53 protein-coding genes (1 of these 53 only partly in view) are annotated in these 56,733 nt (G+C 71.2%); 11 read left to right on the forward strand and 42 right to left on the reverse strand.

Annotation, left to right across the window (positions count from 1 at the left end):
- Positions 1–845: 845 nt before the first annotated feature.
- Positions 846–1,589 (forward strand): DUF4166 domain-containing protein, encoded by a 744-nt coding sequence (locus ACZ6R9_RS05980; RefSeq protein WP_465536843.1) that lies wholly within the window; start codon positions 846–848, stop codon positions 1,587–1,589.
- A 41-nt stretch (positions 1,590–1,630) separates the two neighbouring features.
- On the forward strand, positions 1,631–2,272 hold the full coding sequence (locus tag ACZ6R9_RS05985) for a TetR/AcrR family transcriptional regulator (RefSeq protein WP_465536845.1): 642 nt from the start codon (positions 1,631–1,633) through the stop codon (positions 2,270–2,272).
- A 59-nt stretch (positions 2,273–2,331) separates the two neighbouring features.
- On the opposite strand, the gene ACZ6R9_RS05990 is transcribed toward ACZ6R9_RS05985, so the two are convergent.
- The 3 genes from ACZ6R9_RS05990 to ACZ6R9_RS06000 all read right to left on the reverse strand — a co-directional run bounded on the left by ACZ6R9_RS05990 (position 2,332) and on the right by ACZ6R9_RS06000 (position 6,350).
- Positions 2,332–3,855 carry a CoA-acylating methylmalonate-semialdehyde dehydrogenase gene (locus tag ACZ6R9_RS05990; protein WP_380488224.1) on the reverse strand — a complete coding sequence of 508 codons (1,524 nt, stop codon included), beginning with the start codon at positions 3,853–3,855 and terminating at the stop codon, positions 2,332–2,334.
- Positions 3,856–3,961: 106 nt separating this feature from the next.
- Positions 3,962–4,753 (reverse strand): hypothetical protein, encoded by a 792-nt coding sequence (locus ACZ6R9_RS05995; protein WP_465536847.1) that lies wholly within the window; start codon positions 4,751–4,753, stop codon positions 3,962–3,964.
- Positions 4,754–4,835: 82 nt separating this feature from the next.
- A complete protein-coding gene (locus ACZ6R9_RS06000) occupies positions 4,836–6,350 on the reverse strand; it encodes a gamma-aminobutyraldehyde dehydrogenase (RefSeq protein WP_380488226.1) in 1,515 nt (504 codons plus the stop codon).
- Positions 6,351–6,546: 196 nt separating this feature from the next.
- On the opposite strand from ACZ6R9_RS06000, the gene ACZ6R9_RS06005 reads away from it, so the two are divergent.
- Positions 6,547–8,193, forward strand: a complete 1,647-nt coding sequence (locus ACZ6R9_RS06005; RefSeq protein WP_380488227.1) for a PucR family transcriptional regulator — start codon at positions 6,547–6,549, stop codon at positions 8,191–8,193.
- A 26-nt stretch (positions 8,194–8,219) separates the two neighbouring features.
- On the opposite strand, the gene ACZ6R9_RS06010 is transcribed toward ACZ6R9_RS06005, so the two are convergent.
- From ACZ6R9_RS06010 to ACZ6R9_RS06030, 5 genes are all read right to left on the reverse strand, one after another.
- Positions 8,220–8,840 carry a hypothetical protein gene (locus tag ACZ6R9_RS06010; RefSeq protein WP_380488228.1) on the reverse strand — a complete coding sequence of 207 codons (621 nt, stop codon included), beginning with the start codon at positions 8,838–8,840 and terminating at the stop codon, positions 8,220–8,222.
- Complete coding sequence (locus tag ACZ6R9_RS06015; protein WP_380488229.1) at positions 8,837–9,865, reverse strand: WXG100 family type VII secretion target; 1,029 nt, start codon at positions 9,863–9,865, stop codon at positions 8,837–8,839. The genes ACZ6R9_RS06010 and ACZ6R9_RS06015 overlap by 4 nt, the downstream gene beginning before the upstream one ends.
- Positions 9,862–10,176: a WXG100 family type VII secretion target gene (locus ACZ6R9_RS06020; RefSeq protein ID WP_465536851.1), complete on the reverse strand. Its 315-nt coding sequence runs from the start codon at positions 10,174–10,176 to the stop codon at positions 9,862–9,864. Before ACZ6R9_RS06020 ends, ACZ6R9_RS06015 begins: the two co-directional genes overlap by 4 nt.
- Positions 10,177–10,296: 120 nt before the next feature.
- Entirely contained in the window at positions 10,297–11,655 is a 1,359-nt protein-coding gene (locus ACZ6R9_RS06025; protein WP_380488231.1) for an aspartate aminotransferase family protein, read from the reverse strand.
- Positions 11,656–11,781: 126 nt separating this feature from the next.
- A complete protein-coding gene (locus tag ACZ6R9_RS06030) occupies positions 11,782–13,227 on the reverse strand; it encodes a gamma-aminobutyraldehyde dehydrogenase (protein WP_380488232.1) in 1,446 nt (481 codons plus the stop codon).
- 266 nt (positions 13,228–13,493) lie between these two features.
- Between ACZ6R9_RS06030 and ACZ6R9_RS06035 the strand changes: the two genes are divergently transcribed.
- From ACZ6R9_RS06035 to ACZ6R9_RS06050, 4 genes are all read left to right on the forward strand, one after another.
- On the forward strand, positions 13,494–13,967 hold the full coding sequence (locus ACZ6R9_RS06035; RefSeq protein ID WP_014138339.1) for an Lrp/AsnC family transcriptional regulator: 474 nt from the start codon (positions 13,494–13,496) through the stop codon (positions 13,965–13,967).
- Positions 13,964–15,358 (forward strand): aspartate aminotransferase family protein, encoded by a 1,395-nt coding sequence (locus ACZ6R9_RS06040; protein WP_380488233.1) that lies wholly within the window; start codon positions 13,964–13,966, stop codon positions 15,356–15,358. Before ACZ6R9_RS06035 ends, ACZ6R9_RS06040 begins: the two co-directional genes overlap by 4 nt.
- 215 nt (positions 15,359–15,573) lie before the next feature.
- Positions 15,574–16,281, forward strand: coding sequence for an ABC transporter ATP-binding protein (locus tag ACZ6R9_RS06045; protein ID WP_465536854.1), 708 nt, complete (start codon positions 15,574–15,576; stop codon positions 16,279–16,281).
- A gap of 12 nt (positions 16,282–16,293) precedes the next feature.
- A complete protein-coding gene (locus ACZ6R9_RS06050) occupies positions 16,294–17,433 on the forward strand; it encodes a hypothetical protein (RefSeq protein ID WP_465536856.1) in 1,140 nt (379 codons plus the stop codon).
- 74 nt (positions 17,434–17,507) lie between these two features.
- Here the strand turns inward: ACZ6R9_RS06050 and rlmN are convergent, their stop codons facing one another.
- From rlmN to rpsB, 7 genes are all read right to left on the reverse strand, one after another.
- Positions 17,508–18,608, reverse strand: coding sequence for a dual-specificity RNA methyltransferase RlmN (gene rlmN, locus ACZ6R9_RS06055; RefSeq protein WP_380488236.1), 1,101 nt, complete (start codon positions 18,606–18,608; stop codon positions 17,508–17,510).
- A gap of 51 nt (positions 18,609–18,659) precedes the next feature.
- Positions 18,660–18,848 carry a hypothetical protein gene (locus ACZ6R9_RS06060; RefSeq protein ID WP_465536858.1) on the reverse strand — a complete coding sequence of 63 codons (189 nt, stop codon included), beginning with the start codon at positions 18,846–18,848 and terminating at the stop codon, positions 18,660–18,662.
- Between the two features lie 98 nt (positions 18,849–18,946).
- Positions 18,947–19,813 (reverse strand): phosphatidate cytidylyltransferase, encoded by an 867-nt coding sequence (locus ACZ6R9_RS06065; RefSeq protein WP_465536860.1) that lies wholly within the window; start codon positions 19,811–19,813, stop codon positions 18,947–18,949.
- Positions 19,814–19,955: 142 nt separating this feature from the next.
- Entirely contained in the window at positions 19,956–20,513 is a 558-nt protein-coding gene (gene frr, locus ACZ6R9_RS06070; RefSeq protein WP_380488239.1) for a ribosome recycling factor, read from the reverse strand.
- An 81-nt stretch (positions 20,514–20,594) separates the two neighbouring features.
- Positions 20,595–21,350, reverse strand: coding sequence for a UMP kinase (gene pyrH / locus ACZ6R9_RS06075; protein WP_465536862.1), 756 nt, complete (start codon positions 21,348–21,350; stop codon positions 20,595–20,597).
- A 287-nt stretch (positions 21,351–21,637) separates the two neighbouring features.
- Positions 21,638–22,477: a translation elongation factor Ts gene (gene tsf / locus ACZ6R9_RS06080; RefSeq protein ID WP_380488241.1), complete on the reverse strand. Its 840-nt coding sequence runs from the start codon at positions 22,475–22,477 to the stop codon at positions 21,638–21,640.
- 131 nt (positions 22,478–22,608) lie between these two features.
- Positions 22,609–23,451: a 30S ribosomal protein S2 gene (rpsB, locus tag ACZ6R9_RS06085; RefSeq protein WP_380488242.1), complete on the reverse strand. Its 843-nt coding sequence runs from the start codon at positions 23,449–23,451 to the stop codon at positions 22,609–22,611.
- Positions 23,452–24,272: 821 nt separating this feature from the next.
- On the opposite strand from rpsB, the gene ACZ6R9_RS06090 reads away from it, so the two are divergent.
- Positions 24,273–24,680, forward strand: coding sequence for a M23 family metallopeptidase (locus ACZ6R9_RS06090; protein WP_465536864.1), 408 nt, complete (start codon positions 24,273–24,275; stop codon positions 24,678–24,680).
- Positions 24,681–24,687: 7 nt separating this feature from the next.
- Here ACZ6R9_RS06090 and ACZ6R9_RS06095 read toward each other — a convergent pair whose 3' ends face one another.
- Both ACZ6R9_RS06095 and whiG read right to left on the reverse strand, forming a co-directional pair.
- Entirely contained in the window at positions 24,688–25,326 is a 639-nt protein-coding gene (locus ACZ6R9_RS06095) for a TetR/AcrR family transcriptional regulator (RefSeq protein ID WP_465536866.1), read from the reverse strand.
- Positions 25,327–25,448: 122 nt separating this feature from the next.
- On the reverse strand, positions 25,449–26,309 hold the full coding sequence (gene whiG, locus ACZ6R9_RS06100) for an RNA polymerase sigma factor WhiG (RefSeq protein WP_465536868.1): 861 nt from the start codon (positions 26,307–26,309) through the stop codon (positions 25,449–25,451).
- Between the two features lie 28 nt (positions 26,310–26,337).
- Between whiG and ACZ6R9_RS06105 the strand changes: the two genes are divergently transcribed.
- Positions 26,338–26,670: a hypothetical protein gene (locus ACZ6R9_RS06105; protein WP_465536870.1), complete on the forward strand. Its 333-nt coding sequence runs from the start codon at positions 26,338–26,340 to the stop codon at positions 26,668–26,670.
- Between the two features lie 1,016 nt (positions 26,671–27,686).
- Here the strand turns inward: ACZ6R9_RS06105 and dprA are convergent.
- The 16 genes from dprA to proS all read right to left on the reverse strand — a co-directional run bounded on the left by dprA (position 27,687) and on the right by proS (position 42,610).
- Positions 27,687–28,841: a DNA-processing protein DprA gene (dprA, locus tag ACZ6R9_RS06110; RefSeq protein WP_380488245.1), complete on the reverse strand. Its 1,155-nt coding sequence runs from the start codon at positions 28,839–28,841 to the stop codon at positions 27,687–27,689.
- 567 nt (positions 28,842–29,408) lie between these two features.
- Positions 29,409–31,061, reverse strand: coding sequence for a YifB family Mg chelatase-like AAA ATPase (locus ACZ6R9_RS06115; RefSeq protein WP_380488246.1), 1,653 nt, complete (start codon positions 31,059–31,061; stop codon positions 29,409–29,411).
- Between the two features lies 1 nt (position 31,062).
- The gene (locus tag ACZ6R9_RS06120) at positions 31,063–31,533 is read right to left on the reverse strand and encodes a YraN family protein (RefSeq protein ID WP_380488280.1); all 471 of its coding nucleotides are present in this window, start codon (positions 31,531–31,533) and stop codon (positions 31,063–31,065) included.
- A 293-nt stretch (positions 31,534–31,826) separates the two neighbouring features.
- Positions 31,827–32,153, reverse strand: coding sequence for a DUF2469 domain-containing protein (locus ACZ6R9_RS06125; RefSeq protein ID WP_030458804.1), 327 nt, complete (start codon positions 32,151–32,153; stop codon positions 31,827–31,829).
- A gap of 56 nt (positions 32,154–32,209) precedes the next feature.
- Entirely contained in the window at positions 32,210–32,683 is a 474-nt protein-coding gene (locus ACZ6R9_RS06130) for an NUDIX hydrolase (RefSeq protein ID WP_380488247.1), read from the reverse strand.
- Between the two features lie 70 nt (positions 32,684–32,753).
- Positions 32,754–33,503: a signal peptidase I gene (lepB, locus tag ACZ6R9_RS06135; RefSeq protein ID WP_465536873.1), complete on the reverse strand. Its 750-nt coding sequence runs from the start codon at positions 33,501–33,503 to the stop codon at positions 32,754–32,756.
- A gap of 167 nt (positions 33,504–33,670) precedes the next feature.
- Complete coding sequence (gene lepB / locus ACZ6R9_RS06140) at positions 33,671–34,594, reverse strand: signal peptidase I (protein ID WP_380488249.1); 924 nt, start codon at positions 34,592–34,594, stop codon at positions 33,671–33,673.
- Between the two features lie 205 nt (positions 34,595–34,799).
- Positions 34,800–35,768 (reverse strand): signal peptidase I, encoded by a 969-nt coding sequence (gene lepB, locus ACZ6R9_RS06145; RefSeq protein ID WP_465536875.1) that lies wholly within the window; start codon positions 35,766–35,768, stop codon positions 34,800–34,802.
- Between the two features lie 31 nt (positions 35,769–35,799).
- Positions 35,800–36,600: a signal peptidase I gene (gene lepB / locus ACZ6R9_RS06150; protein WP_465537670.1), complete on the reverse strand. Its 801-nt coding sequence runs from the start codon at positions 36,598–36,600 to the stop codon at positions 35,800–35,802.
- Between the two features lie 365 nt (positions 36,601–36,965).
- Positions 36,966–37,316, reverse strand: coding sequence for a 50S ribosomal protein L19 (gene rplS, locus ACZ6R9_RS06155; protein WP_030458810.1), 351 nt, complete (start codon positions 37,314–37,316; stop codon positions 36,966–36,968).
- Positions 37,317–37,471: 155 nt separating this feature from the next.
- Positions 37,472–38,290: a tRNA (guanosine(37)-N1)-methyltransferase TrmD gene (trmD, locus tag ACZ6R9_RS06160; RefSeq protein WP_465537672.1), complete on the reverse strand. Its 819-nt coding sequence runs from the start codon at positions 38,288–38,290 to the stop codon at positions 37,472–37,474.
- A gap of 5 nt (positions 38,291–38,295) precedes the next feature.
- Positions 38,296–39,063 (reverse strand): ribosome maturation factor RimM, encoded by a 768-nt coding sequence (rimM, locus tag ACZ6R9_RS06165; RefSeq protein WP_465536877.1) that lies wholly within the window; start codon positions 39,061–39,063, stop codon positions 38,296–38,298.
- A 160-nt stretch (positions 39,064–39,223) separates the two neighbouring features.
- Entirely contained in the window at positions 39,224–39,463 is a 240-nt protein-coding gene (locus ACZ6R9_RS06170) for an RNA-binding protein (RefSeq protein ID WP_043916171.1), read from the reverse strand.
- A gap of 2 nt (positions 39,464–39,465) precedes the next feature.
- Entirely contained in the window at positions 39,466–39,894 is a 429-nt protein-coding gene (rpsP, locus tag ACZ6R9_RS06175; protein WP_099902879.1) for a 30S ribosomal protein S16, read from the reverse strand.
- 302 nt (positions 39,895–40,196) lie between these two features.
- A complete protein-coding gene (locus ACZ6R9_RS06180) occupies positions 40,197–40,775 on the reverse strand; it encodes a hypothetical protein (RefSeq protein WP_043916169.1) in 579 nt (192 codons plus the stop codon).
- Positions 40,776–41,197: 422 nt separating this feature from the next.
- Positions 41,198–42,610 carry a proline--tRNA ligase gene (proS, locus tag ACZ6R9_RS06185; RefSeq protein WP_380488252.1) on the reverse strand — a complete coding sequence of 471 codons (1,413 nt, stop codon included), beginning with the start codon at positions 42,608–42,610 and terminating at the stop codon, positions 41,198–41,200.
- A 244-nt stretch (positions 42,611–42,854) separates the two neighbouring features.
- Here proS and ACZ6R9_RS06190 point away from each other — a divergent pair, with 244 nt between their 5' ends.
- Positions 42,855–43,691 carry a class I SAM-dependent methyltransferase gene (locus tag ACZ6R9_RS06190; RefSeq protein ID WP_465536880.1) on the forward strand — a complete coding sequence of 279 codons (837 nt, stop codon included), beginning with the start codon at positions 42,855–42,857 and terminating at the stop codon, positions 43,689–43,691.
- Here ACZ6R9_RS06190 and ftsH read toward each other — a convergent pair.
- The 7 genes from ftsH to nsdA form a co-directional block, all read right to left on the reverse strand.
- Positions 43,678–45,582, reverse strand: a complete 1,905-nt coding sequence (gene ftsH / locus ACZ6R9_RS06195) for an ATP-dependent zinc metalloprotease FtsH (protein WP_465536881.1) — start codon at positions 45,580–45,582, stop codon at positions 43,678–43,680. The genes ACZ6R9_RS06190 and ftsH overlap by 14 nt on opposite strands.
- A 68-nt stretch (positions 45,583–45,650) precedes the next feature.
- A complete protein-coding gene (locus tag ACZ6R9_RS06200) occupies positions 45,651–46,175 on the reverse strand; it encodes a GNAT family N-acetyltransferase (RefSeq protein WP_465536883.1) in 525 nt (174 codons plus the stop codon).
- A 316-nt stretch (positions 46,176–46,491) separates the two neighbouring features.
- A complete protein-coding gene (gene ffh, locus ACZ6R9_RS06205) occupies positions 46,492–48,045 on the reverse strand; it encodes a signal recognition particle protein (protein WP_380488256.1) in 1,554 nt (517 codons plus the stop codon).
- Positions 48,046–48,148: 103 nt separating this feature from the next.
- Positions 48,149–50,533, reverse strand: a complete 2,385-nt coding sequence (locus ACZ6R9_RS06210; RefSeq protein ID WP_465536885.1) for a [protein-PII] uridylyltransferase — start codon at positions 50,531–50,533, stop codon at positions 48,149–48,151.
- A gap of 2 nt (positions 50,534–50,535) precedes the next feature.
- Positions 50,536–50,874, reverse strand: coding sequence for a P-II family nitrogen regulator (locus ACZ6R9_RS06215; RefSeq protein ID WP_380488258.1), 339 nt, complete (start codon positions 50,872–50,874; stop codon positions 50,536–50,538).
- On the reverse strand, positions 50,871–52,187 hold the full coding sequence (locus ACZ6R9_RS06220) for an ammonium transporter (protein ID WP_465536886.1): 1,317 nt from the start codon (positions 52,185–52,187) through the stop codon (positions 50,871–50,873). Before ACZ6R9_RS06220 ends, ACZ6R9_RS06215 begins: the two co-directional genes overlap by 4 nt.
- Before the next feature lie 173 nt (positions 52,188–52,360).
- On the reverse strand, positions 52,361–53,815 hold the full coding sequence (gene nsdA, locus ACZ6R9_RS06225) for a transcriptional repressor NsdA (protein WP_380488260.1): 1,455 nt from the start codon (positions 53,813–53,815) through the stop codon (positions 52,361–52,363).
- A 434-nt stretch (positions 53,816–54,249) separates the two neighbouring features.
- Here nsdA and ACZ6R9_RS06230 point away from each other — a divergent pair, with 434 nt between their 5' ends.
- Positions 54,250–54,915: a bifunctional DNA primase/polymerase gene (locus tag ACZ6R9_RS06230; protein WP_380488261.1), complete on the forward strand. Its 666-nt coding sequence runs from the start codon at positions 54,250–54,252 to the stop codon at positions 54,913–54,915.
- A gap of 90 nt (positions 54,916–55,005) precedes the next feature.
- On the opposite strand, the gene ftsY is transcribed toward ACZ6R9_RS06230, so the two are convergent.
- Both ftsY and smc read right to left on the reverse strand, forming a co-directional pair.
- Complete coding sequence (gene ftsY, locus ACZ6R9_RS06235; RefSeq protein ID WP_465536888.1) at positions 55,006–56,286, reverse strand: signal recognition particle-docking protein FtsY; 1,281 nt, start codon at positions 56,284–56,286, stop codon at positions 55,006–55,008.
- Positions 56,287–56,310: 24 nt separating this feature from the next.
- Positions 56,311–56,733, reverse strand: the end of a protein-coding gene (gene smc / locus ACZ6R9_RS06240; RefSeq protein WP_465536889.1) for a chromosome segregation protein SMC. 3,159 nt of this gene lie beyond the right edge of the window; only the last 423 of its 3,582 coding nucleotides appear in the window; its start codon lies beyond the right edge, outside the window — the gene reads right to left on this strand; it ends in the stop codon at positions 56,311–56,313.

The following is a 56,733-nucleotide window of genomic DNA, read 5'->3' on the forward strand; positions in this document are numbered from 1 at the left end:
CGAAAGAGCGGCACAGCAACCACCGGAATATGGCGGTCCTGCGCACTGCGTCCTCGCTAGTGTTACTTCATAAAGGAATCTCCAACCAACCGATACCGGCTGGCCGGGGATGTCAACATATCTGGCGTTGACTTTTGGCACGCTGTTGAGTTCTCAAGGAACGGACACTTCCTTCAGGCGGCCTTCCGACCTGCCCTCCGGGCGCTTCGTTCTTTCGTGTTTCCAGCTTATCAGATGTTTTCCGCTCCGTTTCCCGGAGTTTCATTCAGTCCGACTCGCTTTCGTCTTCCCGACCTGACGGCCCGTCCGACGTTTCAAACTCTAGCCGATCCCTGCTCCGGAAAGCGAATCCGCCGCAATCTCCGAAAACGCGCACAGCAAATACGAACGGAGACGCGAAAGGACGCGACCCGTCACGGATCAACCGAATGGTTCTCAAGGATTGGCCGCCCCGGGACCGTCCACACAGATGCGTGTCCGGTGCTCCCTGCCGAGCGACCAGTGAACACTACGCCGGATCCGCCCCAGGCGCAAACGCCCCCCTTCCCCCGCCTTGCCATCACCCAACGGCGGCGACTCTTGAGCAGTCGCTCAAACCTCTGCCATGATGACCGCGCCAAGCGTTGAGCGATCGCTCAAACTCGCGGCGGGGGACATCCATGCCTGGTCAGGGGCGGCACCCGACCAAGCCGATCTGTGGAGCTGTCGGACATCTGCCGTCCGCCCCACCCTCCGGCGCCCCGCCCGTCCGCGCCGTCCGCCCGCCCCTCGACAAGCCAGAGCCACGGAACCCCCTGCCAGACCAGATCAGGCGGGAACCTCGGCGCGATCACCTTGGAGCAGCCATGACCGCCACCGACACCATCACCGTCCCCGACCCGGCCGGCTCCCCCGCCGCCGCGACTCCCACCCGTTCGATCTTCCACGCAGCGCTCGGCGCGGACTTCGAGCGCCTGCATCCGAAACTTCAGCGCCGGTTCGGTTTCTCCAGTGCGGACGGGATCGCCTGCATCGGAACCGGGCGGATGGATCGGGTCGAGCGGGGTTCGCGGCTGCTGGTGCCGTTTCTCAGCGTGGGGGCGCGCCGCAACATCCTGTTTCCGGACCAGGGGCGGCACATACCGTTCACGATCGCCAATTACGCGTACCGGGACGGGTTCGGCCGGGAGACGGTGACCTTCGTGCGGACGTTCCAGTTCACCCGGCCGCGGCGGTTCGACGCGACGATGGTCGCGGCGCCCGGCCGGCCGAGGACGGTGCTCGACTATCTGGGGACGCATCAGCAGCTGGCGGTGGATCTGCGGCTGGGGGTGTCGACGCGCGGCGGGTTGGTGATCTCTTCGGCGGCGCAGCGGGTGGCGTCGCTCGTTGGGGCGCCGGTGGTGCCGGAGTTGCTGACGGGGCGGGCGGAGTTGCACGAGTGGTTCGACGACGAGGCAGGGCGGTTCCGGATCAAGGTGCGGGTGAGCAATCCGCTGGTGGGGCTGGTGCTGGGCTACCAGGGGTGGTTCACGGTGGAGTACCCGCAGGTGGGGGCGGAGGGCGTTCCGCGTCATGTCCGTCCGGTGCGCGAGTGTTTCCGGATGTAGCGCCTGCGCCCGCACAATCACCGGCGGCTACGCTGCGGCGCATGAGCGACACACGTGAGCGGTTGATGGATGCGGCGATCAGTGCGCTCAAGCGGCAGGGGATCGCGGGGGTGTCGGCGCGGACCATCGCCGCGGAGATCGGGGCCAGTCAGGCGCTGGTGTTCTACCACTTCAAGACGGTGGAGGGGCTGCTCACGGCGGCGGCGCTGCGCGAGACGGGTCTGCGGCTGGGGCGTTACCGCGAGCGGTTCGCGGAGGTGGGGTCGCTGCGCGAGTTGCTGATGGTCGGCCGGGAGCTGCACGCGCGGGAGCAGGAGGAGGGGAACGTCGCGCTGCTGGGGCAGTTCCTGGCGGGGGCGACGGGTTATCCGCAGCTCGCGAAGGTGACGGCCGAAGCGCTGCAGTTGTGGACGGTGGAGATCGAGGCCGTCCTGGTCCGGCTGTTCGCCGGGCATCCGCTGGCGGAGTTCCTCGACCTGAAGGGGCTGGCGCAGGCGGTGACGGCCGGGTTCGTCGGTCTGGAGCTGTACGAGGGCGTGGATCCGGCGGGCGCGGCGGGGGCGTTCGGGGCGCTGGACCAGCTGGGGGTGCTGGTCGAGGTGGTGGACGGTCTCGGCCCGGTGGTGTCGCGGGCGGTGCGGGCGACGGTGCGCCGGCAGGTGAGGAACAACGGCGCGGAGTAGCGGAACGCCGAACGGCCGGCCCCGGGCAGGGGGCCAGCCGTTCGAATCACCGTGCGTTCTCAGCTGTTGGTGGGGAAGCCGAGGTTGATGCCACCGTGCGAGGGGTCGAGCCAGCGCTGGGTGACGGCCTTGCCGCGGGTGAAGAACTGGACGCCGTCGGCGCCGTAGGCGTGGCTGTCGCCGAACAGCGAGGCCTTCCAGCCGCCGAACGAGTAGTAGGCGACGGGGACGGGGATCGGCACGTTGATGCCGACCATGCCGACCTCGACCTCGTTCTGGAAGCGCCGGGCCGCGCCGCCGTCGTTGGTGAAGATGGCGGTGCCGTTGCCGTACGGGTTGTTGTTGATCAGTTCCAGGCCCTCATCGTAGGAGGGGACCCGGACGATCGACAGGATCGGGCCGAAGATCTCGTCGTTGTAGACGGACATGCCCGGCTTGACGTGGTCGAACAGGGTGGGGCCGAGCCAGAAGCCGTCGGTGGTGGGGGCACCGGAGGCGTCCTCGCCGGTGATGGCGTGCTTGCGGCCGTCAACGGCGAGTTCGGCACCGTCGGCGACGCCGGACTCGACGTAGGAGGTGACCTTGTCGCGGTGCTGGCCGGTGACCAGCGGGCCCATCTCGGAGTCGCCGTTGCAGCCGGGGCCGACCTTGAGGGTGGCCATCCGCTCCTTGATCTTGGCGACCAGCTCGTCGCCGATCGGGTCGACGGCGACCAGCACGGAGACGGCCATGCAGCGCTCGCCGGCCGCGCCGAAGCCGGCGTTGATGGCGGCGTCGGCGGCCAGGTCGAGGTCGGCGTCGGGGAGCACCAGCATGTGGTTCTTGGCGCCGCCGAGGGCCTGCACGCGCTTGCCGTAGCGGGTGCCGGTCTCGTACACGTAGCGGGCGATGGGGGTGGAGCCGACGAAGGAGACCGACTTGATGTCGGGGTGCTCCAGCAGGCGGTCGACCGCGACCTTGTCGCCGTGCACGACGTTGAAGACGCCGTCGGGGAGGCCGGCTTCCTTCCACAGGGCGGCGATGAAGTTGGCGGCGGACGGGTCCTTCTCGGACGGCTTGAGGACGACCGTGTTGCCGGCCGCGATGGCGATCGGGAAGAACCACATCGGCACCATGGCCGGGAAGTTGAACGGCGAGATGATGGCGACCGGGCCGAGCGGCTGGCGGATCGAGTAGACGTCCACGCCGGTGGAGGCCTGCTCGGTGAAGCCGCCCTTGATCAGCTGCGGGATGCCGCAGGCGTACTCGACGACTTCCTGGCCGCGGGCGATCTCGCCGAGGGCGTCGGAGTGCACCTTGCCGTGCTCGGAGACGATGATCGCGGCGAGTTCGTCCTTGCGGGCGTTGAACAGCTCGCGGAAGTTGAAGAGCACCTGGGTGCGCTTGGCGATGGACGCCTTGCGCCAGGTGGTGAAGGCCTGGGCGGCCGCGGCGACCGCCTGGTCGACCTCGGCGATCTCGGCGAAGTCGACCTGGCCGGTGGTCTGGCCGGTGGCCGGGTCGAAGATGTCGCCGCGGCGGGGCGCGGTTCCGGCGGTGGCGACGGACTGGCCGCCGATCCAGTGCGTGATGTGCTTGCTCAAGGTCTCTGCCTCCGACTGTCCACGGATGTCCCGCGCTCGTTGTCCAGTCTGCTCCGCGCACCTGGCCCGCTCAACGAGCACCCTGACGGGGAAGCGCGATTCACCCTTACAGGTCGTCGGAAGCGTCGCCGGGATCCTGGTCCGATCTGTCGTCGGCGGCCTCCGCGGCGTCCAGATAGGGATCGTGCAGGCCGTCGGCGAGTTCGGTGGTCTCCAGCAGGTCGAGCCGCAGGTCCTGGGCCCAGGTCTCGGCCCACTGCCGGGTGTCGGCGGCGCCGGACGGGAGCAGCGCGGCGGCGCTCTCCAGCCGGTCGGCGAGCGTCCCGGGGGTGAATTCCTCGTCGAACGCTCCTGCCAGGGCGAGGAGTTGGCCTTCGCGCAGCCGGGCGGTGAGGGCGTGCAGGGCGAACAGGTCGGTGGGCAGGGCGCGTTCGCAGAGGGTGAGGACGGCGAGTGCGGCGGTGTCCTCCAGTGCGGCGACCGGGAGCGGGGCGCGCTCGGGCAGCACGGGCGGGTGGCGCAGCGGTTCGCGCCGGAGTTCGATGCCGAGCGCGGGCCGGGCCGGGCCGGGGAGCCCGAGGCCGGCGGTGTGGCCTGCGGTGACGGCGAGTTGGTGGCGGCGGGCGGTGCCGGGGGCGTCCTCGACGTGGTGACCGGCGGCGCGCAGGGTTTCGGCGAGTCCGGTGGCGAGGTCGGCGAGTGGCGGGCCGCCGGCGCAGACCAGCAGCGGGTCGGTGCCGTGCAGGCGGACGGGCAGGCCGTGCAGGCGGAGCGCGTCGGCTCCGGCCAGTGCGAGGGCGTGCTGCAGGCAGTACGGCTGGGCGTCGGTGAGCAGCCGGGTGCGGTCGGCGTGCGGGTCCAGGGTGGGTGGCCCGGGGTCGGCGGTGCTGGTGTCCATGGGGACAGTGTGGGCCGCCCGGCAGGGCGAGCGCGGGCGGCGCAGGTGCGCGGAGGTGTCGCGCACCTGCGCCGGCGCGGGGTCAGCGGTCGCCGAAGATGGTGCGGTGCCAGTCCTTGCGGGCGACCGCGGTGGTGTCGAACATGACGTGCTTGACCTGGGTGTACTCGTCCAGCGAGTACTGCGACATGTCCTTGCCGTACCCGGAGGCCTTGTATCCGCCGTGCGGCATCTCGCTGATGATCGGGATGTGGTCGTTCACCCAGACGCAGCCGGCGGCGATCTCGCGGGTGGCGCGCAGCGAGCGGTGGATGTCGCGGGTCCAGGCGGAGGCGGCCAGGCCGTAGGGGGTGTCGTTGGCGAGTCGCAGGCCCTCCTCGTCGCTGTCGAAGGGCAGCACGACGAGCACGGGGCCGAAGATCTCGCCCTGGACGACCTCGCTGTCCTGGGTGGCGCCGGTGATCAGGGTGGGGCGGTAGTAGGCGCCGAGGGTGAGGTCGGTGCCGTCGTGGCCCTTGCCGTCGGCGGGGCCGCCGGTGACCACGGTGGCGTAGGAGCGGGCGCGTTCGACGAAGCCGGCGACGCGGTCGCGGTGGGTGAAGGAGACCAGCGGGCCCAGGTCGGTCTGCGGGTTCATCGGGTCGCCGAGGCGGATCGCGGCGTACAGCTCGGCGACGCCGGCCACGAAGGCGTCGTACAGCGGGCGCTGGACGTAGGCGCGGGTGGCGGCGGTGCAGTCCTGGCCGCTGTTGATCAGTGAGCCGGCGACGGCGCCGTGCACGGCGGCGTCCAGGTCGGCGTCGTCGAAGACCACGAACGGGGCCTTGCCGCCGAGTTCGAGGTGGGTGCGCTTGACGGTGGCGGTGGCGATCTCGGCGACCCGCTTGCCGACGGCGGTGGAGCCGGTGAAGGACACCATGGCGACGCCGGGGTGGCCGATCAGGTGCTCGCCGGCGGTGCGTCCGGCGCCGGTGACGACGTTGACGACGCCGTCGGGGATGCCGGCGTCGGTGCAGGCCTGGGCGAACATCAGCGAGGTCAGCGGGGTGATCTCGGCGGGCTTGAGGACGATGGTGTTGCCGGCCGCGACGGCCGGGAGGATCTTCCAGGCGGCCATCTGCAGCGGGTAGTTCCACGGGGCGATGCTGCCGACCACGCCGATCGCCTCGCGGCGCACGTACGAGGTGTGGTCGCCGCTGTACTCGCCGGCGGCCTTGCCTTCGAGGTTGCGGGCGGCGCCGGCGAAGAACGCGGTGTTGTCGATGGTGCCGGGGACGTCGAACTCGGTGGACAGCTTGATCGGCTTGCCGGTCTGCGCGGTCTCCACCCGGGCGAACTGGCCGGCCCGCTCGCTCAGGATGCCGGCCAGCCGGTTCAGCGCCTCGGAGCGGGCGCCGGGGGTGGCGCCGGACCACTCGGGCAGCGCGGCCCGCGCGGCCGCGACCGCGGCGTCGACGTCGGCGGTGCCGGCGAGCTCGACCTGCTGGACGGTGCTGCCGTCGGCGGGGTTGACCACGCTGAACGGCTCGCCGCCCGAGCCCCGGGTCAGGCGGCCCGCGATGTACTGCGCACCGTCGTTGAAGCTGGTCAGGTCCATGAGTTGCCTCCATTGCCTACTCGACCCGGCCGACGATGCCTCGATTCGGGTGCCCGCGGCAAGCGTCACTCAGCAACGGCCCTCTCGACGGTCCTTACACGCTGCAAGGCTTCGTCCGGGCACCCGACAGGGCGACAGGGCGTCGCGGAAAGACGTGATTCACTTGACACCCTGAAACCCCCTGGAGGTGTCCGCGATGCTGCCCACCGTCGCCCGCGTGCTCGATCTCGACGTGATGCGGCGCGGCCTGCCCCAGGTGGTGGCCGGCGCCTCCGCGCTGGAGCGGCCGGTGCGCTGGGTGCACGTCAGCGAGCTGCCGGACCTGGCGGGCCTGCTGCACGGCGGCGAGCTGGTGCTGTCCACCGGCATCGCGCTCCCGGAGGACCGGGACGGCCTGGCCCGGTACGTGCGGGAGCTGGCCGAGGTCGGGGTGGCCGGGCTGGTGATCGAGTTCGGCCGGCGCTACTTCGACTCGCTGCCGCGGGCGCTGGTGGCCGCCGCCGAGCGGCACAACCTGCCGCTGGTGGTGCTGCGCCGGGAGCTGAAGTTCGTCGCGGTGACCGAGGCGGTGCACGCGCTGGTGGTGAACGCGCAGCTGGAGCAGCTGCGGGTGTCCGAGGCGGTGCACCAGGTGTTCAACGAGCTGGCCACCGAGGGCGCGGAGCCCTCCGAGGTGGTCCGGCAGGTCGGCCGGATGGCGGGCGCGCCGGTGGTGCTGGAGAACCTGGCGCACCAGGTGCTGGCGCACGACACGGCGGGGCGCGGCGAGCAGGAGCTGCTGGAGAACTGGGAGCACCGCTCGCGCGGCGTCAACCCGCCCGGCCGCACCGGCTACGACCCGCGCTCGGGCTGGCTGGTCACCACCGTCGGCGCGCGCGGCCAGGACTGGGGCCGGCTGGTGCTGGTCGACGAACCGGCGCCGCTCCCCCCGGACGTCCCGCACCGGCACGCGATGCTGCTGGAGCGCGGCGCGGCCACCCTCGCGCTGAACCGCCTGGTGGTCCGCGACCGCGAGTCGCTGGAGCGGCAGACCCATCGCACCCTGCTGTCGGGCATCCTCACCCACGCGCTCACCGTCTCCGAGGTCTCGCTGCGCGCCCAGGCGCTCGGCGTCCCGCTGGAGGGCCGCCGGCTGGTCGGCGTGGTACTGAGGCAGCGTCAGGGCCCGCTCCCCGCAGCCCTGGAGGCGCAGGCCCGACTGCGCGACTTCACCGAGCTGGCCGCCACCGCGATCCGCTCCGCCCGGCTCTCCGCCCTGGTCGGCGCGCTGGACGACGAAGGCGTGGGCGCCTTGATCGCACTGGGCTCGCAGCAGGACGAGCACACCTCGCTGGAGTCCTTCGCCGCGGCGCTGCGCCGGCTGTCCACGGAGGCCGGCCGGGACGGCGCGGCCGCCGAGCCGGTGATAGCGGTCGGCTCCTCGGTGGGCTCGGTCCGCGACGCCCGCCGCGCCCTGCTGGAGGCCACCCAGGTCGCCGACGCGGCCCTGCACGACGCCCCCGGCAGCCGCGCCGCCTACTACCGCCTCCCCGACGTCCGCCTGCGCGGCCTGCTCCACCTGCTGCGCGACGACGAACGCCTGCAGACCTACGTCGAACGCGAACTCGGCCCGCTGCTCGCCCACGACGCCGAACACGGCGGCCAGTTGGTGCAGATGCTGCGGATCTACCTGGAACAGGGCCGCAACAAGTCCGCCGCGGCCGACGCCGCCCACCTGTCCCGCCCGTCCTTCTACGACCGCCTCCACAAGGTCGAACGCATCCTCGGCGTCGACCTCGACCAGGTCGAGTCCTGCCTGTCCCTGCACGTCGCGCTGCTGGCCCTGGACGCGGTGCGCCGCTGACGCGATGTCGGCGGCGCACTCTGCGGTCAGCGCGGGCCGAGGGCGACCAGCGGGTTGAGCTCCTTCTCGGTGATCTCCAGCGCGGCCTTCGAGCCGTCCGCGAAGTGCAGGTCGGCGCGGTTGGAGAGCCAGGTGTGCCGGGGCTCGACCCGGACCAGATGGGCGTAGGGCAGCTCGCCGAGCGCCCGCAGGGTGCGGCTGACGCCGCTGCCGGCCAGCAGGATCCGCCGGTCGGTGAAGACCATCAGCACGTCGTCGTTCTCGTAGTTGCCGTCGGCGGAGCGCACCGCGACGACGAACCCTCCGGCCTGGCTCTGCCAGCCGCCGGTCAGGCCGCGGCCGCGGAAGAGCCGGCGGAAGGTGCGGATCACGCCCCAGGTGCAGTCCTCCACCAGGTCGGTGAGGAACTCGCTGAAGCTGACCAGCACGTACAGACAGCCGAGCCCGGCTTCGGCGACACCCCCGGAGTGCGCCTTGCGGTAGCGGCGCGGGGGGCGGCGGATCAGGTCGCAGAGGTCGGTGTCCACGATGCCGCGCACCTGCTCGCCGGGGGCCAGCAGGTGGGCGATCTTCGGCAGGTGCTCGCCGCCGTGCTGGACCGCGCCGGGGAACGACGGGGCGCCGTAGGGGTGGTGGTACTGGCTCATCCGAAGGCCTCCTCGATGCGGGTCCGCGGCACCCGGTAGGGCTGCTGGTGGCCGGGGCCGTTCAGCGCGGCGGTGACGGTGTCGACGTTGTTGTCGTCGCGGAAGGTGTCGCCGAGCAGGCCGCCGTAGTCGCCCGCGCCGATGCCGGCGCCGATCACCGCCTTGGTGCCGCCCTTGATCGGGGAGAACACCTGCTTGACGCCGATCTGCACGCCCGCCTGCACCAGGCGCTCTTCCAGCGCCAGGTTCTCGGGGTTCTTGATCACGCCCAGGCCGGCCTTCCACGGCTTCTTGCCGATCTTGCGGACGACCTTGGCCGCGGCCTTGGCGTCCTTGAAGCCCTTCCAGGTGCGGTTGACGGTGCGCAGTTCCCGGACGGCCTTCATCATGTCGCGCAGCGCGTCGGCGAGTTTGACCGAGACCCGTTCGACCCGCGCGATGTAGATCGCGATCTCCGCCTCCACCACCAGGGCGTCCACGATGGTGGCGAGCCCGACGGTGACGATGTCGATGATCACCATCGCGGCCAGGCTGACGATCAGGGTCTCGATCGCCTCCCGGATGATGCCGATGATCAGGTCCTCGGCGAGCTTGCACTCGGCGGCGGCCTGGCTGATGATCTGCGCGACCTGCTCCATGTCCTTGGCGGTCGCGTCGATGCCCTCGACCACCTGGCCCATGTAGGTGCCGAAGGAGTCGGAGGCGGCGCCCTGCCAGCCGTCGGACAGCGGCGCGGCCCCGCCCCGCAGGTCCGCGGCGATGGCGTGCATCTCCTTGGCCTGGTTCTGCCACTCCTGGGCGGCGGCGGTCAGCTTGGCCAGGTTGCCGGTGACCTTCTCCAGCGCCTCCATCATGCCGGTGGCGTCCAGGGCGGCCTTGACGATGTGGTCGAGCCCCGCGTCCAGCCCGTCGCTCACCGGGTTGCTCAGGTCGGGCAGTGGCGCGGTGAGCGCGTCGACCTGGTCCCGGGTCCACTTGTAGGCCTCGCCGACCTGGCTGAAGTCGCTGAACGCGAGGGTGCTCATCGGTGGCCCCCCAGTCCGGCGGCGATTTCGTGGTCGAGGTCCCGGTAGTTGCCCGCCACCGACTGCAGCGCCTCCCCGGCGCCGTCCAGCAGTTCCGCCAGGTCCCCGAAGTTCTGCTCCTCGGCCTGGGCGTGCTCCCGGAATGCCTCGTAGAGCTCGTCGGCGTCGGGCAGCTTGCCGAAGTCGCGGGACACCAGCGGCACCGCGGCCAGCCGGGACCGCACCGCCTCCACCCGGGCGACCTGCTCGCGAATCAACTGCCCGTAGCCCTCCAGTTGTTCCGGATGGACCTGAAAGCCCTGTTCCCCCATGACATCCCCAAGATCGCGCCAAGATTCAGCCGATCATCGTACATAACCCCGCGTGCTGTGCTGCTGACAGCACGAAGGCCCCCGGGCGGCCGCCCGGGGACCTCCTTCGCCGACGTACCGTCAGACCGTGTGCGCGTCCGCGAGGGTGAGCACCTCGTCCAGCACGGCGAGGCCGGTCTTGGCGTCCTCCTCGCTGATGTTGCACGGCGGGACCACGTGGAAGCGGTTCATGTTGATGAACGGCCACAGGCCGCGCTGCTTGCAGGCCGCGGCGAGCTGTGCCATCGGGGCGTTGTCGGCGCCGGCCGCGTTGTAGGGCACCAGCGGCTCGCGGGTCTCGCGGTTCTTCACCAGGTCGAGCGCCCAGAACACGCCGAGGCCACGGACCTCGCCGATCGACGGGTGACGCTCCGCCAGCTCGCGCAGGCCGGGGCCGAGCACGTTCTCGCCGATGTGCTTGGCGTTCTCCACGATGCCCTCCTCGGCCATCGCGTTGATCGTGGCCACGGCGGAGGCGCAGGCCAGCGGGTGGCCGGAGTAGGTGAGGCCGCCGGGGAACACCTTCTGCGCGAAGGTCTCGGCGATCGCGCCGGAGATCGCCACGCCACCGAGCGGCAGGTAGCCGGAGTTGACGCCCTTGGCGAAGGTCAGCAGGTCGGGGGTGATGCCCCAGTGGTCGGCGGCGAACCACTCGCCGGTGCGGCCGAACCCGGCCATCACCTCGTCCAGGATGAACACGATCCCGTACTTGTCGCAGATCTCCCGCACGCCCGCCAGGTAGCCGGCCGGCGGCACCAGGATGCCGGCGGTGCCGACGACGGTCTCCAGGATGATCGCCGCGACGGTGCCGGGGCCCTCGAACGCGAGGGTCTGCTCCAGGTGCGCGAGCGCACGCTCGCACTCCTGCGCCTCGTTCTCGGCATGGAAGTTCGAGCGGTAGGCGTACGGGCCCCAGAAGTGCACGATGCCGGAGACGCCGGCCTCGTTCGCCCAGCGGCGCGGGTCGCCGGTCAGCGCGATCGCGTTGGCGGTGGCGCCGTGGTACGAGCGGTAGGTGGAGAGCACCTTGTGACGGCCGGTGTGCAGCCGGGCCATCCGGATCGCGTTCTCGTTCGCCTCGGCGCCGCCGTTGGTGAAGAAGATCTTGTCCAGGTCGCCGGGGGTGCGCTCGGCGATCAGCCGGGCGGCCTCGCTGCGCGACTCCTCGGCGAAGCCCGGGGCGATGGTGCACAGCTGGGCGGCCTTCGCCTGGATCGCGGCGACCACCTTCGGGTGCTGGTGGCCGATGTTGGTGTTCACCAGCTGCGAGGAGAAGTCCAGGTAGCGGTTGCCGTCGTAGTCCCAGAAGTAGGAGCCCTCGGCGCCGGCCACCGCGAGGGGGTCGATCAGTGCCTGGGCGGACCACGAGTGGAAGACGTGCGCGCGGTCGGCGGCCTTGACGGCCTGCCCGGCGACCGAGTCAGCGGTGGGAGTGCTCATGCGCCCAGCGTAGGGAGCGACTCCCGGCCGGGGCAGCTGCATCGTGTCACGGAGCTCGTGTCGCACCCTGACAACGTGAAGGGGCGCGAGGAACAGTCTCCTCGCGCCCCTACCGGCTCAGTGTGATCAGATGGCCGTCATGACGTGCTTGATCCGGGTGTAGTCCTCGAAGCCGTACGAGGACAGGTCCTTGCCGTAGCCGGACTTCTTGAAGCCACCGTGCGGCATCTCGGCGACCAGCGGGATGTGGGTGTTGATCCACACCGCGCCGAAGTCCAGACGGCGGGACATCCGCATCGCGCGGGCGTGGTCCTTGGTCCACACCGAGGAGGCGAGCGCGAACTCGACACCGTTCGCGTAGTCGACGGCCTGCTCCTCGTCGGTGAACTTCTGCACGGTGATGACCGGGCCGAAGACCTCGTTCTGGATGATCTCGTCGTCCTGCTTCAGGCCGGAGACCACGGTCGGCGCGTAGAAGTAGCCGACCTCGCCGACCCGGTGGCCGCCGGCCTCGACCTTGGCGTGCGCGGGCAGGCGCTCGATGAAGCCGGTGACCTGCTTCAGCTGGTTGGCGTTGTTGAGCGGGCCGTAGAGCACGTCCTCGTCGTCCACGCCACCGGTCTTGGTGTCGTTGGCGGCCTTGGCGAGCGCCTCGACGAACGCGTCGTGGATCGACTCGTGCACCAGCACGCGGGTGGCGGCGGTGCAGTCCTGGCCGGCGTTGAAGTAGCCGGCGACCGAGATGCCCTCGACGGCCTCGGCGATGTCGGCGTCCTCGAAGACCACCACGGGGGCCTTGCCGCCGAGCTCCAGGTGAACCCGCTTGACGTCCTTCGCGGCCGACTCGGCGACCTGCATGCCGGCCCGGACCGAGCCGGTGATGGAGGCCATCGCCGGGGTGCGGTGCTCGACCATCAGGCGGCCGGTCTCACGGTCGCCGCAGATCACGTTGAAGATGCCGGCCGGCAGCTCCATGTCCTTCAGCACGCCGCCGATGATCTCGGCCAGCAGCACGGTGGAGGCGGGGGTGGTGTCGGACGGCTTGAGCACCACGGCGTTGCCCGCGGCGATCGCCGGGGCGAACTTCCACACGGCCATCATCATCGGGTAGTTCCACGGCGCGACCTGCGCGCAGACACCGACCGGCTCGCGGCGGATGATCGAGGTCATCCCGTCCATGTACTCGCCCGCGGCCTTGCCCTCCAGCAGGCGGGCGGCGCCGGCGAAGAAGCGCAGCTGGTCGACCATCGGGCCGATCTCCTCGGAGAGGGTCAGCGCGCGCGGCTTGCCGGTGTTGCGGACCTCGGCGTCGACGATCTCGTCGGCCCGGGACTCGACCGCGTCGGCGATCTTGAGCAGCAGCTTCTGCCGGGTGGACGGGGTGGAGTCCCGCCAGATCGGGAAGGCGGCGGCCGCGGAGGCCATCGCGGCGTCGACGTCGGAGGCACCGGACAGCGGGGAGGTCGCGTACACCTCGCCCGTGGTCGGGTCGACGATGTCGAGAGTGCGGCCGTCCGCCGCGTCGACGAACTCACCGTTGATGTAGTTGCGCAGCGTACGAAGCTCGCTCACGGGTCTCTCCTCGGTCTGGGCCTGCCTCGTTGCATCCCCGGGCGCCAGATTACTCCGCGCCGGGGCAGACACAGCGTGTCAGCGACAAGCCACGATCGGCGGTGTGCACGCTCGCGCGTGTACGTGGCCAGACTACCTCCGACACTGCCGGAATCGACAGGACCCTGCCCGAACCGCCACGCATTCCGTTCTTGATCACCAAAACGACGACGAAATCAGCAGCACTGCCGCTTGCGAATCCTTCGCCCGTGGGGCACAGTGTCGGCGTGGCCAACCGTGACCGGAACGCCAGCGTTCCCCTCGACGCCGCCTCCAAGGCGATCATCGAGCAGCTCCAGGAGGACGGGCGCCGTCCGTACGCCGCCATCGGCAAGGCCGTCGGCCTGTCCGAGGCGGCCGTTCGGCAGCGCGTCCAGAAGCTGCTCGACCAGGGCGTGATGCAGATCGTCGCCGTGACCGATCCCCTCACCGTCGGCTTCACCCGCCAGGCGATGGTGGGCATCCGGGTCGAGGGCGACATCGAGCCGGTCGCGGACGCGCTGGCCGCGTTCGACGAGGTCGACTACGTGGTCTGCACCGCAGGCTCGTTCGATCTCCTCGCAGAGCTGGTGTGCGAGGACGACGAGCACCTCCTCGAACTGATCAACAAGCGCATCCGCTCGCTTCCCGGCGTGCGGAGCACCGAGAGCTTCGTTTACCTGAAGCTCCGGAAACAGACCTACACCTGGGGCACCCGATGACAGCCGAGCCGGCGCAGAAGGACCTTTCCAAGACCGCCTACGACCACCTGTGGATGCACTTCACCCGCATGTCGTCGTACGAGAACTCCCCCGTGCCGACGATCGTCCGGGGCGAGGGCACCTACGTCTGGGACGACAAGGGGCGCAAGTACCTCGACGGGCTCGCCGGCCTGTTCGTCGTCCAGGCCGGCCACGGCCGCGAGGAGCTGGCCGAGGCCGCTGCCAAGCAGGCCAAGGAGCTCGCCTTCTTCCCGGTGTGGAGCTACGCCCACCCGAAGGCCGTCGAGCTGGCCGAGCGCCTGGCCAACTACGCCCCGGGCGACCTGAACAAGGTCTTCTTCTCCACCGGTGGCGGCGAGGCCGTCGAGACCGCGTGGAAGCTTGCCAAGCAGTACTTCAAGCTGACCGGCAAGCCGACCAAGTACAAGGTCATCTCCCGCGCGGTCGCCTACCACGGCACCCCGCAGGGCGCCCTGTCGATCACCGGCCTGCCGGGCCTGAAGGCCCCGTTCGAGCCGCTGGTTCCGGGCACCCACAAGGCCCCGAACACCAACATCTACCGCGCCCCGTCCTTCCTGGCGGGCCCCGACGGCACCGTCGACCCGGAGGCCTACGGCCGCTGGGCCGCCGACGAGGTCGAGCAGGCCATCCTCTTCGAGGGCCCCGAGACCGTCGCCGCCGTCTTCGTCGAGCCGGTGCAGAACGCCGGTGGCTGCTTCCCGCCGCCGCCCGGATACTTCCAGCGCCTGCGCGAGATCTGCGACCGCCACGACGTGCTGCTGGTCTCGGACGAGGTCATCTGCGCCTTCGGCCGCCTGGGCACCATGTTCGGCGCCGAGAAGTTCAACTACCAGCCCGACATGATCACCTGCGCCAAGGGCATGACCTCGGGTTACTCCCCGATCGGCGCCACGATCATCTCGGACCGCCTGGCCGAGCCGTTCTACAAGGGTGACAACACCTTCCTGCACGGCTACACCTTCGGTGGCCACCCGGTGTCCTCCGCGGTGGCGCTGGCCAACCTCGACATCTTCGAGCGCGAGGGCCTGAACCAGCACGTCCTCGACAACGAGGCCGCGTTCCTGGGCACCCTGAACAAGCTGCGCGACCTGCCGATCGTCGGCGACGTTCGCGGTAACGGCTACTTCTACGGCATCGAGCTCGTCAAGGACAAGGTCACCAAGGAGTCGTTCAACGACGAAGAGGTCGAGCGCGTCCTGTACGGCTTCCTGTCCAAGGCCCTGTTCGACAACGGCCTGTACTGCCGCGCCGACGACCGTGGCGACCCGGTCATCCAGCTGGCCCCGCCGCTGATCTCGGACCAGAAGACCTTCGACGAGATCGAGCAGATCCTGCGGACCAGCCTGACCGACGCGTGGGCGAAGATCTGATCACCTGAGCTTTCTTCCCCACCCTCCACCGAAGGGCGGCCCCGACTCCTCACCGTCGGGACCGCCCTTCGGCGTATCCGGAACCGAATCTGCGACCAACACGCCGCTTTCGCACCGATTCGCCCCCGTTCGGACCAGTGCGGCGCACCCGCGCCACCGTCCGATCGTTCTAATCTGACGACTGTCATATCCCCGTCGGCACCTGGATGGATCACATGTCAGCGGCCCCGCCCGACAACGACGTGCTCTGGGCCCGAGGGATCGTCAAGTCCCACTACGGCACCCCCGCACTGCGCGGCGTCTCCCTCCGCGTCCGCGAGGGCGAGATGCTCGCCGTCACCGGCCCGCGCGGTTCCGGCAAGTCCACCCTGCTCGGCTGCCTGTCCGCGCAACTCCCGGTCGACGAGGGCGAGGTCTGGTTCCACAGCTCCCCCGTGCACACCCTCGGCCGGGCCGGACGCGAACGGCTGCGCCGCGAACGCTTCGGCTGGGTCGGCCCCGAACCGCACCTGGTACCGGAACTGACGGCCCGTGAGAACGTCGCCCTGCCCCTGCTGCTGGCCGGCGCCGGCCACCGGGCCGCCCACCGCGCCGCCGTTGAATGGCTCGACCGCCTCGACGTCGCCGGCTGCGCCAAGCTCCGGCCCGCCGACCTTCCGCAGGACATCCGCCAACGGATCGCCGTCGCCCGGGCCCTCGCCCCCGAACCGCCCGTGGTCTTCGCCGACGACCCCACCGCGCCACTGCACCACGACGCCCGCGAACAGGTGCTGCGGATACTGACCAGCGCCACCCGCTCCCACCACCTGACGCTGGTGCTCGCCACCCACGACCCGGAACTCGCCCGCTACGCCGACCGCAACGTCCACCTGATCGACGGCCGGATCGCGACCGAACCCGCCGCCGTCCCCGCCGGGCGCTGAGAGGGCCTCGACGTGTACTACCTCGGACTCGCCCGCGGCTACCGCGCCCTCGACCTGGTCCGCTGGCTGCTCACCGCAGTCGCCGCCGCCGTGGTCGCCGCCTTCCTGCTGCGCGCGCTCGGCCGGGCCCTGGCCGAACCCACCGGCGGCGCCGACCGGCTGCTGTGGTGCCTGCCCCCGCTGGCCGCCGTCGCCTGGTTCGCCGCCGTCGCCGCCCGCGCCGTCCCCGCCCAGCACCCCGAGCGGATCACCGGCCTCACCGCCGCCGGCGCCGGCCCCCGCCGGATCCGGCTGCTGATCGCCGGCGAGATCGCCCTCGCCTGCGCCCTCGGCTCCGGCCTCACGCTGGTGCTCTTCCTGGTGCTGCGCAACGACATCGCCGGCCCCTCGCTCGCCGCCGACATCGGCATGGGCATCCCGCTGCCCACCGCCGCGCCCGTCACCCTGCTCGCCGTCCCCACGCTGGTCGCCGGAGTCGCCGCGGCCTGCGCCGTCCGCTTCCCCGACACCCTGCCCGGCCACCCCGCCGAGCCCGCCCCGGCCCGCTGGAGCGCCCGGCGGCTCACCCTGCCCGGCCCCGTGCTGCTCGCCGGCATCGGCCTCGAACTGTACGGACTGCGGCCCGGCGCCACCGACGCCGAACGCACCCTGCACCTGCCCGGCGGCCTGCCCGCCACCAGCCCCGCCCTGCTGGCCGGCTGGACGCTCGCCGCCCTCGCGCTCGCCCTGTGGACCGGCCCGCTGCTCGCCCTCGCCGGACGGCTGATGGTGATCCACCGGCCCGCACCGCTGCGCCTGCTGGCCGGCCGCGCGCTCACCGCCCAGGCACCCCGCCTCGGCACGCCGCTGGCCGTGCTCACCACCATCGCCGCGCTGCTGCTGGTCGCCGGTCGCGAGTGGGCCCGCGCCGACGCCGAGGCCCCCACGCTCACCCTGGTCGAGGGCCTGCTGATCCTGGCCTGCGCCGTCGCCGCCCTCGCCGCCCGCCTGCTGGAACTGCGCGCCGACCGCCGCCCCACCCTCGCCACCCTGGACCGCCTCGGCACCCCGCCCGGCCTGCTCACCGGCACCCTCGCCCTGCGCGCCCTCGCCGCCGGCACCGTCCTGCTGGTGACCGGCGGACTGACGCTGGCGCTCTGCCCGCTGCCATAGCGCCCACGAACGCGGAACGCCCCGGCGGTTCTCCCTGAACGGGAAACCACCGGGGCGTTCGTGCTGCTGAGGCCTCAGCCCGCCGCGGCCAGCTGACCGCAGGCGCCGTCGATCTCCTGACCGCGGGTGTCGCGGACGGTGGTCGGCACGCCGTGCGCCTGCAGGCGGCGGACGAACTCCCGCTCGTCCTCCGGGCGGGAGGCCGTCCACTTCGAACCGGGCGTCGGGTTGAGCGGGATCAGGTTCACGTGCACCCGCTGGTTCTTGATCAGCCGGCCGAGCAGGTCCGCCCGCCACGCCTGGTCGTTGATGTCCTTGATCAGCGCGTACTCGATCGACACCCGGCGGCCCGACTTCTCCGCGTAGTTCCACGCGGCGTCCAGCACCTCGGCGACCTTCCACCGGGTGTTCACCGGGACCAGCTCGTCGCGCAGCTCGTCGTCCGGGGCGTGCAGCGACAGCGCCAGACGGCAGCTCAGGCCCTCGTCGGCGAACCGGTGCATGGCCGGGACCAGGCCGACCGTGGAGACCGTGATGCCGCGCTGGGAGAGCCCGAAGCCGTCCGGCGCCGGGTCGGTGAGGCGGCGGATCGCCGACAGCACCCGGTTGTAGTTCGCCAGCGGCTCGCCCATGCCCATGAACACCACGTTCGACAGCCGGGCCTCGCCGCCGGGCACCGTCCCGGACTTCAGGTCGCGCATGCCCGCGGCGATCTGCTCGACGATCTCGGCGGTCGACAGGTTCCGGGTCAGCCCGGCCTGGCCGGTCGCGCAGAACGGGCAGTTCATGCCGCAGCCGGCCTGCGAGCTGATGCACATCGTCACCCGGTCCGGGTACCGCATCAGCACCGACTCGACCAGCGTTCCGTCGAAGAGCTTCCACAGCGTCTTGCGGGTCGCGTCGTCGTCGCACGACACGTGCCGCACCACCGACATCAGCTCGGGCAGCAGCGCCTCGGTCAGCTTGCCCCGGCTGGCCGCCGGGATGTCCGTCCAGCTCTCCGGGTCGTTCGACATCCGGCCGAAGTAGTGGTTCGACAGCTGCTTCGCGCGGAACGGCTGTTCGCCCAGCTCGGCGACGGCCTCCTTGCGCTCGGCAGGGCTGAGGTCGGCAAGGTGTCGCGGGGGCTTGGCGCCACGCGGCGCGACAAAGGTCAGTTCTCCGGGCTTAGGCATGGTTCATCCAGTGTCGCAGACCGCGGACCCCGCCCCGCCGCCACCTCTTCGCTACCTCTTCGCTGCTCGATGCCGCCTGAGCAGCGCCGTCAGGGTCGGGTGGTCGACTCCGGCGTTCAGGCCCGCCACCAGCTCGTCCGGGCACAGTTCGTACAGGTCGCCCCACCACCGCCGCGATCGGTGGTCCCAGATCCGGTACCCGCCCGGGACGCCGCGCGCCACGTACCGCCGTCTGCTCATCGCGCCCCCTCAGCCGCAGCGGACGGTACCGGGACGAGACTGTGGGCACAACCGAAAAACGGCCCCCGGACACCCGGGGGCCGTGGCGGTCGCGCCCGTCAGTTGCCGACGAAGACCGTGAGCAGCAGCCAGACCACCGGGGCGGTCGGGAGCAGCGAGTCCAGGCGGTCCATGATGCCGCCATGACCGGGGAGCAGGGTGCCCATGTCCTTGATGCCGAGGTCGCGCTTGATCATGGATTCGGCGAGGTCGCCGAGGGTCGCGGTGACGGCCGCGCAGCCGCCCAGGATCAGGCCCTGCCACCAGGCGCCGCCGTCGATCAGGAAGTGCGTCAGCAGTGCGCCGGCGATCATCGACAGGCCGATCCCACCCGCCAGACCCTCGCGGGTCTTGCCGGGGCTGATGGTCGGGGCGAGCTTGGTGCGTCCGAACTTGTAGCCGACGGCGTACGCGCCGGTGTCCGAGCAGATCGTGACGACCAGGAACAGCAGGATCCGCCAGGCGCCGTCGTCGGCGGACAGCATCAGCGCGACGAAGGTCGCCAGGAACGGCACGTAGAACGCGGTGAACACGCCGGCCGTTATGTCGCGCAGGTAGTTCTCCGGCGGCGTGGACATCCGGGCGACCATCATCGCCAGGCCGGTGAGTGCCAGGATCGCGGCGGCCCACTGGCCGCCCTCGAAGTAGCCGGCCACCACCATGCCGACGCCGCCGACCAGCAGCGGGATCTGCGGGACGTGAATGTCCTTGCGCTCGGCGAGGCGGCTGGTGAGCTCCCGGATGCCGACGGCGACGGCAGCGGCCACCACCACCATGAAGACCGCCTTGACCACGAACAGCGAGGCCGCGATCACCGCCCCGAGGCCGACTCCCACACCTATCGCGGCGGGCAGGTTGCGGCCGCCGCGCGGCTTGCGGGGCTGCTGGTCGGTCTGGGCCACGGAGGTCTCCTGGGCGGGGGGCATGAACTGAGTCTGTGCCGCGCCGCCCCCTGTGCCATGCCGGAGGCCGCCGCGAGTGACCCGTTTGGTGCCGGCCCGGGTCGAGCCGCGCCCCGGGCCGGGCGGACGGGCCGCCGGTCCGGGGCGTACGCGCGGGGGTCTGGGGTCAGACCTCCAGCAGCTCGGCTTCCTTGTGCTTGAGCAGCTCGTCGATCTGCGCCACGAACTTGGCGGTCAGGTCGTCGAGCTCCTTCTCGCCGCGGCGGCCGTCGTCCTCGCCGATCTCCTTGTCCTTGACCAGCTTGTCGATCGCGTCCTTCGCCTTGCGGCGGACGGCGCGGACCGAGACCTTGGCGTCCTCACCCTTGCCGCGGGCCTGCTTGATGTACTCGCGGCGGCGCTCCTCGGTGAGCTGCGGGAGCACCACCCGGATGACGGAGCCGTCGTTCGACGGGTTGACGCCCAGGTCCGAGTCGCGGATCGCGGTCTCGATGGCCTTCAGCGCGGTCTTGTCGAACGGCGTGACCATGGCCATCCGCGGCTCCGGCACGGAGAACGAGGCCAGCTGGTTGATCGGCGTCAGGGCGCCGTAGTACTCCGCGACGATCTTGGCGAACATCGCCGGGTGCGCGCGGCCGGTGCGGATGGCGGCGAGGTCGTCCTTGGCGACCGCGACGGCCTTCTCCATCTTTTCCTCGGCCTCGAGGAGGGTCTCGTCAATCACTGTGTGCTCCCTGTCCGGTTCATCTGCTGTTGTCCCGTACCGGTGCCCCGGACGGCTGTTGCTACTCAGTGCCCCCGGCGCCTAGGCCTGGGCGGAGTCCTCGCTGATGAGTGTGCCGATCTTCTCACCCTTGACCGCACGGGCGATATTGCCCTCGGCGAGCAGCTCGAAGACCAGGATCGGCAGGCCGTTGTCCTTGCACAGGGTGATCGCGGTCAGGTCGGCGACCTTGAGGTCGCGGGAGATCACCTCGGTGTAGTCCAGCGAGTCGAACCGGACCGCGGCGGGGTTGAAACGCGGGTCGGAGTCGTAGACCCCGTCGACGCCGTTCTTGCCCATCAGCAGGACGTCGGCGTGGATCTCCAGGGCGCGCTGCACAGCGGTGGTGTCGGTGGAGAAGTAGGGCATGCCCATACCCGCGCCGAAGATCACCACGCGACCCTTCTCCAGGTGCCGGATGGCGCGCAGCGGCAGGTACGGCTCGGCGACCTGGCCCATCGTGATGGCGGTCTGCACGCGGGTCTCCATGCCTTCCTTGATCAGGAAGTCCTGGAGGGCGAGGCAGTTCATCACGGTGCCCAGCATGCCCATGTAGTCGGAGCGGGCCCGGTCCATGCCGCGCTGCTGGAGTTCGGCGCCGCGGAAGAAGTTGCCACCGCCGATCACGACGGCGACCTCGGTTCCCGCGCGCACCACCGTGGCGATCTCACGGGCGATGGCGTGCACCACGTCCGGGTCGACGCCGAGGCCGCCTCCGCCGGCGAACGCCTCGCCGGACAGCTTGAGCAGTACCCGGCGGCGGGTGCCGTCCGGTGCGGTCTCCTGCGTCTCCTGCATGGACTTTCCCTTCTCCGCCTGCTGGTCAGCAGATCTGCAAGTGCTACTCACGACGCCGGGCGTGCGGGCCCGGTGCCGTGTATACGCGAGGAGGCCACTGCCGCGGGAACCGGGTACGGTCTCCTGCACGGCAATGGCCTCCTCGTCGTTCATGGTGCCGACGCCGCCCTCACGGGGTGCTGGAGGGCGTGGTCGGCGTGTTCCTCCGCCCTTACGGACGGGCCTTTCCTCCTACCTTATGTCCGGCCCGGGGCCGGTCCTGGCGGGAAGAACTGCGCGGAACGGTCTCAGGCGCCGACGCGGAAGCGAACGAAGCGCTTGAGGGCGACGCCGGCCTCGTCGAGGACCTTGGCGACGGACTTCTTGTTGTCCTTGGCGAACGCCTGCTCCAGGACGGCGTTCTCCTTGACGAAGCCGGTGACGCGGCCTTCGACGATCTTCGGCAGGGCAGCCTCGGGCTTGCCCTCCTCGCGAGCGGTGGCCTCGGCGACGCGGCGCTCGTTCTCGAGCTCCTCGGCCGGGATCTCCTCGCGGGAGAGGTACTTCGGCGCGAAGGCGGCGATGTGCTGCGCGACGTCCTTGGCGGTCTCGGCGTTCTCCTGGTCGAGCTCGACGAGGACACCGATGGTCGGCGGCAGGTCCGGGTCCGACTTGTGCATGTAGACCGCGACGAAGCCGTCGTTGTCGAACTGCGCGAAGCGACGGAAGACGATCTTCTCGCCCAGGGTCGCGTTGGCCTCGTCCACGAACTGCTGGACGGTCTGGCCCGGGTTGATCTCGGAGGCCAGGGCGGCGTCCAGGTCGGCCGGGGAGGTGGCGGCAACGTGCGTGGCGATCGCGTTGGCGACCTCGACGAACTTGCCACCCTTGGCGACGAAGTCGGTCTCGCAGTTCAGCTCGACCAGAACGCCGGACTTCTTGTCCTCGGCGATCAGCGCGGCGACGGCGCCGTTGGAGGCGTCGCGGCCCTCGCGCTTGGCAACGCCCTTCTGGCCCTTGATGCGCAGGAGCTCGACGGCCTTCTGGACGTCGCCCTCGGCCTCGTCCAGGGCCTTCTTGCAGTCCATCATGCCGGCGCCGGTGAGCTCACGGAGCTTCTTGACGTCCGCGGCGGTGAAGTTCGCCATCGTGTGATCTCTTCTCACGTCTCGCGTGTCTGCGTGGGAAAGTGCCGGGGTCCTGGATGCGGTACCCCGGCACGGGAGAGAGGGGCACCCACCGGCTCAGCCCGGCCGGTGCCCCTCACCCTGGTGGTACGTCAGGCCTGCTCGGCCTCGGCGGCCGGAGCCTCGGCAGCAGCCTCGGCGGCGGGGGCCTCGGCGGCCTTCTCGCCCTCGAGGATCTCCTTCTCCCAGGCGGCCAGCGGCTGGTCGGCGCCCGGCTCGGCCTTCGCGTCGCCCTTGGCGACACCGGCGCGGGACTTCAGGCCCTCGGCGACGGCGTCGGCGATCACGCGGGTCAGCAGGGTGACGGAGCGGATCGCGTCGTCGTTGCCCGGGATCTTGTAGTCGACCTCGTCCGGGTCACAGTTGGTGTCGAGGATGGCGACGACCGGGATGTTGAGCTTCCGGGCCTCGCCGACCGCGATGTGCTCCTTCTTGGTGTCCACGATCCAGACAGCGCTGGGAACGCGCTGCATGTCGCGGATACCGCCGAGGGTCTTCTCCAGCTTGTCGTACTCGCGCTGGAGGACCAGGAGCTCCTTCTTGGTGAGGCCGGAGCCGGCCACATCCGTGAAGTCGATCTCGCTGAGCTCCTTGAGGCGCTGCAGACGCTTGTAGACGGTCGAGAAGTTGGTCAGCATGCCACCCAGCCAGCGCTGGTTGACGTACGGCATGCCCACGCGGGTCGCCTGCTCGGCGATGGCCTCCTGGGCCTGCTTCTTGGTGCCGACGAAGAGGACGCTGCCGCCGTGGGCAACGGTCTCCTTCACGAACTCGAAGGCGCGGTCGATGTAGTTCAGCGACTGCAGGAGGTCGATGATGTAGATGCCGTTGCGCTCCGTGAAGATGAAGCGCTTCATCTTCGGGTTCCAACGACGGGTCTGGTGACCGAAGTGGACGCCGCTCTCCAGCAGCTCCCGCATCGTGACGACGGCCATGTGCCGTACTCCTCATGTGTCGCCCGGCGCGCCGCGAGGCAGGTGCGCTCTGCGGGGTGCCGGGGCTCTCGGTTTGTCCGTGCCGGTCGGGCGACCGCCACGCCTGACGCCCCGACGTGCCAAGCCGCTTGGCCTGCACGGGGCTTGCGGCCTCGGCAGGCTCGGCGGACCGAGCGGCACTCGCACCGTTCGACCGCTCCCCGGAGGGGGCGGGCCGTCGGTGGCGGGGCGTGCGAAGTCGACCCGGCAGACCGGGTCGCGTGTGAAGTGTACGGGAAGCCCCGAGCGGCGGGCGACTCCGTGCGGTCCCGCCGCCCTGTTCAGCGCCGCTGCGGGCGGCCCGCCGCCCACCGTTCACCCCTGCGGGGGACGGCAGTTGTCCACAGCCCCCAGTTTGTCCACAGCCCCCGGAATCGGCGGGCGGCACTGGCGCCGCGACCTCCATGGTGGGGGTCGTGCCTGCTGAGCGGGCTTGTCGTGGTTTGTACCAGGTGCTGGCGCTGTGCCGGTTTCATCGCGTTGAGGGAGCGTTGCGGGAGGTTCGCGTGGGGCGAGGACAGGGTTCGTTCCGGCCGGGGCCGTTTGGGCGGGTGGCCGTACGAATCAGCGTGGTGCTGGGGGTGGTGGCGGGTCTTGCGTTCGTGACCATGGGTGGGGGCGGTCCGGGGAGTCCGGCAGTGGCGGTCCCGGCGGGGTTCGCCGCAACGGCGGGGCCGGGGGCGGTGCGGCTTGGGGCGGCCGGGCCGGGGCCGGGGCGGCTTGGGGCGGCCGGGCCGAGGGCGGGGCGGGTGGTCGGGCCGGGGCCGGGGCGGGTGTGGCCGGTGGGTGACCGGTCCGGGTTGCTGCGGCGGTTCGATCCACCGCCGGTGCGCTGGGCGGCCGGGCATCGTGGTGTGGACCTGGCGGCAGCGCCCGGGACGGCGGTGCGAGCAGCCGCACCCGGCGTGGTGACCTTCTCCGGGCAGGTGGCCGGTCGTCCGGTCATGGTGGTCACCCACCCCGAATCGGGCACTCCCCCGCTGCGGACCACCTACCTCCCGGTGGCCGGGTCCGTCCCGGTCGGCACCGCGGTCGCGGCGGGCGACCCGATCGGCGAGCTGACCGCAGACTCCGGGCACTGCCCCGTCGACTGCCTGCACTGGGGCCTGCTCCGCGGCAGCCGCTATCTCGACCCACTCGCCCTGCTCGGCTCCGGCCGGGCCCGCCTGTTGCCGCTCGACTCCCCCTGACGCCGGATCAGCCGGTGCCCGGGCCGGAAGCCGCGTCGGCCGGGGCGGTTCCCGCGCCACCAGACCGACCAGACCGACCAGACCGACCGGACCGAAGGCCGTCCAGGGCGAACCCCACCGCGGCGTCGGCGATCTCCGGCACCTCGGCGGCCTCCCGGGCCCGCTCGATCTGGCGCACCGCCGCTTCCACCACGCCCTGCAGCAGCGAAGCCGCGACGGCCGGCCCGGGGTGGCCGAGTTCCTCCAAGGTGCGCACCACCATCGTGGTCAGGCCGGTGTGCGCGGCCCTGATCCGCGCCCGCGCGGCGTCGTCGAGCTCGTACTCGGCGACTGCCACCAGGGCGCGGTGCACCGGATCGGTGGCCAGCGCCACCTGTCCCCGGACGTACGCCTCGATCCGCTCGGCCGGAGCGTCGCTGGCCGCCATGCCGGCTTCGATCTCGGCGGCCCACAGCGGGAGGTCCACAGTGCACAGCGCTTCCACCAGGTCCGACTTGGACCGGAAATACTCGTACACCGAGGACCTGGCCAGCCCGGCACGCGCAGCGAGGGCACCGAAGCTCAGCGCCTCCCTGCCGCCCTCCGCCAACAGGACGCGCGCGGCGTCCAACAGTGCTGCCTGCTGCAACTGTCGATGCTCGGCCACCGTGGCCGCCCGGATTTTCGGCACGCACCAACTTTACGGACGCCAGCGGCCGGAGGGGCACACACCGCGCACCCACCGATCCACCGGCCCCCGCAGCCGTCCCGCGCCTTCGCGCCCCCGTCTCAACGGGCGTCGGACATCTTCGCCCGCAGTTGCAGCACCGACTTGGTGTGGATCTGGCTGACCCGGCTCTCGGTCACCCCGAGCACCTGGCCGATCTCGGCGAGCGTCAGGCCCTCGTAGTAGTAGAGCGTCACCACCGTCTTCTCCCGCTCGGGGAGCGTGTTGACCGCCGAGGCCAGCAGGCGGCGCAGCTCGCGATCTTCGGCGATCTCGACCGGGTTGTCGGCTCCGTGGTCCGGCAGCGTCTCCATCAGGGTCAGCCGGTCACCGCCCTCCCCCGCCGAGTGCAGCAGTTCGTCGAGCGCCACCACGTTGGCCAGCGACAGCTGGCTGAAGATGGTGTGCAGCTCGTCCAGCGCGATGCCCATCTCCGCCGCCACCTCTGGATCGTGCGGCGTCCGCCGCAACCTGGCCTCCAAGGTGGCGTAGGCCCGCTCGACCGCCTTCGCTTTCTGCCGCACCGACCGGGGGATCCAGTCCAGCGCCCGCAGTTCGTCGATGATCGCGCCCCGGATCCGGCTGATCGCGTAGGTCTCGAACTTGATCGCCCGATCGATGTCGAACTTCTCGATGGCGTCAATCAGTCCGAAGACTCCGGAGGACACGAAGTCCGCCTGCTCCACATTGGCCGGCAGCCCGACCCCGACCCGGCCCGCGACGTACTTCACCAGCGGCGAGTAGTGCAGGATCAGCTGATCGCGCAGCCCGTGGTCACCCGTCTCCTTGTACGAACGCCACAGCATCTGAAGCGCCGACTGGTCCGCCCCGCCCTTCGCGCCGCCCCGCTCGCCTCCGTTGTCCCGACCGACCGCCGACTCCCCCTCAACCCCCACGCCTCCCAGCCCAGCAGCACCCCCCATTGGCGCCACCGTCGGCGCAGGCACCGCCATGCCAACCGGCACACCCGGCCTGCGCCCAGCGTTCACCGAACCCTCCACGGACGCGAGTGCCGCAGACGCGGGCGCCGCCGGTGTCGCGGACGCGGGTGTCGCCGGTGTCGGGGGCGCGGACGCGAGCCTGAGCACCGGCGCGGGGGTCGCGGGCATGGGCCCGGGCGCCGGCGCCGAGGTCGGCCCGGGCAGCGCGACCGGCGACGGCCCGACCGCCGACGGCCCGACTGGGGACGGCCCGGCCAGGGACGGCTCGGCCGGCGACGGCTCGGCCGGCGGCTGGGGCTGCGACTCACCCTGCCCCGTCTCCGACGCCGTTCCCGATACGTGAGCTGCCTCATCCGAGGAACGTTCCGCCTCCGGCCCACCGGCCTGCCGGCGAACCTGCGAGCTCCGGACGGGAGGTTCCCCCGGCTTCACCTTCGAACGCGCGCCCCGCCTGGACTGGCTCCGCACCGGCCGGACGTTCGCAGGCGACATGTCGGCGGCGGTGACACCCGCCGCCTGCGCTTCACCTGCGGCCCGCCCGGACAGCGGCCTACTGTCGGCCTGGCCTTCGCCAAGCTGCCTGTCGCCCGGGCGGTCGGCACCTGACCGATCGGCGCACCCACCACCGAACGGCGCCTGCCCACCCGACGGGGTACTGCTGGTCTCCTCGCCGCGCGGCCAGGGTTTGGCCACAGTCGACGGCACTACTTGCGGGCAGGGCAGCCGCTGGCCGGGGCGCTCGATGGACGGGCGCGCCGGAGGCTGCCGGTCCGACGGCCCCTGCGGGACGGGGGGACGGGGAAGGGGCGAGGGCGAGGCGGGACGGGCCTGGGACTGTGGGGTCGCGGTCGGGGACGTGCCCGGCCTCGCCATTCCCACGACTCCCGAGGGCCTGGCCCGCAGCTCCGCGGCGTTGCGGGTCTCGGCCCCGGTCCCGTCCGGGGACCGACCGTCACCGGTCACCCTGTGTCCGGGAATGTGAGTGGGCATGCGTTGGTCTGCGCCGTTCTGCCGAGTCATGTGCTGATAGGGACGCCATAAGGGAGCGTAGCGTGACCAAGTCGCTGCACAGTGCTACCGCCACTCGGGCGTCGCCCGATCCGGTGGCAGTGGCGGGCTCCACCGGCACGTCGCGGAGCGGGCCCCGGCCGGCTGTCGGGCGCCCTGCCTCCGCTGGGCCGCCGACCAGCGCAGACTTCCCCCGACACGTCGGAATCTTTGAGCCACGTCCCCACTTGCGGCTGTCGCCCGCCCGGGCTCACCCGTCTCAGCGGTGCTCTCAACTCACCTGGGGTTCCTTCCTGTTGACGGGATGCTCCGTTCGGTCAACCTTCCATGTCCGCTGTTGCGCAGATCCGATCACTTGCGTCGTACCAACCTCCAGTGCGCTCCGTGCCGTTCGACGAAGCCCAGCGAGCTCAGCTCGTGCAGGTGGTGCACGGTCTCCTGCGGGGAGAGCGCGGCGTACTGTGCGAGTCGCTGCACCGGCGCGCCGTCCGCGCTCGCCGGCACCGCTTCCAGGACGCGGGCCACCGACGGCACCAGCGCGTCCCGAGGCAGGATCGGACCCGCTCGTTCCGGTGCCAGGTCGTTGCCGATGGAGCCGATCAGTTCGCCCACTTCGGCACCGTTGGTGACCAGATTCGCGGCTCCGCTTCTGATCAAAGCATGGACTCCGGCCGAGAGTTCGGACGTCACCTGACCGGGAACAGCCATCGTGTGCCGGTTGAGATCCATGGCGCGTCGTGCGGTGCTGAGCGCGCCGCTGCGAGGCGCGGCCTCGACCACGACGGTGCCTCGGGTGAGCGCCGCTATCACCCGGTTGCGCAGCACGAATCTGAACCTGGTCGGGTTCATCCCGAGCGCCAGTTCACTCACCAGCAGCCCGGAGTCCCCGATCCGCTGAATCAGTGCCTCGTTCCCGCGCGGGTAGCAGATGTCGACCCCACTGGCCAGAACCGCGATCGTCATCCCGTTGACGGCCAGCGCACCCGAGTGGGCGGCTGTGTCGACGCCGTATGCGGCTCCGGAGACCACCACCCAGCCACGCTCGGCCAGTTCCGAGCCGAGCTGTCCGGCGATGTGTCGCCCGTATGCGGTGCAAGCCCGGGATCCGACGATGGCGACCGATCTGAGCGCCAGTAGGCGCAGCGAGGGAAGGCGTGTCCGCGGCCGGCCTCGGATCCACAGCCCGACCGGGCGGCTGTCACCAAGGTCGTCCAGCTGAGAAGGCCACTCCGTGTCGCCCGGAATGATGAACTTCCCACCGAGCTTGGCGATTCGTTCAAGGTCGGTGGCCGGGTTGAACTTTCGCAGCCTCTCCTGGTAGGCGGAGATCCGGTCCGCTCCTAGCCCAAGTCTGCTCGGCGACGCTCCACCGTAGAAGCCCTGCACCAGGCCGACCGCACCGAGGCGCTGGATCGCCCGGCCGATGGCCGCGTCGCCCGGTTCGATCAGCCGGGTGAGCGCTGCCCTGGCGACCCGCTCGGGCTCGGGCGGATCCGGCGTGGTCACTGCGGCGGCCCACCAGGTGGGACGGATGACCCGCTGAGTGGAATGGCTTGTGGCGGCCCGTTCGGCTGTGCAGTGCCGACTCGTCACGGCGCTGTGGGCGGCATGGCCTGCGGTAATCGCAGTGTCTGGTACCGACAATCGGGGATCCACCGCGTCCGAGCCCGGTCGGTGGACGGCTGGCGGGCCGGCTCCACGAATCAGGTGGCGCAGCCGGTCCTGGCCGTCACCTGCCGCACGGTCGTCGGGCGGGTGGGGAGGGCAGGGGCTGTCAGGTGGGCCCGGCAGGGTGGGCTCGCCCACCGCTCGGAGTCTTCCCTGCCGGGCCGGGACGCCGTGCGGGTGTGCGGTGTCGGCGTCTCGGACCTGGCTGTCGGGCGCCGAGGTGAGCGGCGCTGGGCCGGCGGTATCGGCGTGCTGATGGGGCATGGGAAGTGCTGCGGTCACGGAAAGGTCCTCCTGCGATGGCTTGTCCGGCGGCTGAGTTGGTGCGCGGGCGGCTTCACGGTTCGACGGGCTGTGGGCCTACTCGGCGAGCCGCTGTTGGGGCGCCGACGAGATGACGGGCGGTCAGAGCTCGGCGCCTAGGTCGGCATCCACGTCGTAGTACGGGTCGGATCTGCGGTCGTTCGGGCGGGTAACGCGCTGAACTCCGGTGCGGAGGGTGAGCGCGGTCTGGACGTCGGCACGGGTGGGGCGGGGCCGACGGGCGAGGTCGGCGACCGTCCAGGCGACGCGGAGGATCCGGTCGAGGCCTCGCGCGGTGAGCAGCCCCCGGTCGAGGTCACGCTCGGCGTCGATGAGCGAGCCGGGCGCGAGTTGCCAGCGCGTGCGCAGTTCGTGCCCAGGCACTTCGGCGTTCGTCCGCCACGGGGTGTCGGCGAGGCGAGCGGCGGCCCGCTCGCGGGCCTCCCTCACGCGTTCGGCGACCGTGGCCGTGCTCTCGACTTTTCCGCCTTGCTGCATCAACTCGGCTCTGCTGACCCCGGCCACCTGTACTTGGAGGTCCACTCGATCCAGCAATGGTCCTGACAGTCTTGCTTGGTAGCGGTTGACCATGACGGGTGTGCATTCGCAGCCTTCTCCTCTCAACGAATAGCGGCCGCAGGGGCAGGGGTTGGCGGCCAGACAGAGCAGGAAGCGGGCGGGCAGCCGCATCGAGCCCGCGGCTCTGGCGATCATCACCTCCCCCGATTCCAAGGGCTGGCGAAGGGCATCGAGGACCCGGACCGGGAATTCGGGTGCCTCGTCGAGGAAGAGCACGCCACGGTGGGCGAGGGAGACGGCACCGGGTCGGGGCAGTCCCGTTCCGCCGCCCACGATGGCGGGCATGGTGGTCGAGTGGTGCGGCGCGCAGTACGGCGGGGTGTCGATCAGCGGACGGTCGGGTGGGAGCAGGCCGGCCACGGAGTGGATCGCGGTCACTTCGAGGGCTTCGGCCTGGGTGAGTGGTGGGAGCAGGGCGGGGAGCCGTTCCGCCAGCATGGTTTTGCCGGCTCCGGGTGGCCCTTTGAGGTACAGGTGGTGGCCGCCCGCCGCGGCGATCTCCAGGGCTTGCCGGGCTTCGTACTGCCCGGCCACGTCGGCAAGGTCGGGTCGGCAGGCCTGGTCCGAGGTGACGTCTCGGACGCCGAGCCCGGGGAGCATGAGTCCGGCGAACGAGGAGTCGGGGCGGCCGATGGACGGGTCAGGTGGTTCGTCGGGAATGGGGGCATTGGTGAGGATGGCGATGAGCTGGCGCAGGCTTCGCACACCGAGGACGGAGACGCCTGGAACCAACTCGGCTTCGGCGGCGGTCTGTTCGGCGACCACGATCTGTCGGTAGCCGGCGTCCGCCGCAGCGAGTACTGCGGGCAGGACGCCTCGCACCGGGCGTACCCGGCCGTCCAGTCCGAGCTCGCCGATGATCAGCAGGCCGTCGATCGACGCGGGGTCGAGCCGTTCGGCGGCCGCCAGTACGGCGCAGGCCACGGCCAGGTCGTACCCGCTGCCGCTCTTGGGTACGGAGGCCGGGGTGAGGCCCACGGTGAGTTTGCGAAGCGGCCATTTCTCGCCGCTGTTGGAGACGGCTGCGCGGACCCGGTCGCGGGCTTCCAGGAGGGCCTTGTCGGCGAGGCCCACCAGGCTGAAGGCTGCGAGTCCGGGTTCGAGGTCGGCCTGGACCTCGACCACGACGCCGTCCACTCCGACCAGGGCGACCGAGCAGGTGCGGGCGAATGCCATCTCAAACCGCCCCGCGCAGGTGCTCGACCGCAGCGGCGCCCTTGAGGGGGTTGACCACGGCGACCAGGTCGATGCGGACTCCGCCCGGCGGCGGGGGTGCCGGTCCGCCGGCCGAGGCTTCGTCCGGCGGTTCGCCGCCGTCGACCCGCTCGGCGGCCAGCACCAGTCGGGAGAAGTGCACGGGCCAGCGTTCGGCGAGCCACCGTTCGGCGAGGTGGCGCAGCCGATCGGCCTTGTTCTGGTCGATCGCTTCGGACGGCTGCTGGAAGCCACGCTCGGACCTGGTCTTCACCTCGCACACCGCGAGGGTGTCCCCGTCCAGTGCGACGATGTCGAGCTCGCCCTCGGCGCAGCGCCAGTTGCGCTCCAGGATGCACAGCCCGCCCTCCGTGAGCCGGCGGGCGGCGACCTCCTCGCCGTAGCGTCCGAGGCCGTTGGTGGAAATCTTGTTGGGATTCTGCACGGCAATCACCTCCGGCCGGAAGGTTGCCGTCACGGCCGGGAGGTGGGCCAGCGAAATCGCCACACCTGTGGATAACTCGGGCCTGTGGATAACTTAGATCGCTCGTTCGAGTGGCAAACCCGAAATGCGCTGGACAGCCGGCGATCTCAGCGACCAGTCTCGGTGGCCCGGGCATCGCCGCAGGTCATCATGGTGCGGCTGCTCGGGTGGAAGGATGCGTGCGGTCGGCCGCGCCATTCCCCGCCCACCCTGGGCAGTCGGGCCTGGGGCACTCCCGGGCCGGCCGTTCAGCCGCAGAACGGTCAGTTCCCGAACGCGGAATCGTCCGAGGGCAGCTCGAGATCGCTCTTGGCCAGTTCCTCGATATTCACGTCCTTGAAAGTCAGAACGCGGACCTTCCGAACGAACCGGGCCGGTCGGTACATGTCCCAGACCCACGCATCCGCCATCGACACTTCGAAGAACACCTCGCCCTGCACCGAATGCACCTGCAGGTCGTAGTCGTTCGTCAGATAGAAACGCCGCTCGGTCTCGATCACGTACTTGAACAGGCCGACGACATCCCGGTACTCCCGGTAGAGCTTGAGCTCCATCTCGGTCTCGTACTTCTCGAGGTCTTCGGCACTCATTCCAAGCGTCCCCTCACTCGTCACGTCCACCCCATTGTGGACCACCGGGCCCGTGCTCAGAGCCGTACTGGCGGTTCTGGCGGTCCTTCCGTCAGAACCTGCTCCATCAGCGCGGCCAGTCCGCGCGGATACACGGTCTCCTCAGTGGTCCTCAACTCCCCCACCGTCCACCACCGGGCGGAGAGCAGCAGTGCGTGCTCCTCCGCCCCGCTCTGCCGAAGTGCCACCTCGCTCCGCCCGATGCGGGCCAGGTGGAACCACTGCTCCTGTTCGTAGTTCCTGCCCCGGAAGGAGAACTCCACCGTGCCGTACGCAATCAGCGGTCCCCACTCCACCTCGGTCAGCCCGATCTCCTCGGCCAGTTCACGCCGGGCCGCTTCGGCCGGGCTCTCGCCCGGCTCGATGCCGCCGCCTGGCGTGATCCACCAATCGACGCCCGGCGCGGCCGGATCGGTCCCCTGCAGCAGCAGGACGCGCCCCTCCGGGTCCAGCAGCAGCACGCGAACAGCCTTGCGACGCTCGACCGCCACCTGGTTCAGCTCCGTCCTGAGGTTCTGCGCACGTTTCCGGGCCGGACCCGAGGTCTGGCCGGCCCCCGATTCAGGCCTTCCGCCGCCTCTGCAGTTTGCGGCCCAGCGAGACCGCCCAACCCGCCGCCGAAGCGAGGACGATCAGGGCTGCCCCGCCGACCGCCGTCCAGCTGGCGGGCACCAACACACCCGCTTGGTGCGCACGCGGCGCACCCAGTTCGTCGAAGGTCGCAGTGCGCCCCTCCAACCCTGCGCGGGACAGCGGCAGGATCACCGCCTCGACCCTCGCCTTCACTCCGGAGGCAGGAACGGAGCCGAAGGCCACATCCAGGTGGCTGCGCGAGTCCATCGAGTTCCCGCGGAAGTCGCCGAGCAGGAACAGCCGTCCCTCGGGCACCGTCACCGAGAATGTCGTGGCGACCACCGTGGCCTTCGCCAGGTAGGGCTCCTCCACCTGGTGGCCGTTGACGGTGATCCGCCCCTCGCGGTCGCCGGAGACGGTGTCGCCACCGACGGCGGCCACCCGCTTGACCAAGGTGGCGTTGCCCCAATCCGGGTCCTGGAAGACCACGATGTCGCCGCGTCCGATCGACTTCTCGTCAGCGGTGTGGGCGAGGACGGTGTCGCCGATCTCCAGGGTGGGACTCATCGATCCGGTGGGGATCTTGTAGGGCCGGTACTGGATGGCGAGCATCGCGAAGCCCCCGATCAGCATCACGAATCCGATCGCGATCACCACGCCCTGCACGATCGACGCCGCGCTCCGACGGCGGGCCGGTTGGACTTCGGTGGGCGGTGTCCGTTCCGCGACGCTGCTCATCGGCTTCGCCCTCTCCTGGCGCTCACGCGCTCCGGGCGAGCGCTCGCTACCTACCTGGGCCTCGCTGTCCTGGGCTGGACAGCACTGCGGGCCGTGGCACGTGCGAGCAGATTACTCACGAGTACCACGGCCCGCGCAAGAGTCAGTCGCGGACGGTCTGCGACCGGTCAGCGACGGCGCTTGCGCACCCACCACACGGCGGGGGCCGCCAGGGCCGCACCGGCCAGCGGCGGAGCGAGCGGCCCGCCGACGGCCAGACCCTTCTGGTCGAAGGTGTCGGGGACGGGCAACGTCGCCCAGTCGCCGATCGGCCAGGCCACCACGAACGCGCGGCCGACAACGTTCCCGACCGGCACGGTGCCGCCGCCCGGCTGGTCCATGTGGAACCGGGAGTCCAGGGAGTTGGCGCGGTGGTCGCCCATCACCCAGATCCGACCCTCCGGCACCTTCACCGGACCGAACGGCTTCTCCCCGCACGGGGTGTTGCCAGGAAAGATGTACGGCTCGTCGAGTGCGATGCCGTTCACCTTGACCGGGCCGGTGCCCTGGCACTCGACGGTGTCACCGCCGACCGCGATGACGCGCTTGATCAGGTCCTTCTCGTCGCTGGACGGCATCAGCCCGATGAAGCTGAAGACATCCTGGATGCCGCGTACGAAGGAGTTGCTGCTGCGCTGGGCAGGCTCGTCGTTCAGCCAGCCGCCCGGGTCCTTGAAGACCACCACCTCGCCGCGCTCCGGCTCCGCGCCGAACCACGGGGTGAGCTTGTCGACCAGTACGCGGTCACCGACCTGGAGCGTGTTCTCCATCGAACCCGACGGAATCGAGAACGCCTGGACGAAGAAGGTCTTGATCACCAGAGCCAGGATCAGGGCGATGCCGACCAGGATCGGCAGTTCCTTCCAGAAGGAACGCTGTTTGGGAGCCTTCTTGGCCCCGGCCGGCGCCGCCGAATCGCTCTCCTCTGCCGCGTCGGACTCGGCCGCCCGCAGGGCGTCACCGTCCTCCACGTGCCGCCCCTCGGAGTTGCCCGAAGGCTCCCCGTCAGGCTCCGGAGCACCTGAGCGGGCACCGATCACCAGATCCCCCACGACATCTCCTCCCTGCTGTGCGGACGCCTGCGCGTCCGCGCTCACCAGTGCCGCACAGCGGGCACCACACTCTGCGATCGACCGACAACCCGCCTCTGGCTTGCCCTACCCGGGCACGCCCGACACCAGGCCGGAACCGAGCACTTCAGCACTTCTCTATCACTCCCGGTCAGCCGACCCGTGTTCCCACGCGCCGACCGAACCGTCAGTCGGACGTCGGCCCGGCCCACCGGTTCGTTCTCCACCGCCGCACAACGACCGGGAGGACGCCCAACACACCCATAACGAGCGGGGGTTCCGCAGGAATCGGCCCAACGGCCGATGATCCTGCCACCTGCACCGGCACGGAGGAGAGTGAATCGGGAACACCCAGTTGACCGAAGTGGGAGAGCGGCCACGCAATCACGAACGCACGACCGACCACGTTCGCCACCGGGACGGTCCCGGCGCCCGAATTGGCCATGTGGTAGCGGGAGTCCGCGGACAGGTCGCGATGATCCCCCATCACCCACAACCGCCCCTGAGGGACTGTCACCTTGAAGGTGATCCGCGAGGGCACGTTGCCGGGCGCAACGTACGGCTCGTCCAGCGGGGTGCCGTTCACGCTCAGCCGGCCCTGGGCGTCACAACACTCCACGGTGTCGCCGGCGACACCGATCACCCGCTTGATCAAGTCCCGCTCGTCATCGGAAGGAAGGAGGCCCACCGCGGAGAACACCGACGTGACCTTGTGCAGCACGGACCCGTCCGTGGACGGCTTGTGGTCCTTCTCCAGCCAGTCGCCCGGGTCCTTGAACACCACCACCTCGCTGCGCTCCGGCTCCGAGCCGAACCACGGGGTGAGCTTGTCGACCACGACCCGGTCGCCGACCTGCAGGGTCGGCTCCATCGAACCGGAAGGAATGACAAACACCTGGACCAGGAAGGTCTTCAGTACCAGGGCAATGACCAATGCCACCAGCACGATCACCGGGAGTTCACGCAGAAAGGGGCGACGGCCACGGCGCTCAGCCCGCTTGGCGGTCCGCCGGCGCTCGGCGCGGCCCCTCGCAGGCCGGCTGCCCGCGGCACCGTCCCCACCGCCTTCGGCCGTCCCCTCGACCTCTTCGGCCCCCTCGGCTACGCCAGGCACGCCTGCAGTGTCAGCAGCCTCGGCGCCATCGGCCTTGGCCACGCTGCCCGCTCCGTCGGGGACGGCCCTGGGTCTACCTCTGCTCCCCATGGCCACCGGTCCCCTCAATCGCGGCGAATGCCGCCGGCCGGTCGAGCGAGGTCGTCCGGCCAAGGGGGAACAGCAGCCAGTCGGCGCGTCCGATCACGCGATCCACGGGCACGGTGCCGCCGCCGGGTTCGCCGAGGTGGTCCCGGGAGTCGCGGGACGCGCTGCGATGGTCGCCCATCACCCACAACTTGCCGGAAGGAACCACGATGTCGAACGGCACCGCCGACGGTGCGTCACCGGGGAGCAAATAGCCGCTCTCATCCAGCGGCACTCCATTGATCCGGAGGCGGCCGTCGGAGCCGCAGCAGGTGATCCTGTCGCCGCCCACGCCGATCACCCGCTTCACGTAGACCGTGTCGCCGGCCGGGGCCAGTCCGGCTTTGGTCAGCAGGTGCTTCACGCCGGACGGTTCGTCCTGGTACGGCAGAAAGGAGCCGATGCCGTCGAAGACCACCACATCGCCCCGCTGCGGGTGCCCACCGAAGGCGTAGGCGAGTTGGTTGACCAGCACGCGGTCGCCCGGCCGCAGGGTGCCTTCCATGGAGCCGGACGGCACCGCGAAGGGCCGGGCCACGAAGGCGTTCACCAACAGCAGCGCCGCCACGCACACCGCGCCGATCCACAGCAGGTCCCGCGACCACCGCCGCCCACCGCCGTCCTCGGACTCGGACTCGGACTCGGCGGCGGCGGCGTCACCCTCGCCCTCGCCCTCTGCGTCGCCTCCGGCGTCCGGGTCGTCGGCCCGGCCCCTACTCGCGGCGTCACCCTCTGCCTCGGCGTCGATCACGGCCCCAGAACCGGCCACGGTCACGGCCCCGGCCACGGCCACAGAGTCGGCATCGGTATCGCTGTCGGCGCCACCACCAGCACCGTCACCAGCAGCCGCAGCCGCAGCGGAGTCCACCACGGGCCCCGCGCCGCCACCGGCAGTGGCTGCCGCGCCGCTGTCGGCTGTGGCCCCGCTGCCGGGTACGGCCCCGCTGCCGGGTGCGGCCCCGGAAACGGCAACGGACCGCGCCGGTGTGTCCGTACCCGTGGGTGCGGGACTGCCGTCGCGGTCCGTCGGTGGCTCGTGCGTGCTCATCGGGGGTGAGCTTATCCTCCCGGTCTAAACCGGTCGGAAGACCTTACCCCGTCGAGCCTGCGCGATCACGCGTCGCGCTTCTCCTTGATCTTCGCGGCCTTGCCGCGGAGGTCACGCAGGTAGTACAGCTTGGCGCGGCGAACCGCACCGCGGGTCACGACCTCGATCTTCTCGACGACCGGGGTGTGCACCGGGAAGGTGCGCTCGACACCGACGTTGAAGCTGACCTTGCGGACGGTGAAGGTCTCACCGATGCCGGCGCCGTGACGACGGATGACAACGCCCTGGAAGACCTGGACGCGCGAGCGGTTGCCTTCGATGACTCGGACGTGCACCTTCAGGGTGTCGCCGGGGCGGAAGGCGGGGATGTCGGTGCGCAGCGAGGCCGCGTCGACAGCAGCGAGCTTGTTGCTCATCGTTGCTCTCCATCGCAGGCGCCACGGGCCGCCCACGGAAATTCGTCTCAACTGGGTGGTGCTGCGGGCCGCTTCGGTTGACGATGAACCCCCCGTGGCGGAGGCACCGGTCCACTGACCCCCACGAGGGGAGCCGGGCGACAGACAGCAGTCGCCTATTCTTCCACAGGCTCTACCGCAGACCGAAATCGGCCGGCGGCGGCGTCCCAGGCCAGGCCGAGGACGCTGAGTGCTTCACGTTCCTTTTTGGTGAACGCGTCACGCTGCCAACGGGCCACCAGGTCGGGCCGGTTGGCGAGCGTGCGGGCGAAGGCCTGCTCGCGCCGCCACTGGGCGATCTTCCCGTGATGGCCGCTGAGCAGAATTTCCGGCACCTCGCGGCCGCGCCACTCGGCGGGCTTGGTGTACACCGGGCCCTCCAGCAGGTCGGCCATGGCGCCGGGGGCGAAGGAGTCGTCCCGGTGCGACTCGGCGTTGCCGAGCACGCCGGGCAGCAGCCGGGCGATCGCCTCGACCATCACCAGGACGGCGACCTCGCCACCGGCCAGGACGTAGTCGCCGATGGAGGCTTCGACCACGGGCATCCGGGTCGCGGCCTCCTCGATGACTCGGCGGTCGATGCCCTCGTAACGGGCGGGCGCGAAGGCCAACCAGTTGCGGGCGGCCAGGTCCTGGGCGAGTTCCTGGGTGAACGGCCGGCCGCTGGGGGTGGGCACCACCAGGGTCGGCACCTCGCCCTCGGGTCCGGCCGCGAGGACGGCGTCCAGCGCCGCGCCCCAGGGCTCGGGCTTCATCACCATGCCGGGGCCACCGCCGTAGGGGGTGTCGTCCACGGTGCGGTGAATGTCGGTGGTCCACTGCCGCAGGTCGTGCAGGTGCACGTCGAGCTGGCCGCGAGCACGGGCCTTGCCGACCAGCGAGACGTTCAGCGGTTCCAGGTACTCGGGGAAGATCGTGACGACGTCGATCCGCATGTCGGTCACGCCGCACCCCCGGTCGAGTCGTCAGAGCCCTCAGAGTCCGATCCCTCAGAGTCCGAGCCCTCGGCGGCGGCCGGTCCCTCGGAGCCGTCAGAGCCCTCGGCGCCGGGGCCTTCGGAGTCGGAGCCCCCGGAGTCCAAGCCCTCGGCGTCGGCTGGTCCCTCGGAATCGTCAGAGCCCTCGGAATCGTCAGCGCCTTCGGCGTCGTCGGCAGCAGCACTCCCCGCGTCCTTGCGCGAGGAGGCGACCACCGCGTCGGCGGGGTCGATCAGGCCGGGCGGCGGGGTGATCACGGCGCGCTGCTCGTCCAGATCGATGGTGGGGACGATCTGCTCGACGAACGGAATGAGCACCTCGGTACCGTCGGGGCGCTGGACGGTGAGCAGGTCCTGGTAGGGGAGGTGGACCACCTCGGTGAGTTCGCCGATCAAGGTGCCGTCGGTGAGGACGACGTCCAGGCCGATCAGCTGGTGGTCGTAGTACTCGTCGGGGTCCTCAGGGGTCTCGTCCGGGTCGACCTCGGCGATCAGGAAGGTGCCGCGCAGCGCCTCGGCGGCGGTGCGGTCCTTGACTCCGGCGAAGCGCAGCAGCAGGCGTCCGCTGTGCACCTTGCCGGACTCGACGGTCAGTGGTCCGATGCCGGCCGGGTCGGTGAGGAGGACCGCGCCGGGGCCGAGCCGCAGTTCCGGCTCGTCGGTGCGGACCTCGACACTGACGTCCCCTCGGATGCCGTGGGCGCGGCCGATCTTGCCGACGACGAGCTGCACGGTGATCGTTCTCCTGAGATGAGCCTGGGTGAGGCGAGCTAGGTGGTGAGGTACAAAAAAGCCGGAAAACGGGAAGGACCGGCCGGGACGGATGCGTCCCGGCCGGTCCGGAAACCCGGTGGTCGACCTGTCGGTTGACGTTGCCGGTCGATCGAGGAGGTCAGCGAATGCTGTCCACGTCGACCAGGTCGACCCGGACGTTGCGACCGCCGAGGGCGCCGACCACGGTGCGCAGTGCGCGCGCCGTGCGGCCGCCCCGGCCGATCACCTTGCCGAGGTCGTCGGGGTGCACCCGCACCTCGATGGTGTGGCCGCGGCGCAGGTTCCGCGAGCGGACCTGCACCTCGTCCGGGTGCTCGACGATGCCCTTCACCAGGTGGTCGAGGGCTTCCTCGATCATGCTCAGGCCTCGGTGGAAGCGGCCTCGGCCTCGTCAGCCTTGTCCGACTTCTTGGCCTTCGGGGTGATGGCGACACCGGTGGTGGCGTCCTCGAAGCCGGCGACGGCCTTGGCGAACAGGTGCGAGAAGTCCTCGACCTTGGGCTCGGCGACCTTCAGCGGCGCCGGAGCCGGCAGGCCCTTGAACTTCTGCCAGTCGCCGGTCAGCTTGAGGATGGCGAGCACCGGCTCGGTCGGCTGGGCGCCGACGGACAGCCAGTACTGGGCGCGGTCGCTGTCGACCTCGATCTTCGAGGGGTTGTAGGTCGGCTGGTAGATGCCGATCTCCTCGATCGCGCGGCCGTCACGCTTGGTGCGCGAGTCGGCGACGACGATGCGGTAGTGCGGGGAGCGGATCTTGCCCAGACGCTTCAGCTTGATCTTGACAGCCACGGTTGTGGATTCTCCTGGTCTTGACGTGGGTGAGCAGCGCTCCGCCGCGTGGGGCTGCGGCGCGAGGTGCCGTTCAAGGGACACGCCAGCCGTTAGGAGAGAGGGTCCTGCCTGGCTGCCGAGTACTCAGCTGTCCATTCTGCCACATTGCCGAGGCCCCCCGAACCGCGCCCCCGCACGCCCCCGAGCACCATCAGGGCCGGAAAAAGCTGTGTCGACCGCCCCCCGAAGGGGCCGGCCGACTCGTGGCCGGTCCGCGGACACCCCGCCCGCGGCCCGGATCAAGCGTTCTTCAACCGCTGTCAAGCGATCTTGAAAGGCTGCTGGCAAGCGCCGCAGACGATCGAGGCCTGCGCCAGCACGGACGGGACGACGCGGACGTTGCGGCCACAGCCGCACACCGCCTTGACCCGCACGCCGCCGCCCGAGGAACCGTGCCGGGCGGCCGGTCCGCGGAAGGCGCGGTGGTTGCCCTCGCCGGCGACGGCGAGCTGATGCGCCCCGAGCGCGCGGTCGAGACGCTCGATGGTCTCGGCGTAGCGTTCGCGGGTCTCGTGGCCCATCGTCACCTGGGAGAAGCCGCTGCTGGCGTGCGGCTCGACCGGGTGGGCCAGGCCCAGCTCGGAGGCGAGCAGCAGGAAGCGGCGGTTGTGGTAGCGCCCGGCCCGCGAGGTGTCGCGGATCTCCCGGGCAGCGGCCAGGCCGTGCGCGGCCTCGTGCAGCAGGCGCTCGAAGTTGAGCCGGGTGCCGCAGGCCGACGAGGACTCGCCGATCAGCGCCTCGGGAGACGCCAGGTCGGGCAGGTCCCGGTGGTGGGCCTGGATGTCGCTCCAGGCGGCGGCCAGTTCGGCCGCAAGGACGAGGGGCTGTGTCGTGCTCACGCTGTACCAACGATGGGGAGAGAGCCGATGTTCCGCTGGACCCGGTGGTTCGGGAATTCCCAGCGAACTCTCAGGAATGTACTTTCGCACGCGAATTGCGCGGTTCCGAACTGACGCAAGACCAACCCCCTGCACGTTTGGGCCCGGCGCCTTCGCCGGGCTCTCGGCACCCGTCGCGGAGCCCAACATCCCCACGGCGGACGGCCCGCGACCTGTCCGAAAATTGACAGGGCCACGGGCCGTATACCGTACCGCTTGTCAGGTACTCCCGGGAGTTGACTGGTCAGTAGTCTCAACTACCAACATCCGAGCCGGGGTTCGGGTTCGGCAGCGGCCGACCGGGACACCCGCAGCTCATCGCGGTGATCACGCTCCGCACAGGGTCCCCGGGCCGGAGCCCGGGGACGCCTGCGGCGGTCGGATCAGTACGCGCGGGCCACCAGGGCGAGGTTGCCTTCCTGGTCGTCGGCGGCCGGCACGGTGCCGTCCGCAGCGACGATGCAGCGCACCGACACACCCTGCTCGGCCAACTTGGCCTCGCCTTCGGGGCCGAGGTCGGCCCAGGAGATCCGGCCCCAGCCGGTGGCGGCGGCCTCGACGGCCTCGTCGATGGTCTTGACGTCCACGGTGCGGGCCTCGCGGCGCTCGCGGGACTCGCGCAGCAGCTGCGCCTGGTCCTCCTCCAGGATGCCGGGGACGATCGCGGCCAGGGAGTCGACCTGGACCGGCGACTTGCCGCCGGCGATCCGGCGGGCCAGCATCGCGGTGCCGGCCTCCAGGTCGCGCGGGCCGACCTCGATGCGCAGCGGCACGCCCTTGAGCTCCCAGTCCACGGCGCGGCGGCCGAACGGAGTGTCGGTGCGGTCGTCGACGACCACCCGGACGCCCGCGGCCTCCAGCTGGGCACCGATCTCGCGGACCTTGGCCAGCACCGCGTCCTCGCCCTTGATGGCCAGGACCACGACCTGGACGGCGGCCAGCCGCGGCGGGACCCGCAGACCGTTGTCGTCGCCGTGGGACATGATCAGGCCGCCGACCATGCGGGTCGAGACGCCCCAGGAGGTCTGCCAGACGAACTCGCGCTCGGCGCCCTGGAGCTGGTAGGTGGTGTTGAAGGCCTTGGCGAAGTTCTGGCCCAGCTCGTGGCTGGTGCCCATCTGCAGGGCCTTGCCGTCACGCATCATGCCTTCGAGCGTGAGGGTGTTGATGGCACCGGCGAAACGCTCGCGGGCGGTCTTGCGGCCGAGCACCACGTCGATGCCGAGCACGTTGGTCATGAAGTCGCCGTAGACCTCCGTGTGGATGCGCGAGGCGTAGTCGCGGGCGTCCTCGTAGGTGGCGTGGGCGGTGTGGCCCTCCTGCCAGAGGAACTCGGTGGTGCGCAGGAAGACGCGCGGGCGCAGCTCCCAACGGACCACGTTGGCCCACTGGTTGATCAGCAGCGGCAGGTCGCGGTGGCTCTGCACCCACTTGGAGAAGTACTCGTTGATGATCGTCTCGGAGGTGGGCCGGACGACCACCGGCTCCTCGAGCTCCTTGCCGCCGCCGTGGGTGACCACCGCGAGCTCGGGGGCGAAGCCCTCCACGTGCTCGGCTTCCTTGGTCAGGTAGGACTGCGGGATGAACATCGGGAAGTACGCGTTCTGGGCGCCGGCCTTCTTGATCCGGGCGTCCATCTCCTGCTGCATCCGCTCCCACAGGCCGTAGCCGTACGGTCGGATGACCATGGTGCCCCGCACCGGACCGTTGTCGGCCAGCTCTGCCTTGTTGATGAGGTCCTGGTACCAGCGCGGGAAATCTTCCGCCTGGGGGGTGAGAACGGGTGCCTTAGCCATGGGCCGAATGGTACGGGGAGCGGCGGCCGGACCGTGAATCCGTTTCGTCGCCCCGGCCCGCGGACGGGGCGGGGAGCACGCCCGCGCACACCCCGGGGCGCACACCTGTGGCGCGCGGAGACCTGCTCGCACCCCTCTGGACGACGGCGGCGACCCGCTGTTCGCTGAGAGGGGCCGGGGGGTGCCGGGCTGCGGCACACGCAGCCGATTCCGAGGACCGACGTGGACCGATTGGGAGGCCGTGATGGCTTCAGCGCGAGTGACCGGCAGCACCGTGGACCGGGTCCGGGCGGACGGTCCGGCGGAGCGGCGCGGTCGGGCGCGGGACTGGGCGGAGATCCAGGAGCGCATGCTCGTCCCCCTCTACCAGGACGTTTACCGGCGGCTTGAGGTCGGCGCGGCGACCAGCCTGCTCGGGGTGGGGTGCCGGTCCGGGCTGGCGCTGCTGCTCGCCGAGGGGCGCGGGGCGCAGGTCGCGGGGGTGGAGTGGGACGAGGAGCTGCGGGAGCTGGCGGTGGCCCGCGGGCTGGAGGTGGCGCCCGGTGGGAGCCTCGCCCGTTCGGCGCACTCCGTCCCCCGGCCGGCGCACTCCCTGGTGACGGTTTTCGAGCAGTCGCCGACGCCCGCGCTGGTCGCCTGGTCGGCGCAGCGCACGCTCCCCGGTGGGCTGCTGGTGCTCGCGGACCGGGGCCCGGCGGAGTGCTGCGAGAGCACGGCGGTGCTGGAGGTGGCGCACCGGCACACCCCGTCGGAGGACCGGGAGGAACCCGCGCCCGCAGCACTGGAGTCGCTGCTGGTCTCCGCCGGTCTGCGCCCGTCGATGGCCGGCCGGGTGGTCTGCCCGTTCGCGTACGCGGACCTGGACTCGGCGGTCCGCGGTCTGCTGGCCACCGGCCTGTTCGACCGGGCGGAGCAGCAGGCCGGGGCGGCGCTGGTGGCCAAGGAGCTGGAGGAGGCACTGCATCCGTACCGGTGCCCGGACGGCTCGGTGCGGATGGTGAACGAGTACCGCTGGGTGGCGGGCGCCCGGCCGGATCCGGATGACGAGAACCTGGGCCGGAGCGGCCCTAGTCGCGGCTGAGTCCAGCGGCGGCGTAGGCGGCGTCCTCGTCCAGGGTCTCGGCCTCCAGCAGGGCGGTGGCGAGGGCGTCGAGGCGGTGGCGGTGCCGGTTCAGCAGGACGATCGCCTCCTCCCAGCATTCGGCGACGATCCGGCGGGCCTCCTCGTCGACCGCGTCCAGGGTGGTGGGGGCGGCGGACAGACCGTACGGGGACTGGCCGTCGTTGGGGATGGCGGTGACCCGGCCGACCAGGCTGCTCATGCCCCAGCGGCCGGCCATCGAGCGAGCGATGGTGGTGAGCTGTTCGAGGTCGCTCTCGGCGCCGGTGGTGACCACGCCGTACACCACCTGCTCGGCGGCCATCCCGCCGAGCGCGCCGATGATCCGGCCGCGCAGGTAGGGCTCGGTGTAGGAGTAGCGGTCGGTGTCGGGGGTGGAGAGCGTGACGCCGAGGGCGCGGCCGCGCGGCACGATGGTGACCTTGCGGACGGGGTCGGCGCCGGGCTGGAGCATGCCGAGCAGGGCGTGCCCGGACTCGTGGTAGGCAGTGCGTTCGCGTTCCTGTTGGGGCATCACCAGCGGTCGCACCGCGCCGAGTTGGACCTTCTCCAGGGCCTCGGACAGGTTCTCCTGGTCGACCGCGTCCTGCTGGCGCTTGACCGCCAGCAGCGCGGCCTCGTTGACCAGGTTGGCCAGGTCGGCGCCGGTCATGCCGGGGGTGGTACGGGCGACGATGTCGAGGTCGGTGCCCTCGGCCAGCGGGACTTCGCGGCTGTGGATCCGCAGGATCTGTTCGCGGCCGGCCCGGTCGGGCGGGCTGACGGTGATCCGCCGGTCGAAGCGGCCGGGACGCAGCAGCGCGGGGTCGAGGATCTCGGCCCGGTTGGTCGCGGCGATCACGATGACGCCCTCGGAGCCGGAGAAGCCGTCCATCTCGGTGAGGATCTGGTTGAGCGTCTGCTCGCGTTCGTCGTGGCCGCCCATGCCGCCACCGCCGCCGCGCTGGCGGCCGATGGTGTCGATCTCGTCGATGAAGATGATCGCGGGGGCGACCTTGCGGGCCTCGGCGAACAGGTCGCGGACCCGGCTTGCACCGACGCCGACGATCATCTCGATGAACTCGGACGCCGAGGCGGAGAAGAACGGGACGTCCGCCTCCCCGGCGACCGCGCGGGCGAGCAGGGTCTTGCCGGTGCCGGGCGGACCGGACAGCAGGACGCCGCGCGGCATCTTCGCGCCCAGTCGGCGGTAGGCCTGCGGGTTCTTCAGGAAGTCGACGACCTCGCTGAGTTCGGCCTCCACCTCGTCGATGCCGGCCACGTCCTGGAAGGTGCTGCGGCGGCCCTGGCTGGTGTCCACCGGCTTCGGCGGGGCCTTGCGGCCGAGTGCGCCACCGCCGAGCCCGCCGGCCATCCGGCGGGCCAGGAACACCCAGACCGCGATCAGCAGCAGCATCGGGGCGAGCGAGATCAGCAGGTTGGCCAGGAAGCTGCGCTGCTGCACCACCGGGCGGGCGATCACCTCGACGTTCTGCGCCTGGAGGGTGCCCCAGAGGTTGTCGGTGGCGAACGCCGGGCGCTGGGTGGTGAATTCGCTGTAGTCGCCCTTGCCGCCGTCCGGCTTGGGCTGCTTGTTCTTCAGGGTGCCCTCGATGGAGTCGCCCTTGGAGTAGATCTTGGTGATGTTGCCGCTGTTGAGCTGCTTGCTGAACTCGGTGTACGAGATGGTGGTGGAACCACCGCCACCGAAGAAGCTCAGCAGCAGGTCGGACAGCAGGAACACCACCAGGGCGGTGAGAATCAGGCCCGTCCACCCGCCCGGCATCTTCTTCTTCGGCGGCGCGGGCGGCGGCGCCCCCTCGGAGCGCCAGGGCTGGTCGGGGGTCTGACGCGGCGGCACGGGGTTGCTCACCAGCCGGACGATACGGACATTCCGTCCGCTGGTCGGCGCGCAACGCCGCGACGCCGCGACGCCGCCCGTCAGCGCACGGGGGTCGGCCACTCCTCCGCCGTCAGCGCGAACCGCTCGTGATCCCGCCAGGCGCCCTGCAGAAACAGCATCCGCGGCGTGAACCCCTCGTGGCGGAAGCCCAGCCGACGCGCCATCGCCACCGAACGCTCGTTGTCCGGCTGCACGTTGATCTCCAGCCGGTGCAGCCCCAGCCCGCCCTGCTCGGCCGGCGTGAAGCACCGCTCCACCACCAGCCGCATCCCCTCCGACATCCGGCCCGTCCCGGCGAACGGCACGTACGAGTCGTAGCCCAGCACGCCGTTGCGGAACCGGGCCATCACGATGTTCGCCACATTGCACTTGCCGACCATGCCGCCGGTCTCCTGATCGAAAATCAGGAACGTCCGCAGGCCCGCCCCCTGACGGCTCAGCAAATCCGGCAGACCGTCCGGCTCCACCGGGTTCCACCGCCCGATGTGTTCGGCGGAGCGCCGCACCGCATCGGCATAGGGAACGACATCATCGGGGCGAGGGGCTCGGATGGTTACGCGCATCCCGCAATCATCGCGCAGGCGGGTGCGAAAACAGGGGCGCGGGGAACTGCGCGAAGCCGAAGGCACCCACCAGCAAGATCGCGACGCGGGCAATGACTTGCCATTGATCGCGACCTTGCGGACCGGTGCATGGCTGGTCGCGCAGTTCCCCGCGCCCCTGTCTTCGCACCCCAACCGCTCGCGCAAGTCTCCCCGCACCCCTGTCTTCGCATCCCAACCGCTCGCGCAAGTCTCCCCGCGCCCCTGCTTTCGCACCCAACTATTCGCGCAAGTCTCCCCCGCGCCCCGGGTGCGCTCTGCCTGGTCCGGCACCCGCCTACAGCAGGTCCTTGAACTCCTTGGGCAGCTCGAAGTCCGCCGGCCCCTTGCCCGCCGGGAGGCCGAACGCGTTGCCGTCGGCCTGGCCCGGCCCGAGGGCCTTGCGCTCGGCGGCCGCCGCCTCCTCCTGGGCCCGCTTGAGCGGGTTGCCGCTCTTGCGCTTGCCCTTGGCGACCGGGGCCTTCTTGCCGGAGCGCTTGCCGCCGCCACCCATGCCGGGGATGCCGGGCATGCCCGGGATGCCCTTGCCGGAGGCCATCGCGGACATCATCTTGCGGGCGTCGAAGAACCGCTCGACCAGGCTGGAGACCTCGCCGACCTGGACGCCGGCACCCTTGGCGATGCGCAGGCGGCGCGAGCCGTTGATGAGCTTCGGGTCGGTGCGCTCGGCCGGGGTCATCGACTTGATGATCGCGCCGACCCGGTTGACGTCCTTGTCGTCGATGTTGTTGATCTGGTCCCGGATCTGGCCCATGCCGGGGAGCATGCCGAGCAGCTTGGAGATCGAGCCCATCTTCTGGACCTGCTCCAGCTGCGACAGGAAGTCGTCGAGCGTGAATTCCTTGCCGCCGCCCTGCAGCTTGGCGGCCATCTTCTCGGCCTCGGCCTGCGAGAAGGTCTGCTCGGCCTTCTCGATCAGCGAGAGGACGTCGCCCATGCCGAGGATGCGCGAGGCCATCCGGTCGGGGTGGAAGGCGTCGAAGTCGTCGACCTTCTCGCCGTTGGAGGCGAACATGATCTGGCGGCCGGTGACGTGCGCGACGGAGAGCGCGGCACCGCCGCGGGCGTCGCCGTCGAGCTTGGAGAGCACCACGCCGGTGAAGTCGACGCCTTCGAGGAAGGCCTGCGCGGTGGTGACCGCGTCCTGGCCGACCATGGCGTCGACCACGAACAGGACCTCGTCCGGGTTGACGGCGGCGCGGATGTCCGCGGCCTGCTGCATCAGTTCGGCGTCGATGCCGAGGCGGCCGGCGGTGTCGACGATCACGACGTCGTACTGCTTCTGCTTGGCGTACTCGATGGAGTCGCGGGCGACCTGCACCGGGTCGCCGACGCCGTTGCCGGGCTGCGGGCCGTAGAAGGCGACGCCGGCCCGTTCCGCCACGACGCCGAGCTGGGTGACGGCGTTGGGGCGCTGGAGGTCGCAGGCGACCAGCAGCGGGGTGTGCTTCTGGGCCTTGAGCCAGTGGCCGAGCTTTCCGGCCAGGGTGGTCTTACCGGCGCCCTGGAGACCGGCCAGCATGATCACCGTCGGGCCGGTCTTGGCGTACTTCAGGCGGCGGGTCTCGCCACCGAGGATGCCGATCAGCTCCTCGTTGACGATCTTGATGATCTGCTGGGCGGGGTTCAGCGCGCCGGAGACCTCGGAGCCGAGGGCGCGGTCCTTGACCTGCTTGATGAAGGCGCGGACCACGGGGAGCGCGACGTCCGCCTCCAGCAGGGCGATCCGGATCTCGCGCGCGGTGGCGTCGATGTCCGCCTCGCTGAGACGGCCCTTGCCCCGGAGGTTCTTGAACGTCGCTGCGAGGCGGTCGGAGAGAGTGTCGAACACGTCGGTCGCGGGTCCCTTGCGGCATCGAGTACGGGTACTGTCGTCGCCCCCAAGGGTAGCCGTACGCCCGATGGACGGTCTGCGCCCCTGCGTGAACGGGCTCTCAGCCGGTCTTCAGAGCGTCCCGCACGGCCTGTGCCACCTGCTGTGCGCGCTCCGGCTCCAGCGGCCGGCCGTCCTCGGTGGTCAGGTAGAACGCGTCCACCGCCTCCGCGCCCAGGGTGGACACCTGCGCGGTGCGGACCCGTACGCCCGCGGCGTCCAGGGCCCGGCCGATCCGGTGCAGCAGGCCGGGCGCGTCGTGGGCGCGCACCTCCAGGACGGTCGCGGAGTGGGACGCCGTGCCGGGGGCGACGGTGACCACCGGCGGCGGGGTGCGGATGCCGGGACGGCGCGGGGCGGCGGCGTCGCGCTCGGCGAGTCGGCGGGCCACGTCCAGCGAGCCGTCCAGGGCGCGGCGCAGGTCGGCGCGCAGCCGGGCCGTCTCGGGGACGTCGCCGTACTCGGCGGCCACTGTCCAGGAGATCAGCAGGACGGGGCCGGCGCCGGCCGGGTCGAGTTCGCGCAGGACGGCCTTGCGGACGGTCAGGCGGTGCACGGCGAGCAGGCCGGCCACGGTGCCGAGCAGGCCGGGGCGGTCGGGGACGGCGAGGGTGAGCTCGACACCGACGGACTCGGTTCCGTCGGCGTCGAGTTCGGCGCGCAGGGCGAGCGCGGGGCCGCCGGTGCGGGCGGCCTCGACGGCGAGGCGTTCCTGTTCGGCGGTCGGGGTGCCGGTGGCGGGCGGCCGGGGGTCGCCGGCCAGGCGGGCGGCGGTGCGGTCGACCAGCTGGTCGACCAGCGAGGCCCGCCACGCGGACCAGGCGGCGGGGCCGGTGGCGGTGGCGTCGGCCTCGGTGAGCGCGTGCAGCAGCTCCAGGTGGGTCCGGTCGCCGACGGTCTTCGCGATCAGGTCGGCGGTGGCCGGGTCGTCGGGGTCGCGGCGGGTGGCGGTGTCCACCAGCGTCAGGTGGTGGCGCACCAGCAGCGCCAGGGTGTCGGTGTCGGCCCGGTCGAAGCCCATCCGGGCGGCCAGCTCGCGGACGATCGCCTCGCCGGCCTCGGAGTGGTCGCCGGGCAGGCCCTTGCCGAGGTCGTGCAGCAGGGCGGCCACCAGCAGCAGGTCGGGGCGGGCGGTGCGGCGGGTCAGTGCGGCGGCCCGCACCGCGGTCTCGATCAGGTGCCGGTCGACGGTCCAGCAGTGCACGGCGTTGCGCTGGGGGCGGCAGCGGACCCGTTCCCAGTCGGGCAGCAGCCGGGCGATCAGCCCCTCGGCGTCCAGTGCCTCCCACACCGGCAGGCAGGCCTCGCCGGCGCCGAGCAGGCCGACCAGCCGGTCCCGGGCCTCGTCGGGCCAGGGAACCGGCAGCGGTCCGGTCTCGGCGGCCAGCCGGCGCACCGTGGCGTGGGCGACGGGCAGCCCGGCCTGGGCGGCCGCGGCGGCGGCGCGCAGCGGCAGCACCGGGTCGGTGGCGGGCCGGGCGGCCGGTGCGAGCACCGCCTCGCCGTCCTGCTCGACCACGCCCTCGGCCAGCGGACGGCGTTCGACGGGCGTGCCTCGGCGCGCTCCGCGGAAGAGGCGGCCGCGCCGGGTGCGGGCGGCGAGCACCCGGTCGACGGCCCGCCAGGTGACGTCGGAGGCGTAGGCGACGGTGCGGGCGGCCTCGTAGACCCGGCGCAGCAGGGTGTCGGCGTCCGGGACGCCGAGCTGTGCGGCGACCTGGTCGTGGTCCTGCAGGGCGAGCCGTTCGGTGGCCCGGCCGGTGCTGAGGTGCAGGGCGTCGCGGACGTCGGCGAGGGTGCGGGCGGCGGCGTCCAGGCCGTCGCGGGGGGCGTCGGCGAGCCAGCTGGCGGCGATCGCGTCGAGTGCGGCGAGGTCGCGCAGGCCGCCGCGGGACTCCTTGAGGTCGGGTTCCAGCAGGAAGGAGAGTTCGCCGTGGCGTTCGGCCCGGGCCCGGCCGAGGGCCCGCAGCTCGGGCAGCCGGGCGGGGGCGGCGGCGCGCCAGTCGGCGAGCACCTGGGTGCGCAGCCCGGCGGTCAGCCGCCCGTCTCCGGCCAGGTGGCGGGCGTCCAGCAGGCCGAGGGCGGCCTTGAGGTCCTCGGCGGCGACCTGGCGGGCCTCGGCGGGGGTGCGGACGGCGTGGTCGAGGGCGATGCCGCTGTCCCAGACGGGGTACCAGATCCGTTCGGCGACCTCGGGGTCGAGCGGGCCGTCGTGCAGCAGCAGCACGTCCAGGTCGCTGCGCGGGGAGAGTTCGCCGCGGCCGTAGCCGCCGACCGCGACCAGGGCGGTGCGGGCGGGGGCACCGGCCGTCCGGTGGAGGCCGGTCAGCCAGTGGTCGGTGAGCCGGGCCAGGGCGGTGCGCCGGTCGCGGCCGGTGCCGGCGGAATCGGCCAGCAGCCGGGCGCGTTCGGCGAGGTGGCCGCGGTCGCCGGGGTCGGTCGTCATGGTCAGAGCGCGTCGGGACCGCGTTCGCCGGTCCGGACCCGCACCACGGTCTCCACCGGGACCGACCAGACCTTGCCGTCGCCGATCTTCCCCGTGCGGGCGGCCCTGACCACCACGTCGATCAGCTGCTCGGCGTCCTCGTCCTCGACCAGTATCTCGACCCGGACCTTGGGCACCAGGTCGACGGTGTATTCGGCGCCCCGGTAGACCTCGGTGTGGCCGCGCTGCCGCCCGTACCCGCTGGCCTCGGTGACGGTCAGCCCGTGCACCCCGAACGCCTGCAGGGCCTCCTTGACCTCGTCCAGGCGGTGCGGCTTGATGACGGCGGTGATGAGCTTCATCGGGCGTCGACCTCGGTCTTCTCGGTGGTGGTGAAGCTGGCGGCAAGGCGGGCCGGGCCGGCCCCGAGGGTGGTGAAGTCGTAGGCGGACTCGGCGTGTTCGGCCTGGTCGATGCCGGACAGCTCGACCTCCGCGGCAACCCGGAAGCCGATCGTCTTCTGGATCGCCGTGCCCAGCAGCCAGGAGAGCACGAACGAGTACACCAGCACGGCGGCCACGCCGAGCGCCTGTCGGCCGAGCTGGCCGAACCCGCCGCCGTAGAACAGGCCGGCCGCCTGCTGCCCGACGTGGCCGGTGGCGAACAGGCCGACCAGCAGCGAGCCGATCACGCCGCCGACCAGGTGGACGCCGACCACGTCGAGCGAATCGTCGAGCCCGAAGCGGTACTTGAGGCCGATCGCGGCGGCGCACACCGCGCCCGCGACCAGGCCGAGGGCGATCGCGCCGAGCGGCGACACCGAACCGCAGGCCGGGGTGATGGCGACCAGCCCGGCCACCGCGCCGGACGCCGCGCCCAGGGTGGTGAACGCGCCGTGCCGCAGCCGCTCGTACGCGAGCCAGCCGAGCATCGCGGCGGCGGTGGCGACCTGGGTGTTCATGAACGCCATCCCGGCGACGCCGTTGGCGGCCAGCGCCGAGCCCGCGTTGAAGCCGAACCAGCCGAACCACAGCAGGCCGGAGCCGAGCATCACCAGCGGCAGGCTGTGCGGGCGCATCGGATCCTTCCGGAAGCCGATCCGCGGGCCCAGGACCAGCACCAGGGCCAGGCCCGCCGCTCCGGCGTTGATGTGCACGGCGGTGCCGCCGGCGAAGTCGATCACGCCGGCCCGGTCGCCGAGCCAGCCGCCGTGGCCGCCGTCGAAGAAGAACACCCAGTGCGCGACCGGGAAGTAGACGATCGTCACCCAGAGCGCCACGAACAGGCTCCAGGACGCGAACCTGGCCCGGTCCGCGATCGCGCCGCTGATCAGCGCCGGGGTGATGACCGCGAACATCAGCTGGAACGCGGCGAACGCGGTGACCGGGATGCTGCCGGTGAGCGCGTTCAGGTCGATGCCGCGCAGCCCCACGAAGTCGAGGTTGCCGATCAGCCCGGCGCCGGCGTCCGGCCCGAAGGCCAACGAGTACCCGTAGAGCACCCAGAGCACGCTGACGATCGCGAGCGAGACGAAGCTCATGGCGAGCATGTTGAGGGTGCTCCGGACCCTGACCATGCCGCCGTAGAAGAAGGCCAGACCCGGGGTCATCACCATGACCAGGGCCGCACTGATGAACACGAAGGCGGTGTCGCCCGCGCTGAAGCCGTCCGGCATCGGCGTCTCCTCCCAGCTGGAAGCCGCTCCGTGCCGGGACGTGTGCCTTGTCCCGGCATGGCGGCGATGGGAGGAGCGTGCCGAAGGCGGGTTTCCGCCGATGCGGCCTGGTGTTTCACCGCAGTGACGTGGTTGACGCGCCCGTTACGAGCGCGTGAACCGGGAGGGCGGGATCAGATCACCGAGACGAACTCCGGGATGTCCTGAACCACCCGCTCGGCCAGCCGGTCCACCCCGGGCACGCCGCGGAAGTCCCTGGTGGCCGCCTCGGAGGTCTTGCGGACCCGGGTGTTCAGGCGCTCCGAGCGGACCTTGCGGGCGATGTCCACCGCCGCCTCGCAGTACTCCGCGGCCTCCTCCGGCTCCCGCTGGAGCAGCCGCACCGAGGCCATGCCGACCAGGTTGAACGCGTAGGTGCGGACGTGGTCGCCGTCCTTGCGGAACAGGTCGACCGCCTTGGTGATCATCGGCTCCGCGGCCTTCGCCATCGCGGTGCTCCGGTCCGAGGTGTACGCCAAGTCCCGGTAGGAGTGCCCGTTCTCCGCGTTGAGCTCGGCCGCCGAGAAGAACCGCAGCCAATTCGGCGTCTCGTCACCGGTGTTGATGTCGCTGAAGGTGTCCTCCGAGAGCCGGATCGCCCGGGCGCAGCGGTTGACCTCGCCGATGGTGGCGTACGCGCGGGCCTCCATCGCGTACAGCAGCGACTGCTGGCGGGTGCTGGCGGTGTCCCGGCTGCCGTACTGGGCGAGGTGGATCAGCTCCAGTGCGTCCTCGCCGCGGTTCAGGTGGATCATCTGCCGGCACATGTCGGTCAGCACGTGCGCGCCGAACGGCCGGTCCCCGGCCTCCTTGGCGGCGTGCAGCGCCAGCACGTAGTACTTCTGCGCGCTCGGGTGCATGCCCACGTCGTAGGACATGAAGCCCGCCAGGTGGGCGAGTTCGGCGGTGAGCCGGAACAGCCGCTTGGTGGTGGCCTCCGGGTAGGTCTCCTGCAGCAGGTCGGTGACCTCGTGCAGTTGGCCCACCACGGCCTTGCGGCGCAGGCCGCCGCCGTTCTGGGCGTCCCACTTCCGGAACATCTCGGTGGTCTGCTCCAGCAGTTGCATCTCCGGCTCGGACAGCCGCCCGGAGAACTGCTCGCCGCCGTTGGCCGCCGCCAGGATCGGGGTGGGCTCGCCGTTCGGGCCCGGCGTCAGCCAGCGCTGCATCGGCTCGATCAGTGCCGCGCCCGCCGTCAGTGCCAGTGAAGTGCCCAGAAAACCACGGCGGTTGAGCATCAGGTCGCTGCGTGAGTACTCGCTGATCGCCTGCACGGTCTGCTGCGGGCTCCACGGCAGATCCACCCCGGCGCCGACGGTGGTCACCGGGATCGCGGCGCGCAGGCCGAGGTCCTCGATCGACACCACCGAGCCGAAGCGCTCGGAGAACAGCTCGGACATGATCTTCGGGATCGGCTCGCGCGGCTGCTCGCCGTCCAGCCAACGGCGCACCCGCGAGGTGTCCGTGGAGACGTGGTGCGCGCCGATCTGGCGTGCCCGCCGGTTCACTTGGCGCGCCAGCTCGCCCTTCGACCAGCCACTGCGCGCGAACCAGGAGCCCAGCTTCTCGTTCGGCTGCTTCTCACCCATGGGACCGTCCCCATCCCGCCCCGGACCGGGGCTCCCGCTCGCCTTGACGACTCGTCATTCCGCGGCACCGCTGTGACCGGTCCGCTGCATTCCGTATCCAGAACGTAGCGTCCCTCCGCCATCCGAGGGAGCAACGTCGCGGAAACGCCACCTTTCGCCACCCCCACGAGTGAACTACCGGGCGTGGAGCCACGATTCACTGGGTGTCAGCCCGGCATGACCACGGCACATGCCCGGACCCGACGGAGGCACGCGTGCGGCAACGACGATCCGGCATCCGAACCAGCGGTGCAAGGCGCTTGCTCGCCCAAGCCGCCCGAATCGGTGTGCGCCGGTCCGCGCGCGCCTCCGGCGCACCACGCAGCACACGCCCACCGGGCGACGCACTGTCACCATCCCGTAACCACCGGCAACCGGAGCCTGTTGGAGGAGGCATGGACAAGCTGTTCGGCACCCTGCGACTCGCGCCCCTCGGCGCCCGTCGCCGCACCCGGCCCACCGCGCTCCGGGCCGCCACCGAGTACTCCGGGCGCTGGGGCTGGACGCTCGCCGCCGGCAGCCCGCCCCCGCACCCCTCGGTCCGCTGCGAGTGCGCCGTCCCGCTCTGCGCCGCGCCCAACCTGCACCACGAGGTTGGCCCGCTGATCGCCCCCGGTACCGGCGCCGCCGAACTCGCCGCGAGCTGTCCGGCGGACGCGCCGCTGCTGCTCCCCACCGGCCACCAGTTCGACGTGCTGGACGTACCGGCCCGGCCCGGCCTCCAGGCCCTGGTCCGGCTCGAACGGATGGGCACCCAGGTCGGCCCCGTCCTCGCCTCCCCCACCGGCCGGCTGCTGCTCTTCGTCGCCCCGCGCACCGCCGAGCGCCTGCCCGACCTGCTCTACCGGATGGGCTGGGACGACGCCTCGCTCGACCTCACCTGCCACGGCCTCGGCTCCTACCTGGCCGCGCCCCCGGTCGCCCTCGGCACCCTCGGCCCCATGCGATGGCTGCGCCGCCCCACCGCGGACAACCCCCCGCCGGAAGCCCGCCTACTGCTGGGCACCCTGGCGTACGCCTGCCACCGCGCCCGCGACCGGGCGACGCTGCTCGCGAGCTAGGGCCCGTCCGGAGACTCACACACAGCAAGGTCCGTCCCAGGAGAGAACGTCCCTCCTCGAACGGACCTTGCGGGTGGATCAGCCGGGCGGCTAGCCGAGCAGCGCGTCCACGAACGCTCCCGGCTCGAACGGAGCCAGGTCGTCCGCGCCTTCGCCGAGGCCGATCAGCTTGACGGGCACGCCGAGTTCGCGCTGCACCGAGATCACGATGCCGCCCTTCGCGGTGCCGTCCAGCTTGGTGAGGACGATGCCGGTGATGTCCACGACCTCGGCGAACACCCGGGCCTGCACCAGGCCGTTCTGGCCGGTGGTGGCGTCGAGCACCAGCAGGACCTCGTCCACCGGGCCGTGCTTCTCGACGACTCGCTTGACCTTGCCGAGTTCGTCCATCAGGCCGGTCTTGGTGTGCAGTCGCCCGGCGGTGTCCACCAGGACGGTGTCGACGTTCTCGGTGATGCCCTGCTTGACGGCGTCGAACGCGACGGAGGCCGGGTCGCCGCCCTCGGGGCCGCGGACGGTGTGCGCGCCGACCCGTTCGCCCCAGGTCTGGAGCTGGTCGGCGGCGGCGGCGCGGAAGGTGTCGGCGGCGCCGAGCACGACCCTGCGGCCGTCGGCGACCAGGACGCGGGCGAGCTTGCCGGTGGTGGTGGTCTTGCCGACGCCGTTGACGCCGACCACCAGGACCACGGCGGGGCCGCCGTCGGTCTTGACGGAGTGGACGGTGCGGTCCGTGTCGGGGCCGATCAGCTTGACCAGCTCTTCGCGGAGCAGTCCGCGCAGCTCGTCGGGGGTGCGGGTGCCGAGCACCTTGACCCGGGTGCGCAGGTTGTCGACGAGCTCCTGGGTGGCGCCGACGCCGACGTCGGCGGTGAGGAGGGTCTCCTCGATCTCTTCCCAGGTGTCCTCGTCGAGGCGGTCGCGGGAGAGCAGGGTGAGCAGGCCCTTGCCGAGCGTGGACTGCGAGCGGGAGAGCCGCGAGCGCAGGCGCACCAGGCGGCCGGCGGTGGGTTCGGGGACCTCGATCGCGGGGGCGGCCTCCGCCTCCTCGATCCGCACCTCCTCGGCGGGCTTCTCGACCGCCGGTTCCTCGACCGCCGGCTTCTGCGCCGCCGGCTTCTGCGCCGCCGGCGTCTCTGCCGCGGGCTTCTCGACCGTCGGCTCTGCGGCCGCAGGCTTCTCGGCGGTCGACGGGGCGGCGGTCTCGGCCGGCTTGGCGGGCGCGCTCGTGGTGTCCGCAGTGGGCGGCGCGGTGATCGTCGGGGTCTGGCTCGGCTTGTCGAGCTCTTTGCGTCGTTTGCCGGAAACGACGAGTCCGGTGATCGCGCCGATGGCGACCACCGCGATGACAACGGCAAGGATCACGTATTCCATAACCCGTCCAGTATCACTTAGCGCCTATGCCGGCCCGGGTTGTGCGGGCTCCAGCCTTTTCGTCCTGTGCTGTGGCGGTCTCTCGGGCATCCGCAGGCGCTGGCTGATCACCTGGGAGATGCCGTCCCCCTTCATGGTCACGCCGTACAGGGCGTCGGCGGATTCCATGGTGAGCTTCTGGTGGGTGATGACGATCAATTGGGAGCTTTCCCGCAGTTCTTCCATGATCGCGATCAGTCGGCGCAGATTGGTTTCGTCCAGCGCGGCCTCGACCTCGTCCATGACGTAGAACGGGCTGGGCCGGGCCTTGAAGATCGACACCAGCAGTGCCACGGCGGTCAGTGAGCGTTCGCCTCCGGAGAGCAGCGAGAGCCGCTTGACCTTCTTGCCGGGTGGGCGGGCTTCGACCTCGACGCCGGTGGTGAGCATGTTCTCGGGGTCGGTGAG

The sequence above is a fragment of the Kitasatospora sp. NPDC048662 genome (assembly GCF_055587065.1).

Bases quoted from the DNA above. Each gene is read 5' to 3' on its own strand.
- lepB (WP_465536873.1), bottom strand. From the start codon at position 33,503: ATGAGCAGCGTCGCGGAACGGACACCGCCCACCGAAGTCCAACCGGCC.
- tsf (WP_380488241.1), bottom strand. From the start codon at position 22,477: ATGGCGAACTTCACCGCCGCGGACGTCAAGAAGCTCCGTGAGCTCACC.
- ACZ6R9_RS06125 (WP_030458804.1), bottom strand. From the start codon at position 32,153: ATGAGTGCCGAAGACCTCGAGAAGTACGAGACCGAGATGGAGCTCAAG.
- ACZ6R9_RS05985 (WP_465536845.1), top strand. From the start codon at position 1,631: ATGAGCGACACACGTGAGCGGTTGATGGATGCGGCGATCAGTGCGCTC.
- ACZ6R9_RS06105 (WP_465536870.1), top strand. From the start codon at position 26,338: ATGCCAACCGGCACACCCGGCCTGCGCCCAGCGTTCACCGAACCCTCC.
- ACZ6R9_RS06065 (WP_465536860.1), bottom strand. From the start codon at position 19,813: ATGCCCCCCGCCCAGGAGACCTCCGTGGCCCAGACCGACCAGCAGCCC.
- ACZ6R9_RS06045 (WP_465536854.1), top strand. From the start codon at position 15,574: ATGTCAGCGGCCCCGCCCGACAACGACGTGCTCTGGGCCCGAGGGATC.
- rlmN (WP_380488236.1), bottom strand. From the start codon at position 18,608: ATGCCTAAGCCCGGAGAACTGACCTTTGTCGCGCCGCGTGGCGCCAAG.
- ACZ6R9_RS06215 (WP_380488258.1), bottom strand. From the start codon at position 50,874: ATGAAGCTCATCACCGCCGTCATCAAGCCGCACCGCCTGGACGAGGTC.
- ACZ6R9_RS06025 (WP_380488231.1), bottom strand. From the start codon at position 11,655: ATGAGCACTCCCACCGCTGACTCGGTCGCCGGGCAGGCCGTCAAGGCC.
- ACZ6R9_RS06170 (WP_043916171.1), bottom strand. From the start codon at position 39,463: ATGATCGAGGAAGCCCTCGACCACCTGGTGAAGGGCATCGTCGAGCAC.
- ACZ6R9_RS06015 (WP_380488229.1), bottom strand. From the start codon at position 9,865: ATGAGCACCCTCGCGTTCAGCGACTTCAGCCAGGTCGGCGAGGCCTAC.
- whiG (WP_465536868.1), bottom strand. From the start codon at position 26,309: ATGGGGGGTGCTGCTGGGCTGGGAGGCGTGGGGGTTGAGGGGGAGTCG.
- ACZ6R9_RS05995 (WP_465536847.1), bottom strand. From the start codon at position 4,753: ATGGACACCAGCACCGCCGACCCCGGGCCACCCACCCTGGACCCGCAC.
- ACZ6R9_RS06060 (WP_465536858.1), bottom strand. From the start codon at position 18,848: ATGAGCAGACGGCGGTACGTGGCGCGCGGCGTCCCGGGCGGGTACCGG.
- ACZ6R9_RS06005 (WP_380488227.1), top strand. From the start codon at position 6,547: ATGCTGCCCACCGTCGCCCGCGTGCTCGATCTCGACGTGATGCGGCGC.
- ACZ6R9_RS06000 (WP_380488226.1), bottom strand. From the start codon at position 6,350: ATGGACCTGACCAGCTTCAACGACGGTGCGCAGTACATCGCGGGCCGC.
- proS (WP_380488252.1), bottom strand. From the start codon at position 42,610: ATGGCTAAGGCACCCGTTCTCACCCCCCAGGCGGAAGATTTCCCGCGC.
- ACZ6R9_RS06040 (WP_380488233.1), top strand. From the start codon at position 13,964: ATGACAGCCGAGCCGGCGCAGAAGGACCTTTCCAAGACCGCCTACGAC.
- ACZ6R9_RS06010 (WP_380488228.1), bottom strand. From the start codon at position 8,840: ATGAGCCAGTACCACCACCCCTACGGCGCCCCGTCGTTCCCCGGCGCG.
- ACZ6R9_RS05980 (WP_465536843.1), top strand. From the start codon at position 846: ATGACCGCCACCGACACCATCACCGTCCCCGACCCGGCCGGCTCCCCC.
- ACZ6R9_RS06115 (WP_380488246.1), bottom strand. From the start codon at position 31,061: ATGGCATTCGCCCGCACCTGCTCGGTCGCCCTGGTCGGAGTGGACGGC.
- ACZ6R9_RS06190 (WP_465536880.1), top strand. From the start codon at position 42,855: ATGGCTTCAGCGCGAGTGACCGGCAGCACCGTGGACCGGGTCCGGGCG.
- ACZ6R9_RS06220 (WP_465536886.1), bottom strand. From the start codon at position 52,187: ATGCCGGACGGCTTCAGCGCGGGCGACACCGCCTTCGTGTTCATCAGT.
- ACZ6R9_RS06210 (WP_465536885.1), bottom strand. From the start codon at position 50,533: ATGACGACCGACCCCGGCGACCGCGGCCACCTCGCCGAACGCGCCCGG.
- trmD (WP_465537672.1), bottom strand. From the start codon at position 38,290: ATGCGGATCGACGTCGTCACGATCTTCCCCGAGTACCTGGAACCGCTG.
- ACZ6R9_RS06020 (WP_465536851.1), bottom strand. From the start codon at position 10,176: ATGGGGGAACAGGGCTTTCAGGTCCATCCGGAACAACTGGAGGGCTAC.
- ftsY (WP_465536888.1), bottom strand. From the start codon at position 56,286: ATGGAATACGTGATCCTTGCCGTTGTCATCGCGGTGGTCGCCATCGGC.
- ACZ6R9_RS06200 (WP_465536883.1), bottom strand. From the start codon at position 46,175: ATGCGCGTAACCATCCGAGCCCCTCGCCCCGATGATGTCGTTCCCTAT.
- rplS (WP_030458810.1), bottom strand. From the start codon at position 37,316: ATGAGCAACAAGCTCGCTGCTGTCGACGCGGCCTCGCTGCGCACCGAC.
- rpsB (WP_380488242.1), bottom strand. From the start codon at position 23,451: ATGGCCGTCGTCACGATGCGGGAGCTGCTGGAGAGCGGCGTCCACTTC.
- pyrH (WP_465536862.1), bottom strand. From the start codon at position 21,350: ATGCAGGAGACGCAGGAGACCGCACCGGACGGCACCCGCCGCCGGGTA.
- nsdA (WP_380488260.1), bottom strand. From the start codon at position 53,815: ATGGGTGAGAAGCAGCCGAACGAGAAGCTGGGCTCCTGGTTCGCGCGC.
- ACZ6R9_RS06230 (WP_380488261.1), top strand. From the start codon at position 54,250: ATGGACAAGCTGTTCGGCACCCTGCGACTCGCGCCCCTCGGCGCCCGT.